This window comes from Luxibacter massiliensis, assembly GCF_900604355.1.
GTDB classification, from domain to species: domain Bacteria; phylum Bacillota; class Clostridia; order Lachnospirales; family Lachnospiraceae; genus Luxibacter; species Luxibacter massiliensis.
In genome coordinates this window covers 1,899,217-1,956,887 of the sequence record NZ_UWOE01000001.1, presented here as the reverse complement: position 1 = coordinate 1,956,887, position 57,671 = coordinate 1,899,217, and the positions used below count along the sequence as shown (strand labels likewise).

The window sequence follows — 57,671 nt, the reverse complement described above, 5'->3', positions numbered from 1 at the left end:
TGGCCGCACTGAACACCCCCAGTATGCTCAGTACACCTTTGAGTGTAATTGCGGGCCTTGTCATGGGAGAGTTTTCTGTCCAGTCAGGGTGGTTTAACTCGGAGGTCATGCTGTACATGGCTTTTGTGGCAGTGGCCAATTATACACAGCCTAATTTTGAGCTTGGGTATGCCTTAAAGTTTATGCGCCTGCTGCTGCTAATCCTTACAGCATGTTTCAACGTAGTAGGATTTGTGGCTGGATGTATTATTATTGTATGTCTGCTGGCCTTTAATAAAACACTGTCAGGCCGCAATTATCTGAATATAAAACTTCAGTAATCTTTTGGCAGAAAGAAGAACAAAGGGCAGATATATCCCAGCCAACGGCTTTCCCATGAGTATATAAAATATGTATTCCCGCAAACAACGGGCCAAGCGGACATGTTTACATGCCCATTTGGCGACTGCCGCGAGGGTCTAATACCCCGATGCTTGCATGGGGGTCTTTGACTGGAAGATGATTAGACATGGTCACAGATGGGGCGGATCAATCAGAGTATAGGAAAGGTACTGGGACAGGCTGGGAAGCCTGTGCGGTACCTTTTCTATTTTGTATACCGGAAAGTGCGGCTATATTTTCAGGCAGGGGGCTGCAGGCGCCTGCCCTTAACCCCGCTTTTGTAAAGAATAATCCCGGCTGCCGCAGCAGTCCAAATGAGAAGAAACTGCAGTGTGGAGAGTAATATGTTATCTCCTGAATAGAAGTAGGAGGAGAATAAAAACGTGCCCCAGAAATTAAATAGAAAATGGAGCAGGATGCTTAAATAAATACTTCTTCCTCTGTCGCAGACATATCCAAGGAGGAGGCCCAGAAGGAATGCATAGATCCCCTGTACAAGATTCATATGGTAGACACCAAAAAAGGCGGCCTGGAACAGGTTGGCAATCCAGAAGGGGAGCGCTTTTTTGGCATAATATAGACAGACTCCCCGGAATATCAGTTCCTCACATATGGGGGCCACAATCACGCTGTAGAGAGCTAAGATTAAAGTGATGTCATTTATTCCTGCAGAATCCATCAGAAGCTCATAGCTTTGGTACCAGGAAGGGCGGAGCGCCTGAATGAGAATAATGAGGTAGGTGGTGATGTACTGGAAAGAAGCAGTAAGCAGTACCATTGCCAATAAGATTTTCCCGTTTATAACTTGCCCAAGGCCGCGCCTTAAAAATCCTTTGGGCACGGCGGCAACACGGTACCAGATCCCCAGCAGCAGGATGGCAAAAAGTCCATAGATAAAAAGGACAAGGGAGTTAAACTGGGAACTTGCGACATAAGTATAGTAATTCTCCATGGAAAATCCTGAGGGATTTGCCAGGAACATAGAAATGGCTTTTAGAAGCATGGCTGCAAAAACAATTATATACTGCAGAATATTTGCGGCAATGAAAGGAAGAATACTCAAAAGTAAAAAGCCAACCGCCTTAAAAAAATTTTTCATAAAATATTGCCTCGCTTTCCTGGAATATCCATAGCTGTGAAACAGTGGGAATATAACTGTTTTAACTATAGCATTATCTGGAGGGAAATTCAATTTTGAAATGGCAGGTTTTCATCCTGCTGTTTTTACTCTGGGGCATTCAGCCCGTGATTCCCACACTTGCAGGCTGTGTGTCTGCCGCCCGCTGTAGAGTGGATTAGGAGAGTCTGGGTATAGAATATAAGGTAGTTTTGTGATATACTAAATGTTACACGGCCAGAGTATAACTGCAGGGAAAGAAGGGATTTAAGATGGAAGCAAGCAGAGGCAGGGAGAAGGATGGCCAGGCAGGCGGACAGGATGAGAAGCTGGGGAGCGCCCCCTTAGGCAGGCTTATTGCAAGCATGGCTCTTCCAGCTGTAGCGGCACAGATTATCAATGTATTATATAATATTGTGGATAGGATATACATAGGACATATCGAGGGATATGGGGATATGGCCCTGACAGGGGTGGGAGTCACATTCCCGATCCTGATGGTCATAACTGCATTCAGCGCTTTTGCGGGCATGGGCGGCGCTCCCCTTGCGTCTATTCAGCTCGGGAAGAAGAATTATCAGGCGGCGGAAAAGATTCTGGGGAACTGTGTGGGAATGCTGCTGATCTTTTCTGTCTTGCTGACAGTTTTGTTCTCTATATTTAAGACGCCGGTTCTGTATGCCTTTGGCGCCAGCGAGATGACCATCATGTATGCAGAGCAGTATATAGGGATTTATTTGATTGGAACGGTTTTCGTCCAGACAGCGGTAGGCCTGAATACTTTTATCAGCGGCCAGGGAGCCGCGCGGACAGCTATGCTGTCAGTGCTTATCGGCGCAGTGATTAATATTATTCTGGATCCAATATTTATTTTTCTGTTCAAAATGGGGGTGAGGGGAGCGGCCCTTGCCACGATTATATCCCAGGCAGTCAGCGCGGCCTGGGTGCTTAGATTCCTTACTTCTAAAAGGAGCGTGATCAGAATCAGGATGAAATATATCAGGCTGAACCCGGGAACTGTGGGAAGTATTGCTGCCTTAGGGATTTCGCCGTTTATTATGCAGAGTACAGAGAGCCTGGTTATGATTACTTTAAATTCTGGCCTGCAGAAATATGGAGGAGATCTCTATGTGGGGTCAATGTCAATCCTGTCAAGCATTATGCAGCTTATTGTTGTTCCGGCACAGGGCATATCCCAGGGAATACAACCCATTATAAGCTATAATTTCGGGGCCGGCAACAGAGACAGGGTGAAAGGCGCTTTTATCAGGATGATTTCAGTCTGTTTCCTGATGACCTTTATATTTGCCGGAATTGCTATAATAAGGCCGGAGATATATGTGGGAATATTTACGGAAAATCCAGATCTGATCCGCCTGACATGCCAGGTGATGCCGGTATATTTCCTGGGCATTACCATTTTTGGAATACAACTGGGATGCCAGTCCACATTTCTCGCATTGGGGCAGTCGGTTGTTTCCTTAATTATTGCACTTCTCAGGAAAGTGATTTTTTTGATACCACTGGCAATTCTGCTGCCAAAGTTCATGGGAGTTATGGGGATATATCGGGCAGAGCCGGTTGCCGACGTGACATCCGTAATAATTACAGTGATATTGTTTCTCATTACAGCGAAAAAGATTTTGCGAAATGAGGAAAAAGATGTTATGATAGGAAAAAATAATAATCTGGAGGGTAGAGCATGAGAGAGTTTGTAATTACAGTTAACAGCACTGTTGATTTGCCGAGAGAGTGGGTAGAAGAACGGAACGTTCCGGTTATCCCTTTAAAATATACAATTGATGGCGAGACATATACAGATATGTATGGACTTTCAGGCAAAGAGTTTTTTGCAAAATTGAGGGAGGGGCATATGTCAGTCACATCCCAGGTGAACCCAGACGAAGCAAGGGAAGCGCTGGAACCATTTTTAAAGGCTGGGAAAGATGTATTGCATCTTGGATTTTCTTCTGGACTGAGCGGTACCTATAACAGTATGAGGATCGCCGGGGAGGAGCTGGCTGAAGAGTATCCTGATGCCAAGGTGATTATTATAGATACACTCTGTGCCTGCCTGGGTGAGGGCCTTCTTCTCTACAAGGCGCTTCAGCTAAAGGATGCCGGAAAGAGCGTGGACGAGGTTGCGCAGTGGGTGGAGGAAAATAAGCTCCATATCTGCCATAATGTCACAGTGGATGATTTAAACCATCTCCACAGGGGCGGAAGAGTCTCCAAAGCTACAGCCATACTGGGTACGGCTGTTCAGATCAAGCCTATTATCCATATGGACAATGAAGGCAAGCTTCAGGTTATCGGTAAACAGAGAGGACGGAAGAAATCTCTCAACAAGATTGTAGATATGGCTGTGGAACAGTCCAGGGGTTGGGACAATGATATGGTCATGATTACGCATGGAGACTGCATTGAGGATGCACAGTATGTCGCAGATTTAGTGAGGGAGAAGATGGGAGTCCAGCAGATACTGATCCACAATATCGGGACAGTGATAGGCAGCCATACAGGCCCCGGGGTAGTGGCAGTATTTTTTATGGGAGAGAAGAGATAGGGTTTGTGTAAGGATAAGAAGAGCCTGGCGGTGAAACAAAAGTTTGCCGCCAGGCTCTTTTAAAGTCCTGCAAATTTATATCCAAAGTCAGAACTTGATTATTGATCAGTTGTTATGCCCTGCCGGACGGATTACAGCTTGATAATGCCAAATGCATTTAATACAGAACTTACCAAAATTGCTACCAGGAATACAGGCGCAACCCATTTAATCATCACGATGAACAGCTTTTTACTTTTAAAGGCTGCCCCGTCGGCACATGCCTCCTCAATGATCGTTTTCGGTTTGATGAAAAAGCCTACGAAGATACAGGTAAACAGTGCGACAATAGGCATCAGGACACTGTTACTTATGAAATCCATAAAGTCAAGGATCGACATTCCGAGGGGCTGTATAAAGTCCCATACGCCGAAACCTAAGGATGAAGGGATTCCCATTGCCAGCACATAGATGAATACGATAATACAGGTTATTTTTCTGTTCCATTTAAATCTGTCCATAAGAATAGACACAATTGTCTCCATCAGTGAGATGGCTGATGTAAGGGCGGCAAAGAATACGAGAACAAAAAAGGCCGTCCCTATCACTGTGCCCATGGACATACTTGCAAAGACTTTTGGAAGGGTGATAAACATAAGGCCCGGACCCGCGCTGAGGGCAGATTCATCTCCCCCGGAAAAAATAAATACGGCCGGTACAATCATAAGGCCTGCAAAGAAAGCAATGCCTGTGTCAAATAACTCTATATGCCTGACAGAACCCTCCAGGTTTGTAGACTTCTTCATATAGGAGCCATAAGTAATCATGATTCCCATGGCCAGAGACATGGAATAGAACAATTGTCCCATGGCAGAGAGAAGAGTCTTGATAGAAAAGTCAGACATGTGGGGCATGATATAGTACTTCAGCCCTTCCATGGCCCCATCCATTGTCAGCACATAGATAGAGATGCCGACTGTCAGTACTACAAGGATAGGCATCAGGAACTTGCTGACTGTCTCCACTCCTTTTTCTACCCCAAAAATAACAATTGCAGCTGTAAAAACTACAAAAAGTACGAACCATAACAGGGGACTTCCTACGCTGCCGATAAAGTCATTAAAGTAAGTATCACCGGCTGCTGCCTTTGTATTGCCGGAGATAAAAGTTGTAAAATATTTAATAACCCATCCGCCGATTACAGAATAGTAAGGAAGAATGATAATCGGCACGACGGAGGCCAAAATGCCGAGGAAGCCGAAACGCTTATCCAGTTTTTTGAAGGCTCCGATTGCGCTCAAGCCAGTTTTACGCCCAATAGCAATCTCAGCCGCCATCAAAGTAAAGCCGAAAGTGACAGCAAGTATTATGTAACAGACCAGGAAAGTCCCCCCTCCATATTGGGCGACTAAATAGGGAAAACGCCAGATGTTCCCCAGACCTACGGCAGAACCGGCTGCGGCCATAATAAAGCCAATCTTGCCTGTAAAATTACTTCTGTTTTCATTCATTAATAGAAATCCTCCTCAATCCTCTCATTATATTTAGACAGTAATAAAAGTATTATGACATGAAGTATGACGAAATACAAGAGAAAACATCTTATACAGTTATAAATTCTAGGTTTCACATGTAAAATAGACAGAATATTCTGAAAACGGATCGCAAAGAGGGTGTCGCAAAATCATCAAATTAGATGATTGAGCGGCACCCTCGCTCTATATAGGAAAAATCCGGATGGAATCCTTTTGTTTCAGGAATCCTTCCGGATTTTTGGCGTACTTTAATAATGCTTTGTTTTTCTTGTTTTTTAAGCGGTCTCTTTTACTGGAAAAAGATGACTTCCAGTGCGTTCCCTCTGGATTTTTGCATGCAGTTTATTGATGTTGTATCCCATACACAGCAAAATAATCTCCAGTTTTACCTTGGTTTTCCCTCGCAGCAGAAATCTTTGAAATTCGTAATCATTTTTCAAAACACCAAAGGCTCCCTCTGCCTGGACGGAACGGTTCATCCGATATTTGATTCCCGTTTCACTTAGGATATTTTCATAGGATTCCTGTCGTTTTTCCAGAAAGCTTTTTGAAATGTATAACCGCTTATTTCCTTTTGCTTTAGTACATTTTTCTTTATAAGCACATCCGTTGCAGTCTTCACATTCGTAAACGGTTACTTCCGATTCATACCCGCTCTTGCTTTTCTGCTTTTTGATAAAAAGTGGGGACAGGGATTTCCCTGCATGACAAATGTATATATCTGCTTCTTGGTCATATCCCATATTTTCACGTTTGCTGATATCCTGCTTGAAGCTCCGTTTCTTCCATTTCTCATAAGTCTGTGGTTTTATGTATGGTTTTTGCTCTGCACTTCTCAGATAAGTATACGCTTCTTCACTTTCATATCCTGAATCAGCCGTTACACTCGGATAACGGAAACCCAGATTCGTTTCCATTGTCTTTAAAAAAGGAACCAATGTCCAGACATCATTTCGATCCTGAAAAATATCTGCTGCTACGATATATTCACTGTCTACTGCAATCTGTACATTATACCCGGGCTTTAACTGTGCATTTCTCATATGGTCATCTTCCATATGCATAAAGGCTGCATCCGGATCTGTTTTACAATAATTATTTCTTCCCTGAAAACTTGCCGTATGCCAGTCATAAACGCTTTGTCGTTCAAGAAATCTGCGAAAAAGCTCTAAATACCGTTGGTTTTTGCTTTTCTTTTTTCCTCGTCCGTGGACAAAAACGGTGTTGTCTCTCTGGCATCGGTTTTCTAAAAACCGGACTATGTTCTGTAAATCCTGGGTCCTTGATTCTGAAGTGACAGAAAAATCCTGCAGGTATTCCTTGTTCAGAAGCTGTATGGTTTCCTGTATCTTCCGAAACATTTTTTCTTCCCACTTTCCTACGGATTTTTTCCAGACAAACGTATATTTGTTTGCACAGGCCTCTAACTTTGTCCCGTCAATAAATACAGTCTCCTTTAACAGTTCCCCGGAATCCCCCAAACGTTTTACCATCTGGTAAAAGAGATTTTCACAGGCATCTGCCAAAAATCCGGTACGAAAGCGGGCAATCGTGCTGTGATCAGGAGCCTTTTGTCCAGCTAACAGCCACATAAAGTTGATATCCCTTTTGCAAGCTGTTTCCATTTTTCTTGAAGAATAAATGTTTTGAGAATAAGCGTAGGTCAGGATCTTGAACATGGTCTTTGGGTCGACTGCGGGATTTCTGCCTTTTGCAGAGTAAGCCTGATACAGCAAGCTGTAATCTAAATCCTCCAATTCGTGGCTGAGCAGTCGAACAGAATCATCATCAGGAACCAAACCTTCCAAATTTAATGGCAAAACCAGTTGATAAGGTTCGCCAAATTCGGTATAATTTTTATGGTATTTTAATTTACTTGACATATCTTATTATACCATGGATTGCGGACTCTTCGGAGTCCGTTTTCTATTTTAGGGTACAAAAAAGGAGCGCTGCTCCATAGGTGATTACTCACCTATTTTGCAACGCCCCCTTTTAATCTACTTCAGTATTTTTTCAAAGAGCAGGCCTGCCCCAAACCACAATGGGGCATAGTCGAACCGGATGACGCCATTGAGGTTATATTTAGCGCCGCTGTAATCCCAGGGGCAGGCATGGTGCCTCCTAAGAAAGCTTCCGGATAGGAATTCTCCCAGGAAGATACAGAATGTGTAAACGCTCCCCCGGAAGATTGTACTTTTCCCTTTCAAGATATGGCAGACAGGGGAGAGCAGGCAGGCTGCCCCGTAAATGGGGAACATCCATATGGAGGTGCGGCCCACAAGGGTGAATTCTTTTCTCTTAAAAGAATGCAGCGCTGTAAATATAATTTCCATACACCAGCCCACAGTACCGCAGATAATAAATTTGTTTTGTGCAATTGATTTATTTTTCATATTCAAAAGTATGTTTCAGAAAAGTAGATTTTATACGTAAAATGTATTATAATGTTTTTGTTTGTGTAATGGAAAGGAAAAGGGTGAGATAAAATGGCGGCATTGGAAGAACTGAGGCTACAGTTGGATGAGATTGACCGGCAGATAGCAGGATTATTTGAGGAGAGGATGAAGATATGCAGGGAAGTCGGCGAGTTTAAAGTAAAGGCAGGGCGCAAAGTATTTGACCGGACACGGGAGCATGAGAAACTGGCAGACGTGGCAGGGATGGTATCTGGCGAGTTCAATAAGAAGGGGATTTTGGAGCTGTACGAGCAGCTCATGTCCATGAGCCGGAAACTGCAGTACCAGCTTCTGGTAGAGGCGGGGGCGCTGGGCAGGCTGCCGTTTATCGAGGTCAAGAGCCTGGATGGGGATAATGCCAGGGTTGTATTTCAGGGTGTTGAGGGGGCATACAGCCAGGCGGCCATGCAGCACTACTTTGGAGAGGAGATAAATAGTTTTCATGTAAGGACTTTCAGGGAGGCAATGGAGGCCATTGAAGAGGGGTCTGCGGACTATGCGGTCCTTCCCATAGAAAATTCCTCCGCGGGGGCTGTCAATGAAATGTACGACTTGCTTGTGGAATTTGAAAATTACATTGTGGGAGAGACAATCATCCCAATCACACACACACTATCCGGGTTAGAAGGAACCAGGCCGGAGGAAATACAGAGGGTATATTCTAAGGCTGAGGCCCTTATGCAGACTTCCCGTTTCCTGGATGCCCACAGTGGATGGCAGCAAATAAGTGTCGTCAATACTGCTGTTGCCGCTAAGAAGATATTACAGGATCAGGACAAAGCGCAGGCTGCTGTCTGCAGTGCATATGCCGCCAAGGTCCATGGCCTGGCTGTGCTGGAAGCAGATATCAATGATGAACCCAATAATTCCACCCGGTTTATTGTCGTGACAAACCAGAAAATCTTTCTGGAATCTGCCTCTAAGATCAGTATCTGTTTTGAACTGCCCCATGAGAGTGGTTCACTGTACCGGATTTTGTCTCATTTCATATATAATGACCTGAATATGACCAAAATAGAATCCAGGCCCGTGGAAGGGAAGAACTGGGAGTATAGGTTTTTTGTGGATTTTGAGGGCAATCTGGCTGATGCTGCCGTTAAAAATGCCATACGCGGCCTGAGGGAGGAAGCAAGGAATCTGAAGATACTGGGAAACTATTAAGATAGACTGTGAGGGGAATTGGACGAAACGAGGTGGAACATGCGTACAAATGAATTAATGCTTTATAAAAATATGGAATATGGGCAGATCCTCCAGGACATGACATTTCTGATGGAGAACTACAGCAATGAATATTATAACAAGGATGATTTAAGGGGACTGCTGTTTGAGTGTGTAAATATGCTTCTGGAACTATCTGTAAGCCATGGCTTTGAGGGGAACCTGTGGCACACTTACCTGACCTTTCTGCTGGCCAATGATGAAAATGCATACAGTACTTCCTGCGAGATTGTGGGGGAAGTAAAGGGCAGCATCAATGAGGTGGCGCTGCATGACTTTTCTGTATTAAAAGAGCTGTTTGATTATCATTTTGAGGAGCTGGAGGAAAAGCTGGATGCCGGCTGCCTTTCACTATTGTTTGATTATAAAAATGTAAATGAGAGGAGCAAAGTATTCAACAAGAGGATCCGGGACAGAATCTGCAGTTTAAGCCGCGCCCTGTCAAAGACTTTGGATGCCGCAGAATTTAAAGATATTCTTACACAGTTTTACAGTGAATTTGGAGTGGGGAAACTGGGCCTTCACAAAGCTTTCAGAGTGGAACATAAGGAAGGGGCAGGCGTGGAGATTGTCCCCATTACTAATATTACCCATGTCCATCTGGATGACCTTGTAGGCTATGAAATAGCAAAGAAGAAGCTCCTTGATAATACAGAAGCATTTGTGGAGGGGAGAAAGGCCAATAACTGTCTCCTGTTCGGGGACGCGGGAACAGGAAAGTCCTCGTCAGTAAAAGCTATTCTAAACCAGTATTATGATAAAGGCCTGAGAATGATAGAAGTTTACAAACACCAGTTTCAGGATTTGAATGATGTGATTGCCCAGATTAAAAACAGAAATTATAAATTTATTATCTATATGGATGATCTCTCCTTTGAAGAATTTGAGATAGAGTACAAGTATTTAAAAGCGGTTATTGAGGGAGGGCTGGAAAAGAAACCTGACAATATATTAATCTACGCTACCTCCAACCGGCGCCATCTGGTCCGGGAGACATTTAAGGATAAGGCCGACCGGGATGAGGAGCTGCATACAAACGATACAGTACAGGAGAAGCTTTCACTGGTGGCCAGGTTCGGCGTGACAATTTATTTCGGGTCGCCTGATAAAAAGCAGTTCCAGGAGATTGTAAAAGAGCTGGCAAAGCAGAATCAGATTGATATGCCTGAGGAGGACCTGCTGCTTGCGGCAAATAAGTGGGAATTAAGCCACGGGGGACTCTCCGGGCGTACGGCACAGCAGTTTATTGACTATCTGCTGGGACAAAAATCAAAAGCAGGTAAATACGATGGATAAAAAACGAAAATCAGCAATATGTGCCCTGGCAGGATTTCTGGCAGGGACTATTTTCATAACTGGATGCAGCGGCAAGCTGACGCCTGAAAAGCTAATGGCGGATATTACAGAAAACCTGGCTGAAGTACAGTCAGTGTCAAATACTCTGGACATGGATATAGAATTGGAGGATGTACTTGAGACAACCAGCATCGCTATGGATATGGAGCTGGAAAATACAACCGATCCGAGGGCAGGGCACGCAAAAGGAACAGCGGCCGTGGAAATGGGAGAGACGAAAGTAAGCAGCGATATAGAGATCTATCAGGTGACTGAAGGGGAGGAGTCTGTCACATACAGCAAGATGTATGATCAGTGGAGCCGGGAAAGCGCTGGAAGCTCTGACACAGGCGCCTTTGACGGGAACCTTTTTCAGGAGTCTGGCGATTCCGTAGGGGCTTTTAGGATTGCGGAGGAAACAGTAGAGGTCAATGAAAGAGAATGCTATGAGATGTACGGTGATATAACAGGGGCGGAGTTGATGCAGTTTTTAGGTGCGGATATGATGGGAGCTTTTGGGCTTGTAGAGATTCCCGATGCTGGCATCATGGAAGACATGCAGATCCCTGTTATCATTGATGTCTATAAGGAGGAGGTACTTCCTGCCAGGGTGATTGTGGATATGACAGATGTGATGAACGGCCTGTACGATGATTACGGCAAGAGCACCAATGTCAATGACTTTACAATCGAGTTAGGGTATGCTGGCTTTGACCAGGCAGGAGAAATTGTGGTACCCGAGGAAGTGCGGCAGGCCTGCGGGGAGCAGGCAGGCCCTCTGGATACCACAAGTTAAGGCGCTTCCTGTATCTTCGAAATATCACTGTCGATGATAAGGGAATAATTCGTATAATAGACGACGAACCCAGGTTTTGCCCCCTTTGGTTTTTTCACATGCTTTTTCTCCACGTAATCTATTTCTACTTTCTCACTGCCCCGGGCCTTGGAATAGTAGGCGGCAAGCCGGCCGGCTTCCTCAAAAGTACTGTCGGGAAGTTCTTCCCCGTTGGTTTTGACAATTACATGGGAGCCGGGGGTTTCTTTGGCGTGGAACCACCAGTCGTCCCCAACGGCAAAATGGAAAGTCAGATCATCATTCTGGAGATTATTTTTTCCCACATATATATGGAAGCCATCGCTGGAAATATAGTGCAGCGGCTTGTTTTTAACTGTACTTTTTTTCTTTGTGTATTTTCTGCGCATATAGCCGGCGTGTATCATTTCTTCTTTTATCTGGGCCAAATCGTCCTCGGTCAGGGCAATGTCCAGGGCAGTACTGATAGATTCCAGATAGGCAATGTCATCCCGGGTTTCACATATGAATTTTGACAGGGCGTCAAAAGTGCGCTTTTGTTTGTTATATTTATCAAAGTAACGCCGCGCATTTTCCTGAGGAGATTTGGCGGCATCCAGAGGGATGGAAACCATTTTGTCCGTATAATAATTGAGTGCCTGCAGATTCTTCGCACCTTCCTCTAAATGATAGCCATAGACATTGATAAGTTCTCCGTAGACCTTATATTTATCCCGGTTCTGGGTGTCCTTAAGCTGCTTGAGCTGTAGGTCGTATTTCTTGCGGCTGCGCTCCAGGGCTGTCTGCACGATATGGCGAAGGCCGGCAGATTTCTGCCGGATGCGGGTGATTGTATTTTTAGAGGCATAATAAGTCTCAAGCACCTCAGATATGGAGGCGTATTTACAGCAGGTGCAGTCCCCCAAATAGGTCAGGGGCAGGGCAGAAAATTCCTTTGGCTCTTTACCTTCATAATAAATAGAAGGAAAAAAGAGGGTATCCTTCAGGGCGGAGAAAAAGATAGTAAACTGGTTGAATACGTGCTTTAGGATATCCTCAGAAAACTCCCGGGGGGTGACGGAAGAATCTACTCCTGCAAGATGGCATATTTCTTCAGAAACTACGGGACTGATGCCTGTAAAGGATGTATAGAGAGCCTTGGAAAGGGGCATAGGTTTTTCGGACAGTATGCGGATAAAATCCTCTTCATTTACAGCAAGAGGATTGGATTTCCCCATCGTATCAGGTATAAAATATTTTCGCCCGGGCAGGACTTCACGGACAGAGCTCATCTGCGCAGAGACATGTTTGATACTGTCGATGATAGTTCCATCCTCTGTACAGAAAATAATATTGCTGTGCTTACCCATAATCTCCACAATCAGATCTTTTCTGCATAGGTCCCCCAGTTCATCCAGATGTTCCACTGTAAAATGGATGATACGCTCCAATCCTGGCTGAGAAATATCTACAATCCGGCCATTGCTGATATGTTTCCTCAGCAGCATACAAAAATTCGGCGCCGTCATGGGACTTGGCTTGCCAGATTCTGTTAAATACATAAGCGGCAGTGAGGCGCTTGCCGAGATACAGAGTTTCTTTTGGCCGGCAGGGGATTTGAGCGTCAGCAGCAGCTCGTCTGCCTCAGGCTGTGCAATCTTAGCTATTCTTGAGTTTAACAATTGTCCTTTTAATTCATGGGCCAGGCAGGCCACGGTTATTCCATCAAAAGCCATACTATATTCCTTCTTTCAGAAAACTTGGATTTTATTGTATCACAGAATACATTGACAGACAAATATATTTACTCTCTGCCGTCCCGGTCAGCCTGGCATTGGGCGGCCTGTGCAGCAGCAGATTTTCATCTTTGCAGTCCTGCACAATAGGAAGCTATGAAATATAAGGGTGAGAGGTTGACCCAGACAGAGCTTACAGGGTATAATACATTCAGCAGGCAGGAGGGAAAACCATATCTGCCGGATGCAGCCAAGAATGCATAAGCGAATATGAAAGACAAGAGGATGGACAACCATGATTAAGAGCATGACAGGTTTCGGAAGGTGCGAGGTACTGAGGGAATCCAGGAAGTTTACGGTGGAGTTAAAGGGTGTAAACCATAGGTACCTGGATACGAATATACGGATGCCAAAGAAACTGAACTTTTTTGAGACCGCAATCCGCACCCTTCTGAAGCAGTATGCCAACAGGGGCAAAATTGATATTTTTATAACCTATGAGGATATGGCGGAGAGCCAGGCCTCACTCAAATATAATGAGGGCCTGGCTGCAGAATATATGAAATATTTTAAGAAGATGGAGGAGGCATTTGGCATTGAAAATGATATTCGGGTGTCTGCCCTGTCACGCTGCCCGGAAGTCCTCACTATGGAGGAGCAGAGGGGCGATGATGAAGAGCTTTGGGCAGGGTTAAAAGAGGCGCTGGATGGGGCTTTTGCACAATTTGTGGAAACCAGGACGGCAGAAGGGGAGAACTTGGAGCGGGACATACTGGAGAAATTAAAAGGCATGGAGGAGCTGGTGGCTTACATTGAGGAGCGTTCCCCGGACATTATATCGGAGTACAGGGCCAGGCTGGAAGAGAAAGTGAAGGAACTCCTCGCAGATACCCAGTTAGAGGAAGGCCGGATAGCGGCTGAGGTTGTTGTCTTTGCGGACAAGATATGCACAGATGAAGAAGTGGTGAGGCTGAAAAGCCATATAGGGCACATGCGCGAGACCCTGAAAGAAAAAGAGGGAATCGGCCGGAAGCTGGACTTTATAGCCCAGGAGATGAACAGGGAGGCCAATACAATTCTCTCTAAAGCTAATGACATGGAAGTATCCAACTGTGCCATAGGGTTAAAGACGGAGATCGAGAAGGTAAGGGAACAGATACAGAATATAGAATAAAGGATGTAGGTCATGGATAGAAGAGGAATTTTGATAGTTGTGTCTGGATTTTCAGGCTCTGGGAAGGGAACACTTATGAAGGAGCTTCTCAGCCGGTATGCGGAGAAGTATGCTTTATCAATCTCTGCCACCACAAGGCAGCCCAGGGAGGGGGAGAGTGACGGAAGAGAATATTTCTTTAAATCAAAAGAAGATTTTGAAAAAATGATTGCGAAAGAAGAGCTGATAGAGTATGCTAGGTATGTGGAAAATTACTACGGGACACCCCGTGGGTATGTAGAAGAGCAGCTGGATTCTGGAAGGGATGTGATCCTGGAGATTGAGATCCAGGGCGCCCTGAAAGTCAAGGAGAGGTTCCCGGATACGCTGCTTATGTTTGTCACGCCCCCCAATGTACAGGAGCTTAAGAGCAGGCTGGTGGGGAGAGGGACAGAGACCATGGAGGTCATTGAATCCAGGATGCGCCGCGCGGCGGAAGAGGCCCAGGGGATGGACCAGTATGATTACCTGATTGTAAATGATGACCTGGATACCTGTGTGGAGGAAATGCACACCATCATCCAGGGAGAGCACCACAGAAGCACACGGAACGCAGAATTTATGAGAGAGATAAAAGAAGATCTGAAAAGAAGTTTGAAAGGAGAAATATAACCTATGCTGCATCCATCTTACACAGACCTGATGCGGGTCGTAAACAAGGACGTGGAGGAGGGCGAGACAAAGATTGTCAACAGCCGTTATTCAATCGTGCTGGCCACTTCTAAGAGGGCAAGACAGCTCATTGACGGAGAACTGCCCCTTGTAAATGCCAGGGACGGGCAAAAGCCTCTTTCTACGGCTATTGAGGAGTTAAACGAGGGAAAGCTTAAGATTATTGCTGAAAATGCAGAAGAATAAAAAGAAGGCAGATGCACATTGGGTATCTGCCTTTCAAACATATGGGAGGTTTTATGAGAATACTATTTATATCCCTTGGGTGTGACAAGAATTTAGTTGACACAGAGGTTATGCTGGGAATGCTTGCATCCAGGGGGTATCAGATGACAGATGATGAGAATGAGGCCGATATTATTGTGGTGAATACCTGCTGCTTTATACATGATGCAAAGGAGGAGAGTATCCAAAACATACTGGAAATGGCCGAATATAAAAAGGGAGGGCGGCTTAAGGCCCTCATCGTGACAGGGTGCCTGGCCCAGAGATACCGTCAGGAGGTTTTAGAGGAGATCCCCGAGGTTGATGCCGTCCTGGGGACAGCATCCTACGATAAGATTCTGGAGACTATTGACCAGGTCCTGGGAGGGGGCACGGCAGTTACAATGGCAGACGTCGACATACTTCCTCAGGTGGAGACTAAGAGGCTGGTAACTACTGGAGGGCATTTTGCCTACCTGAAAATAGCAGAGGGCTGCGATAAACATTGTACGTACTGTATTATCCCCAAAATCCGGGGGAGTTTCCGGAGCGTTCCCATGGAAACGCTTCTTGACGAGGCCCGGTACCTGGCAGAAGGAGGAGTTAAGGAGCTGATATTGGTGGCTCAGGAAACTACCCTTTATGGCAGGGATTTATATGGAAGAAAGATGCTGCCCGAACTTTTAAGAGAACTCTGTAAGATAGAGGGTATCCGTTGGATCCGGATCCTATACTGTTATCCCGAGGAGATTACGGATGAGCTGATAAAAGTAATGAAAGAGGAAAAGAAAATATGCCATTATGTGGACCTGCCTATTCAGCACGCGAATGATGAAATCCTGAAACGGATGGGGCGCAGGACTACAAAGCAGGAACTGAAGGATATTATTTTTAAGCTGCGCCGGGAGATACCCGATATATGTATACGGACTACCCTTATAACTGGTTTCCCAGGGGAGACATCCAGACAACATGAGGAATTGTTGGAATTTGTAGAAGAAATGGAATTTGACCGCCTCGGGGTGTTTACGTATTCCCCTGAGGAAGATACGCCGGCTGCTTCAATGCCAGGCCAGGTGGAGGAAGAGATAAAGGAAGAAAGGCAGGCTGAACTGATGGAGCTTCAGCAGGAAATCGCCTTTGGCCAGGCCGAACGTATGACAGGGCGGGAAGTTCTGGTCATGATAGAAGGGAAAATAGCCGATGAAAATGCTTATGTGGGCAGGACCTACCGGGATGCCCCAAATGTTGACGGCCTGATTTTCGTAAATACGGAAGAAGAGCTGATGTCAGGTGATTTTGCCAGAGTGCAGGTGTCAGGAGCAGTGGACTATGATTTGATTGGAGGTATCGTATCATGAATTTGCCAAATAAACTTACAATATTGCGGGTAGTTATGGTTCCCTTTTTTGTCCTGTTTATGCTGACAGACTTGGGAGGATGGGCCAACAAATGGATTGCCCTTGTGCTTTTTGCCGCAGCCAGCCTGACAGATTTACTGGATGGGAAGATTGCGAGAAAATATAATCTGGTAACAAATTTCGGTAAGTTTATGGATCCCCTGGCAGATAAGCTGCTTGTATCTGCGGCTATGATCTGCCTGATAGAGATGGGGAGGCTGTCAGCCTGGATAGTCATTATCATTATCAGCAGGGAATTTATTATCAGTGGATTCAGGCTGGTGGCGTCAGATAACGGGATTGTTATTGCGGCAAGTTATTGGGGGAAATTTAAAACTGTTTTTCAGATGGCCATGATCCTTGTTTTGATTGCAGACCTGGGAGGGATATTCGACGGTATCGGCACGGCGCTTATATGGATTGCCCTGGCCCTGACAGTCATATCTCTGGTTGACTATGTTTGGAAGAACAGGCAGGTCCTGACACAGGGAGGGATGTAATTATGTATCCAGACTGGGTTTTAAAGAATCATGAAAATCATACAGAAAGCCTGGAGGAACGGCTGATAAAAGAGCTGGCTGACAGGAAATATACTATCACCACAGCAGAATCATGTACTGGGGGCCTGATTGCGGGGACTCTGGTGAACGTAGCCGGCGCCTCTGACGTGCTCCATGAAGGATATATTACCTACTCCAATGAAGCCAAAGAGAGGCTGGTGGGCGTGAACCGCGCGACCCTTCAGGAATATGGGGCCGTGAGTGCGCAGACAGCGAAAGAGATGGCAGAAGGGGCGGCCCGCTCTGCGGGAGCGGAGGTTGCCTTAAGTTCTACCGGGATTGCCGGCCCAGGAGGCGGGACAAAGGAAAAGCCAGTAGGCCTTGTATATGTTGGCTGCTATGTATGCGGCCATACTGCCGTGGCCAGATGTGAATTTAAAGGGGACAGAATGGAAAACCGGCTTATGACTGTGGAAAAGGCTTTATCTCTCGCCCTTGAAGAGCTAAAAACCATGGATCCTTAAGGAGTCTGGGGCTGTAGTTTGGCGTTGTCCGGCAGGCTGAATCTTGTCGGGTAAAAGGGCCTGGGGATGTAGAAACTTGTATAAAGTCACAATTGACGAATGTCGAAAATTATGCGAGAATAATCTATATATGGTGTTAAATTAATATCAAACGCCTATAGGAAGAAAATCATACATATTTGAAAGGAGTTTTAACATGATTTATTCACATGAAGTAGAAATGATGTGTCCGGTGGCTCAAGGTGCAAATCACGGACCAGCTCCGATTCCGGAAGAAGCAAAATGGGTACAGGCTAAAGAAGTAAAAGATATTTCTGGTTTGACACACGGAGTAGGCTGGTGCGCTCCGCAGCAGGGTACCTGTAAGCTGACTTTGAATGTAAAAGATGGAATTATCCAGGAGGCTCTTGTGGAAACAATCGGATGTTCAGGAATGACTCATTCCGCTGCTATGGCATCTGAGATTCTTCCGGGTAAGACTATTTTAGAGGCACTTAATACAGACCTTGTCTGTGATGCCATTAATACAGCAATGAGAGAATTATTCCTGCAGATCGTATACGGAAGGACTCAGAGCGCTTTCTCTGAGGATGGGCTTCCCATCGGCGCAGGACTGGAGGATCTGGGAAAAGGACTCCGTTCCCAGGTTGGAACTATGTATGGAACACTGGCGAAAGGTCCTCGTTACCTGGAGATGGCTGAAGGCTATGTGACAGGCATCGCCCTGGATGACAAAGATGAAATCATCGGCTACCAGTTTGTAAGCCTGGGCAAGTTCACAGATTTCATTAAAGCAGGCGATACACCGAATGATGCATGGGAGAAAGCAAAAGGACAGTATGGCCGTGTGGACGATGCTGCCAAGATTATTGACCCACGCAAGGAATAGTCGGAAGTACTCAATACAGGTAATGTTAAAATAAATCAGGAGGAGAATTAAATGGCTTTATTTGAATCATATGAAAGAAGAATTGATAAAATCAATGAAGTATTAAATAGCTATGGCATTGCTTCTATCGAAGAGGCAGAAAAGATTACGAAGGATGCCGGACTTGATGTATATAATCAGGTTAAGGGGATTCAGCCGATCTGTTTTGAGAATGCCTGCTGGGCATATATAGTAGGTGCGGCCATCGCTATTAAGAAGGAATGTAAGACAGCAGCAGAGGCGGCAGCGGCAATCGGCGAAGGCCTCCAGGCTTTCTGCATTCCCGGATCTGTAGCTGACCAGCGTAAGGTTGGACTGGGACATGGCAATCTGGGCAAGATGCTTTTGGAGGAGGATACAGACTGTTTCGCATTTCTGGCAGGACACGAGTCCTTTGCAGCGGCAGAGGGTGCTATTGGTATTGCAGAGAAAGCAAACAAAGTGCGCCAGAAGCCTCTCCGTGTTATCTTAAATGGACTCGGCAAGGATGCGGCTAAGATCATCTCCAGAATCAATGGTTTTACATATGTACAGACAGAATACGACTATTATACAGGAGAGCTTAAGGAAGTACAGAGAATCGCATATTCTGACGGACTCCGCTCTAAAGTAAACTGTTACGGTGCAAACGATGTGCGTGAAGGTGTTGCTATTATGCACAAGGAGGGAGTAGACGTCTCTATTACAGGTAATTCTACGAACCCGACGCGTTTCCAGCACCCGGTAGCAGGCACATATAAGAAAGAATGTATTGAGCAGGGCAAGAAATATTTTTCTGTGGCATCAGGCGGCGGTACAGGACGTACGCTCCATCCAGACAATATGGCAGCAGGCCCGGCTTCCTACGGTATGACAGACACACTGGGACGTATGCACTCTGACGCACAGTTCGCAGGATCCTCTTCCGTACCGGCCCACGTTGAGATGATGGGTTTAATCGGCGCAGGGAATAACCCTATGGTAGGCATGACTGTGGCTGTGGCTGTTTCCATTGAGGAAGCAGCGAAGGAAGGGAAGTTCTAGAGAAAAGCGTAAATACGGTTTTTTAAAACTTATTTTTTACTAGATACTAAACGGCTTGTGTGTATGATACACGCAAGCCGTTACATTTTATAGGATGATATATGTCAAAAGGATCGGCTCCTATTGACTATATGAATTGATAAATATTATCAGGAGGGAGTTATATATGAAGGTGTTATTGATTAACGGCAGTCCCCATGCAGGCGGGAATACATATACGGCCCTGCATGAGATGGAGGAAATCTTTGGGCAGGAAGGTGTTGAGACGGAAATTATACATATTGGGAATAAGGATATTAGAGGATGTATCGGCTGTGGTTCTTGTAAAAAGACGGGCAAATGTGTGTTCAATGACTCTGTTAATGAGACAGCGCCTAAATTTGAAGAGTGCGATGGCCTTGTTGCTGCAAGTCCGGTCTATTATGCGTCAGCCAACGCTACGTTAATTGCATTTTTGGACCGTCTGTTTTACAGTACGCCTTTTGACAAAACAATGAAAGTGGGAGCAAGTGTAGTGGCGGCAAGAAGAGGCGGCCTGTCATCCACCTTTGATGAGCTGAATAAATATTTTACAATCTCCGGGATGCCGGTGGCCTCCGGCCAATATTGGAACAGTATCCATGGAGCGGCACCTGGTGAAGCCGCTCAGGATGCAGAGGGACTGCAGACAATGAGGACTCTGGCAAGAAACATGTCCTTTTTGATGAAAAGCATCCATTTGGGGTTGGAAAAGTATGGCCTTCCCCAAAAGGAGGAGGTACAGCGTACCAATTTTATCAGGCCAACGGTTTAGTACAGTGAATATGAATGAAATACAATCCTGCGCATATGGGGCAGAAATTTCGTGTTCGCTGGATTAGAATTCATTAGGTTGACATGATATAGTTTGTAAGAGGGACGCCTTTGCGCTGGACTGTTTGTTGTTTCTGCACATGGTACCCTCTTTTTTTAAAAAAGGGGAGGGCTGTGGCGGAGGAGTGTGTGGTGAATTTCTCTGCCTTTGCGGTACTTTCCAATTTATCGCAGAGGGCTGTGGCTATGCCCCGGCCCTGGAAAGCGTGATGTACATAAAGCCGGTCCAGGTAGCCGGAGGCATCCATGTCTGCAAATCCAAGGATTATGGAGCCTTCCTCTGCAATGGCCGTGAAATGCCCGAGCAGGGAAAGATTCCATTTCTCCTTGTCAGGCTGCCCGTCCGCCCAGGCATCCAATTGCTCTGGGGTATAATCCTTTCTATTGACAGTATGTACAGTGTCATAGAACAGCTGCAGGATTTCGTCTAAATCCTGCCTTCTATAAGGCCTGATTATCATAATGTGCCTCCTTGGTGAATAGATAACTGTAAGTTGATGGGTACCCCGCAATGTTATGCCCCATGAGAGGGGAGACTGGGGATAGGCGAAAGCCTCCCCCTAATCTTTGATAATCAGGGCCATGAAAACCAAATCTTCCAGTCCTGTATTTGCAAGGCCATGCCCTTTGCCGCTGGGAGTAAAGGTAACATCGCCGGCTCTGACTGTACGGGTGTTTCCGTTATCATTATAGTTACCTTCTCCGGAGAGAATATAATATGTCTCACTCTCCCCGTGATGCTCATGGTAGCCAAGAGTACAGCCGGCTTCTAATATGACTTCCCCATACAGGCCACATTTTCCATTTAGCTCCTTCTCTCCAAGGATTCTTTTAATAATGACATGTCCCTCTCCGCCACACATATTTTCTACTCTCTCAATTTTCATAATCAAACGTATTCCTTTCTTTTTATTCCCGCCAGCAGCGGGCCAAGGGGACATGTTTACATGCCCATTTGGTGACTGCCGCGAGGGTCTAATGCCCCGATGCTTGCACCGCTGCTAGTTTGATGCCCCCTATGCTTGTATCGGGGTCTTTGGCTCAGGCACCAAACACATTGAAAATAGGATCCCATTTAAGACAATCAAATCATGTGCCTGCGGACAAGGCAGGATATAACACCTGCGAGGCAGAGTCCGAGAAGCACATTGTGGAGGGATCCAAAGACGGCCAGGGCGCCTCTTATGCCGTTTAAAATATCCAGTGATTCAAATCTTTCCGGCAGGAAACTACAGACCAGGAAGGACAGGTAGGAGGAGATATAGATAAAAATAAAGGAAAAAAGCCCTCTCCCTGTATCTTCTTTATACATCCTGCGCCCATCCCGGACACGTGTCCTTGTCATGGACCAGAAAAAGGCAACCAGTTCAAATAAAAGAAAGACAGAGGCAACAGCAGCATAGGCGCCAAGAGTGTAGTTTTTTTCTGAAAGGATGGCCTCCCAGTCTCCATATGGGGCGGCTCCCCTCCAAAAGTTGTACAGAAGCAGGCCAAGGGTGCCGGCGGTTATCAAAAGAGAAACTACCCGGATGACGGCCCGTGCGGTGCGGTAGATAGATTTTGTCCCATATTTTGGGGTGCGCCTGGCTCTGTAGGCGTCTCTGCCTTCTGGTATATACCCATAGTCATCGTAGTCCTCATCATAAGGCCGGCTTCCCTCTGTGTAGCTGTATTCATAGTCATCGTCTGAGAAGCTGCCATAGTCCCCATAGCCGTCATCTGTATCGTACTGCTCTGGGATATATCTGTCTGTATAGGACTGCGGGGCAGGGCCGGAAGATACCCGCCGCGCTTTCCTGGGGGCAGTTCTGCCAACGCTCTTGCTGTGTAGGGGACGGTAATCAACTGTATCTGCAGAGGCGGTCCTTTTATTTGGCATAGGACGAGTCTCGAAAGTATAGGAAAAAGGGATCTCCTCCTCATAGGTAACTTCAAAATTATCATCAAATACGGAAGTATTATTTTTGGCTTTATTCATGTAACTCCTCCTCAAAAAGAAACAACGGCATATAAATCTGCGACTTATTGTATAACTTTTTTCATATATACTCAAGGGGTGGAGGGAAAAATTCATAAAGTTCTAAGAACTCTAAGAAATTCTTTACGCTTTATCCAAAGTTTGTTACGGCGTCAGTGCATCTTTCTGCCGGCCCTGTTTTTTGCCGGTACAGGGAATACAATATATAGAAATAAGGACATAATAACAATAAACAAGAAGGAGGGTTCATTATGAATATACAGAAATGCGGGATTATCGGATGTGGAGGAGTAGGGGCAACGACGGCATATACCCTGGTGGAGAGCGGGTTATTTAATGAGATGGTGCTGATTGATATTGACAAGAAGAAAGCAGAAGGGGAGGCTCTTGATATTGGCCATGGAATTCCCTTTACAGTGCCTTCGGATATTTATGCAGGAGATTACCCTGATTTAAAGGATGCCTATCTTGTTGTGGTGACAGCAGGGGCGAACCAGCTGCCAGGTGAGACCCGGCTGGACATATCAGCCAAAAATGCAGAAGTATTCCGAAAAATTATCCCCAATATCGTAAAATATAATACAGAATGCATCTTGCTGATTGTCACAAATCCAGTAGATGTGCTGACAAGCTTGTCCCTGCAGCTCTCTGGCTTTCCGGCCTCCAGAGTCATTGGGAGCGGGACAGTTTTGGATACCGCCAGGCTTAAATACTTGCTGGGGAAGAAATTTAATTTGGATTACCGGAATATCCATGCATGGATGATCGGTGAGCACGGGGACAGTGAGCTGGCTGCCTGGAGCAGCGCCACTGTGGCGGGACTGCCTGTGGATGAATATTGCCGTCAGCATGGCAGGACCAGGGCCAGCCTGCAGCTCAATGAGATCTATGAGGAAGTGCGGGACAGTGCCTATGAAATTATTGAGAGGAAGGGTTCCACATTTTATGCTGTGGCCATGGCGGTCAGGCGCATTGCCCAGGCGCTGGTGCGGGATGAGCATTCAATCCTGACAATCTCAAGCCTGGCTCAGGGACACTATGGCATACAGCAGATATGTATTGGACTGCCGGCAGTGCTGGGCAGGCACGGGGTGGAAGATATTATTGAAATTCCTTTAAACCCGGGAGAAAAGGAAATGCTGCATGAGTCCGCAGGGGCATTGAAAAAAATTTATGATCAGATAAAGGGAGACTAACACCATAGTCAAAGACCCCGATGCAAGCATGGGGGTATTAGACTCCCGCGGCAGTCGCCAAATGGACATGTAAACATGTCCGCTTGGCTCGTTGCTCGCGGGAATAAAATCAGTGTGCAAAAACACAGGCTGCCCTGAACCTTAAACGCATTGACGCTCTGGCAGAAATCATTTATGATAGTGATATTGCAGAATGAAGAGCAGGAGCGGTAAGGATGAATATCATAAATATAGAGCACATTAGTAAAATATATGGGGAAAAGGTTATTTTCCGGGATGCCTCTTTTGGGATCCAAGAAGGAGATAAGGTAGGGGTTATCGGGATAAATGGAACTGGGAAAACAACACTCCTGCGGATGATTGCAGGACATGAGGTGCCTGACAGCGGCCAGATTACCAGGCAGAACGGCATTAGGACAGCGTTTCTCGTACAGAACCCGGTATTTGAGGAGGGGGCCACTGTATCGTCTTATGCCCTGGATTGCGACGTACAGGTTCAATGGCTTGTCCAGAGCAATTTAAATAAGCTTGGGATTACAGATTATGAGATACCCGTGGAACATCTGTCTGGGGGCCAGAAAAGAAGGCTGGCAATGGCAAAAGTACTGGCCCAGGATTTTGATGTCCTTTTGTTAGATGAGCCTACCAACCATCTGGACGGCGAGATGATTGCATGGTTAGAAGAATACCTGAAGAATTATAGAGGGACTGTGGTCATGGTGGCCCATGACCGTTATTTCCTGGATATTGTATCAAACAAGATCCTGGAGATCAGCAGAGGCAGTATGTACAGTTATGAGGCAAATTATTCCAAATTTCTTGAAATGAAGGCTCTCAGGGAAGAGATGGAGGCGGCCTCAGAAAGAAAACGCCAGAGTATTTTGAGGATGGAGCTGGAGTGGGCGAAGCTAGGATGCAGGGCACGTTCTACGAAACAGAAAGCCAGGCTTTTGCGGCTGGAAGGATTGAAAAATAGGGATGTGCCTGATAAGGAACAGAGGGCCAAGCTGGATGCCCCCAATGTCCGCATGGGAAAAAAGACTATAGAGCTTTGCCATGTGGGCAAACACTATGGGGAGAAAGTCCTGATTAAGGACTTTAATTATATTGCCCTGAAAAACCAGTGCCTGGGGATTGTCGGCCCAAACGGCTGTGGAAAATCCACCCTGCTTCAGATTATGGCCGGGATTCTCCCTCCCGACGAAGGCAGCGCCGAGGTGGGGGAGACCATAAAGATCGGATACCTGGCCCAGGAAGAGCCGGATATGGATACAGACAGCAGAGTCATTGATTATGTCCGGGGCATAGGCGAGTATATACAGACGGGAGAGGGGCGTATCAGTGCGTCGCAGCTTCTGGAGCGTTTTCTTTTCAGTCCTGACATGCAGTATACCCCTGTGTCCAAGCTGTCCGGAGGGGAGAAACGCAGGCTGTATCTGCTCTGTGTGCTTGCAGAAGGGGCAAACCTGCTGATTCTGGATGAACCTTCAAATAATATGGATATTCCCACACTGACTATACTGGAAGATTTTCTTAATTCGTTTTCAGGGATTGTAATCACAGTCTCCCATGACCGTTACTTTCTGGATAATGTGGCAGACAGGATACTGGAGATGGATGGGAAAGGCGGGATAGAGCAGTATGAAGGGGGGTATACAGATTACAGGGAAGCCAGGGCGAAACGGCAGGCGGACAGTCTGGATACACCGAAAGGGGCACAGCAAAGAGAGGCTCTGGAAAAACCAGCAGCCAAGGCTGGAAAGCAGAAAAGTCCCTCCAAGCTGAAATTCTCTTTTCACGAGCAAAGGGAATTTGAGACAATCGACGATGTCATTTCTAAGCTGGAAGATAAGATCAGCCGTTTGGATAAGGAGATGGCGGATAATGCCACGAATTCTGCCCGTCTGTCTGAGTTAATGTCTGAAAAAGACAAAGTCCAGGAAGAACTGGACGAGAAAACAGACCGGTGGTTTTATTTGCATGAGCTGGCAGAGAAGATTCAGGAGCAGAATGGATAGAATATCCGCCCTCATTGACCTATGGTACATATAGAAGTATAATATGAAAGACATAGCCAGTGCAAAAGGCTTTATACATGGAAGCCTAGGCAGGCGGGAGAATAGGAGGGAGATCATGAAAAAGCCGGTATTGGTAATTATGGCGGCGGGCATGGGAAGCCGGTATGGCGGCCTGAAACAGATAGAGCCGGTAGATGGGGAAGGCCATATTATTATGGATTTTTCCATTTTTGATGCAAAACGGGCAGGGTTCGAGAAAGTCATATTTATAATTAAAGAGGAGAACGAGGAAGAGTTCAAAAGATGTGCGGGGGACAGGATTAGTAAATATATGGAAACGGCCTATGTATATCAAAAACTGGATCATCTTCCTTACGGATATGAAGTCCCGGAAGGACGCATAAAACCTTTTGGCACAGGCCATGCTGTTTTAAGCTGCGCCGGACAGGTAGACGGCCCGTTTGTAGTGATTAATTCGGACGACTATTATGGCGTGAATGCATTTGGCCAGATATACCATTATCTGGAGGAATACGAGGATGACGCCAGATATAGATACGCTATGGTTGGGTACCATCTGGGAAACACGCTGACGGAGAACGGCTATGTGTCCCGGGGAGTGTGCCAGATGGATGAAGAAGGGTTTCTGACAGGGATTACTGAGAGGACCCATATTGAAAAGCATGGAGAGAATGCAGCCTATACAGAGGATGAAGGAAAGACGTGGCATAGCATAGATGCTAAGACTTTGGTCAGTATGAATATGTTTGGATTTACAAAGAGCATGATGCAGGAGCTGATAGAACGTTTCCCACATTTTTTGGATGAAAATTTAAAGAATAACCCTCTGAAATGTGAGTATTTCCTGCCGGCGGTTGTCAGCAGCCTTATTGAGGAAGGCAGGGCCACTGTCAAGGTGCTTAAGTCTGAGGACCGCTGGTATGGAATCACATATAAAGAGGACAGGGCAAGCGTGGCAGATGCTGTCAGGAACTTGAAGGAGGCTGGGGTATACCCCCCTCATCTCTGGGGATAGACAGCAAGTGCCAGGCAGCCTACAGAGGGGACGGACGTGTATTTATAAGGCGGGTCGGATGTTTCCCTTTACAGTTGCTTAAACGGACAGGAGGGCATCCTTGAATGCCTGGTATAAAAAGGAGGATGAAAAGTGGCAATTTTGGTGGCAGGGGGCGCCGGATACATTGGCAGCCATACATGTGTAGAACTTTTAAACAGGGACTATGAAGTTGTAGTCGTAGATAACTTGTATAATTCCAGTGAGGAGGCGCTCAGGCGGGTACGGCAGATTACGGGCAGGGAATTAAAATTTTATCAAATAGATATTCTGGACAGGGAGGGCCTGGAAGCAGTTTTTGAGAAAGAGGCGGTTGAGGCTGTCATTAACTTTGCAGGCCTTAAGGCTGTGGGAGAATCTGTCTCTAAACCGTGGGAATATTATTATAATAATATCGCAGGGACTTTGGTACTCTGCGATGTGATGAGAAACCATGGATGCAGGAATATGATTTTCAGCTCTTCGGCAACTGTATATGGAGATCCGGCCGAGATTCCGATTACAGAAAACTGTCCCAAGGGAGAGATTACAAATCCCTATGGCTGGACAAAGGGAATGCTGGAGCAGATTCTGACCGACCTGCATACAGGAGACCCCCGGTGGAATATCACTCTTCTGCGTTACTTTAACCCCATAGGAGCCCATGAGTCTGGTTTGCTGGGGGAAGATCCCAAAGGAATCCCTAATAACCTGGTGCCCTATATTGCCCAGGTGGCTGTGGGTAAACTGGACTGCCTGGGCGTATTCGGTGATGATTACGGCACGCCCGATGGGACAGGGGTGAGAGACTATATCCATGTGGTTGATCTGGCCGTGGGCCATGTGAAGGCCATTGAGCATATGGAATCACAAAAAGGGGTACATATATACAATCTGGGAACCGGTGTGGGTTACAGTGTTCTGGATGTTGTAAAGGCTTATGAAAAGGCATGCAAAAGGAAAATCCCGTACCAGGTTAAACCACGCCGCCCTGGGGATATTGCAGTTTGTTACTGTGATGCTTCAAAAGCATACAAAGAGCTTGGATGGAAGGCAGAAAAAGGAATAGAAGATATGTGTGCAGATTCCTGGAGATGGCAGTCTATGAACCCGGATGGGTACAGAAGCAGGCAAGAATAGAAAATGGTTCCATGGCACGCTGCCGGGATGCATATTTGTTTGGGCCGACTAGCCATGTCAGCATGTCTGCTTGGCCCATTGCCGGGGGAATAAAAAAGATTCATGAATTTAGCTTGACAAAGAAGAAAGAAGTTGTTATGATTAAAAAACAGAACGCACTCTGTTTTCGGGTAAATTATAGCAGAGAAAGTGGGGAATCATATGAGAAGACAGGTTTATTCCCTTTTAGTTGACAATAATCCGGGAGTTTTAAGCCGGATTTCAGGTTTGTTCAGCAGAAGAGGGTACAGTATTGACAGCATCACGGCCGGCATGACGGCTGATCCCAGATTTACGAGGCTCACGGTTGTGACAACAGGTGATGAGCTGATTCTGTCTCAGATAGAGAAGCAGGTTCGTAAATTGGAGGATGTTGTTGAGATTAAGCTCTTAAAGGACGGGGAATCCGTGTGCAGAGAGCTGATTATGGTAAAAATACGCGCCAATGCAGCGCAGAGGCCTGAGGTTATTTCTATAGCAGATATTTTCCGGGCAAAGATCGTGGATGTTGAAAAAGAATCTATGATTATCGAGCTGACAGGCAGCCAGTCTAAACTGGAGGCGTTTCTGAACCTATTGGATGGATATGAGATACTGGAACTGGCCAGAACCGGGATCACAGGTTTAGCAAGAGGGATTAAGGATGTCACATTTATTGATTAACCCAATCCCACCGTTTGATACATACAGAAGCTAAAGGCGCCCAGCCTTTAACTCATACATTGACCGCAGATTTATCTGCGGCCCGCCCACCGGGCATGAAATAAGGTGTGCCCCGAGGGTATACATTGACCGCAGATTTATCTGCGGCCCGCCCACCGGGCATGAAATAAGGTGTGCCCCGAGGGTTACGTGAATATGATAATCAGGCGCAAGCCTGAAAAGTAAGAGGTAAACAGGAGGAAAATTAAAATGGCAGCAAAAATTTATTATCAGGAAGACTGTAACCTGTCTATGCTGGAGGGAAAGACAATTGCGATTATCGGCTATGGAAGCCAGGGACATGCACATGCGCTGAACTTAAAGGAGTCAGGCTGTAATGTCATTATAGGCCTCTATGAGGGCAGCAAATCCTGGGCAAAGGCAGAGGCGCAGGGATTCGAAGTATTTACAACAGCAGAAGCTGCAAAAAAAGCAGATATTATCATGATTCTGATTAATGATGAGAAACAGGCTGCAATGTACAAAAAAGATATCGAGCCAAATCTGGAAGAAGGCAATATGCTGATGTTTGCACATGGCTTTGCAATTCATTTTGGGCAGATTGTACCTCCGCCGTTTGTGGATGTTACGATGATTGCGCCAAAGGCGCCGGGACATACAGTGAGAAGCGAATACCAGGCGGGCAAGGGAACCCCATGCCTTGTGGCTATTGAACAGGATGCCACAGGAAAAGCGCTGGACAAGGCGCTGGCATATGGCTTGGGTATCGGCGGAGCTAGGGCAGGTGTACTTGAAACTACATTCCGGACAGAGACAGAGACAGATTTGTTTGGTGAGCAGGCAGTCCTCTGCGGCGGCGTGTGCGCATTGATGCAGGCAGGGTTTGAGACACTTGTTGAAGCAGGATATGATCCAAGGAATGCATATTTTGAGTGTATCCATGAGATGAAATTGATTGTGGACCTGATTTACCAGTCCGGATTCGCAGGCATGAGATATTCTATTTCTAATACAGCAGAGTACGGCGATTACATAACAGGCCCCAAGATCATCACAGAGGATACGAAGAAGGCTATGAGGCAGATCCTGAAGGATATCCAGGATGGGTCTTTTGCGAAAGATTTCTTGCTGGATATGTCACAGGCAGGCGGGCAGGCTCATTTTAGGGCCATGAGAAAGCTGGCTTCTGAACATCCGGCTGAGAAGATCGGAGAAGAGGTGAGAAAGCTTTACAGCTGGAGTGATGAGGATAAGCTCATCAATAACTAAGTTTTCAGGGATGCCAATATAAAAAAGGATGGCAGAAAAGTCCCCGGTATCTGTAAATGCAGATGCCGGGTTTTTCTGCTTATCCCACACAAAGATGTATATAAGTCGGCCATAGGGTGTTTGGCAGCTGCTTTGCACGGGCCGGGCAAATTCTTCAGGGGGATAGTGTGTTTGGGGCGGGGCGCCCGCCTATTCGACAGGGGGAAGGTGTATGAGAGAAAAAAATGATTTCAGCCAGGGAAGCATTGCGCGCAGCATACTAGGACTTGCAGTCCCCATGACGCTGGCGCAGCTGATTAATGTACTTTACAGCATTGTGGACAGAATTTATATTGGGCATATACCCCATGCATCTTCCGAGGCCTTGACAGGGATTGGACTGACACTGCCGGTGATTACGATAATAACGGCATTTTCAAATCTTTTTGGAATGGGGGGCGCGCCTCTGTGTTCTATTGCCAGGGGAAGCCATGAAAAGGACAAGGCGAAGCGGGTAATGGGGAATTCCTTTACCATGCTGCTTGCGGCGGGGGTCATCCTGATGGCTTTGGGGTTTTTGTTTAAAAAGCCTCTTTTGTATTTGTTTGGGGCAAGTGACATCACGTATCCCTATGCCAATGATTATATTACAATCTATCTTCTGGGCACCTTGTTTGTTATGGTGAGCCTGGGAATGAATCATTTTATCAATGCCCAGGGATTTGGCAGGATTGGGATGTTCACGGTCTTGCTGGGGGCTGTGGCCAATATTATACTGGATCCAATTTTTATTTTTGTTTTTCATATGGGAGTGAAAGGGGCAGCGGCGGCAACCGTGATTTCTCAGGGATTATCTGCCATATGGGCCATTCATTTTCTGACAGGAAAAAAGGCGCTTTTTACATTGGACAGGAGTGCCATGAGCCTGGATTGGGGACTGGTAGGTGAAATTATCTCGCTGGGGACTTCTAGTTTTGTGATGTCTGTGACCAACGGGACAGTACAGATTGTCTGTAACGCTACACTGTTCAAATATGGCGGTGACTTATATATTGGGATTATGACAGTGATAAATTCTGTGAGGGAAATGATCACAATGCCTGTTATGGGACTGACATCCGGCGCCCAGCCTGTGATAGGGTATAATTACGGGGCAGGCTGCTATGGCAGAGTAAAATCTGCTATTAAATTTATGTCAGCAAGCTGCATTATATTTACGGCCTTTGCCTGGGCGGTGCTATTCTTTGAACCAGAATTTTTTATGAAGCTGTTTACAGGGGAGCAGGCGCTGATCCGGGCAGGCGTGCCGGCTATGCGAATCTATTTCTGCGGCATTTTTATGATGGCGCTTCAGTTTTCCGGGCAGTCCACCTATCTTGCGCTGAACAGGCCGAAGCAGGCCATCTTTTTCTCCATTTTTAGAAAGGTTATTATCGTTGTTCCCCTGACCCTGCTGCTGCCCATGGCAGGTGGTTTGGGGACAGACGGTGTGTTTTGGGCCGAGCCGGTCTCTAATGCAATTGGCGGGGCGGCCAGTTTTGTGACAATGCTTATAACGGTTTGGCCGGCCTTGAAGGAGGGGAGAGAGTAAATTATTCCCGCGGGGAACGGGCCAAGGGGATAGGTGTATATGTTCAGCTGGCGGCTGCCGCGGGGCCTAACGCCCGGATGCCTGCATCGCCGCGCTCGTTTGATGCTCTCTATGCCTGCACCAAGGGCCTTTGGCTTAAGAAATAAAAAATCCCGCCTGACGGAAGCGGGATTTTTAAAGGATTTTATATTATTAAAAATTAAGCAATAGTATTTACGGCTTTTGCTAAACGTGAAATCTTTCTTGAAACTGTGTTTTTGTGATACACACCTTTGCTGCCAGCTTTGGATATTTCCCTGATAGCAGCCTTAAGGGCAGTGTTTGCTGTCTCTGTATCCTTCTGTGCAACTGCGGCATCGACTTTTTTGATAGCAGTCTTAACTCTGGATTTGATTGCTTTGTTTCTTGCAGCTTTCGTCTCATTCACTAAAATTCTTTTCTTAGCAGATTTAATGTTGGCCAATCTGTACACCTCCAAATATGTGAAATTGTCAATTAGTTGATTTTTAATTCCGCGGAAATCGGACACGGACGCTTCGGCGGAACATACTCATTCATTTTATGATAAGGAACAAGGGATGTCAATACATATTTCCTAAAATATTGTAAAAACTAGCAATAAATTCAAATGAGATAAAAGTGAGGACGAGAGATGTTGGAAAAGTATAGTGTAAGGACAGACCTGGCCCTGGAGGAGAAAGAGCGGTTTGAGTCAGACAATGTAGAAGTCCAGGGAGTAGTCCTGGAGGAAGAGTATGATGAGGAGCGGGAAATCCGGGTATCCAGAGTCCGCATTGAGACAGAGAAAGGCGCAAAGATTATGGGGAAGCCGGTCGGTACTTACCTTACCGTAGAGGCGCCAAATCTTGCAGTTCCCGATGAAGACTGCCACAGAGAGATTTCGGTAGATCTGGCCGGGTTTATACAAGAACTGCTGGAAAATACGGGCCTTGGGGAAAAGGAAGATCTATCTGTCATGGTTGTAGGCTTAGGGAACCGGCAGGTGACGCCGGATGCACTGGGCCCGAATGTTGTGGACAATTTATGCGTGACCAGGCATATTGTAAAGGAATATGGCAAATATGCCATGGGCATGGAGCATGCCAACCTAGTCAGCGCCATTGTGCCTGGAGTGATGGGGCAGACAGGCATGGAGACAGTAGAGATTATAAAGGGGGTCGTCCAGGAGACGAAACCAGATCTTGTCATTGCCGTAGACGCCCTGGCTGCCCGGAACAGCAGGAGGCTGAACAGGACAATCCAGATTGCGGACACAGGCATTCACCCTGGATCCGGCGTGGGGAACCATCGAAACGGCCTTACCAAGGATACCCTGGGAATCCCGGTGATAGGGATTGGAGTGCCTACTGTCGTGGACGCGGCGACAATTGTGAACGACACAATGGAAAATCTTATCAGCGCCCTGGAAACATCTGAAATGCTCAAAGGCGTGGGGGATGTGCTGCGCACTTATAATGCGGCAGAAAAATATGAATTGGTGAAGGAACTGCTCTCCCCCCATCTAAATGGAATGTTTATGACACCTAAGGATGTGGACGAGATGGTAAAGCAGATCAGCTATACAATCTCAGAGGGGATAAATATGCTGTTTACAAATGCAGGGAAGGAATAACAGATATGCCAGGGGCATATATATGGAGAAGAGTTCAGTCTCTTCTCCCCAAACAGTCCCTAGCCGGTATAACTGTCTGGGGGAATTCTCTGGAAAGAAGGCGGTATATGAAGCAGTCGGTAATCTCACAGGCCTTGCTGTTGATTTTGGGCGGACTGGCCTGTATAGGCATCTTGTACACAGTAGGCGGCAGTATCACAAACCATTTTAGATATGAAAGCCAGGAGTCTGTGCAAAAGCGTACAGAGGAGATGTACATGCCAGGCCTGGCCTATATGAAGCAGGAAGATAAACCAACAAAAGTACAGTGGATAAAGGAAGCGGCGCTTTCCTGGCTGCCCCTTGTCCGATACATAGAGGAGAAGGAGCCATATGAATCTGCCGTGGAGGATCAGGAGACAATCGCAAAAATTTTGGAAAATCAGGCGAATGATGAAAATATGGTAGATGAAAACGGGAACTTGGTGGGTGAGGAGGCGCCGGCAAAGTCTGAACCTGTGGTAGAGCAGGGGCAGTCATCTATAGATATGTCCATCGAGAGGCTTAGGGACTTTGACTATCTGCTCAGTAATTTCTACATTGTGGACAGCACGACGATGATCGGGCCTGACCAGCTCAATGCAGATGACCTCCTGGGCAGGAGCATGAAAATTGACAAAAGCACAGGGGGCCCTAAAATTTTAATTTTCCATACCCATTCACAGGAGGAATTTGTGGATTCTACGCCTGGGGATCCCAGCACCAGCATTGTGGGAGTTGGGGAGTATCTCACAAAACTATTGAATGATAAAGGGATTGAGACGATACATGACACTGGCGTGTACGATATTATCGACGGCCAGCTGGATAGGAGCAATGCCTATGAGAATGCGGAGGCATCTGTAAGGCCTATCCTGGAGGCAAACCCTACGATTGAAGTTGCCATTGACCTGCACAGGGACGGCGTGGCTGAAGGGACACATCTGGTGACGGAAGTAAATGGCAAACAGACGGCTAAGATTATGTATTTTAATGGACTGAGCCGTACAAAGACAAACGGGGATATCGCTTATCTATACAATCCTTATATACAGGATAATCTTGCTTTTTCCCTGCAGATGGAACTGGCTTCTGAGAGCATGTACCCGGGATTTGCCAGACGTATTTATCTGAGGGGGTACCGCTATAACCTGCATTTGGTACCTAAATCTCTGCTGATTGAGGCTGGGGCCCAGACGAATACAGTGGAGGAAATGATGAATGCCATGGAAGTCCTGGCCAATACACTGGAGCATGTAATTACAGAATAATTTCTGTTTGCGTAACAAAACACTTTGTGCTAATATGAAATGAATGTAAAAAGGAGAGGGATTTATGGGAAATCAAAATACATATGATGCGGACAGTATTGCCGTACTAGAGGGATTGGAGGCAGTCAGGAAAAGGCCCGGCATGTATATAGGGAGTGTTTCTACGAAAGGACTGAACCATCTGATATATGAGATTGTAGACAATGCCGTAGATGAACACCTTGCGGGTTACTGCACGCAGATTCATGTAACGCTGGAAAAGGACGGCTCGGCCACGATTGAGGATAATGGCCGGGGCGTCCCTGTAGGCATGCATCAGAAAGGTGTCTCGGCAGAGCGTATTGTATATACCACGCTGCACGCGGGGGGTAAATTTGACGATTCCTCCTATAAAACAAGCGGCGGGCTCCATGGAGTAGGCTCTTCAGTGGTCAACGCACTCTCCGCCTTTATGGATGTGCAGGTCAGCCGGGAGGGCGCCGTACATCATGACAGGTTTGAGAGGGGCGTGCCGGTGATTGAACTGGAAAACGGCCTCCTGCCCGTGATTGGAAAGACAAGAAAAACAGGGACGAAAATAAATTTTCTCCCTGACAGTACCATATTTGAGAAAACACGGTTCAGGGCAGAGGAGGTAAAGAGCAGGCTTCACGAGACAGCCTATCTGAACCCGGATCTGACAATCACTTTTGACGATAAGAGAGGGGAATCTCCGGAACATATTATTTATCACGAGCCGGATGGCATTATTGGTTTTATCAAAGACCTGAATAAAAAGAAAGAAACGATACATGAGCCGGTGTATTTCAAAGGAGAGGCAGAAGGCATTGAGGTGGAAGCTGCGTTTCAATATGTAAATGAGTTCCACGAAAATGTACTGGGTTTCTGCAACAATATTTATAATGCAGAGGGGGGGACACATCTGACTGGCTTTAAAACCACATTTACCACGGTGATGAACCAGTATGCCAGGGAGGTGGGCATATTAAAGGAGAAGGATGTAAATTTTACTGGTGCCGATATCAGGAACGGCATGACGGCTATTGTATCCATCAAACACCCGGATCCCAGGTTCGAAGGGCAGACCAAGACAAAGCTGGACAACCCTGACGCGGCCAGGGCCACAGGTAAAGTGGCCGGGGATGAGATTGTCCTGTATTTTGACAGAAACCTGGATACACTTAAGAAAGTATTGGCATGTGCGGAGAAAGCGGCAAAGATCCGCAGGACTGAGGAGAAAGCTAAAACAAACCTGCTCACAAAGCAGAAGTATTCTTTTGACAGCAATGGCAAACTGGCAAACTGTGAAAACAGGGATCCCGGGAAATGCGAAATATTTATTGTGGAGGGGGATTCAGCCGGAGGGTCTGCAAAGACAGCCAGGGACAGGAACTATCAGGCTATCCTTCCTATCCGCGGGAAAATTTTGAATGTGGAAAAGGCAAGTATTGACAAGGTTTTGGCGAATGCAGAGATTAAGACCATGATCAATGCATTCGGCTGCGGCTTTTCAGAGGGGTACGGAAATGATTTTGATATTTCCAAGCTGCGCTATGGCAAGATCATTATCATGGCCGATGCAGACGTGGACGGCGCCCATATTTCTACCCTGCTTTTGACTTTATTTTACCGCTTTATGCCGGAACTGATTTATGAGGGACATGTCTATATAGCAATGCCTCCCCTGTATAAGGCAATGCCTAAAAAAGGGCAGGAAGAATATCTCTATGATGATGAGGCATTGGAAAAGTACAGAAAGACCCACGACGGGGCCTTTACACTTCAGAGATACAAGGGCCTTGGGGAGATGGATGCAGACCAGCTCTGGGAGACTACCCTAAATCCTGAGACAAGGCTTTTAAAACTGGTAGAGATAGAGGATGCAAGAATGGCGTCTGGCGTGACGGAGATGTTGATGGGCACTGAGGTGCCCCCAAGAAGGGCGTTTATTTATGACAATGCAACAGAGGCAGAGCTGGACATATAGTTATGGGAGCCGGGTTTTGGGTAAAGTATGGTAAAAGGATATCCCTTGATTTAGAAGGAGTAAGTAAGAATGAGCAGTGAAACACAGATCATCAGAACAGAGTATTCTGATATAATGAAAAAATCTTATATAGATTATGCCATGAGCGTTATCATAGCCAGGGCCCTGCCTGATGTGAGGGACGGCCTTAAACCAGTGCAGAGAAGGACATTGTACGATATGTATGAGCTTGGCATCCGTTATGACAGGCCATACAGGAAATGTGCCCGTATTGTAGGGGATACTATGGGTAAATACCATCCCCACGGTGACAGCTCCATCTACGAAGCGCTGGTGGTAATGGCACAGGAATTTAAAAAAGGGATGGTGCTGGTGGACGGGCATGGCAATTTTGGATCCATCGAAGGGGATGGGGCCGCCGCCATGAGATATACAGAGGCCAGGCTCACGAAATTTACCCAGGAGGCCTACTTAGCGGACCTGGATAAAAACATCATTGACTTTGGCCCTAATTTTGATGAGACAGAAAAAGAACCCTTTGTATTGCCCGTACGTGTCCCAAATCTTCTTGTAAACGGCGCCGAGGGCATTGCCGTGGGTATGGCCACCAGCATACCCACACATAATCTGTGTGAAGTCATAGATGCAGTGAAAGCATATATGAAAAATGATGAGATCAGTACAAAGCAGCTGATGAAATATGTGAAGGGGCCAGATTTCCCAACCGGCGGGATTGTAGTAAATAAAGATGAATTGGCTGGTATCTATGAGACAGGCCAGGGAAAAATCAAGATCCGGGGCAAGGTAGAGGTGGAGGAATTAAAAGGCGGCAAGAAACAGCTTGTCATTACAGAAATCCCTTATACCATGATCGGCAGCGGCATCGGGAAGTTTTTAAACGATGTGTGCGGCCTGGTAGAATCCCGTAAAACCAGCGACATAGTAGATATTTCTAACCAGTCGTCGAAAGAAGGCATCCGCATTGTGCTGGAGCTGAAAAAGGGCGCTGATGCCGAGAACCTGAAGAATATGCTCTATAAAAAAACAAGGCTGGAGGACACGTTTGGAGTCAATATGCTGGCTGTGGCAAACGGGAGGCCCGAGACTCTGGGCCTGAAAGCCATTATTGAACATCATGTGGACTTCCAGTTTGAGCTGGCCACGAGGAAATATACCACCCTGCTGGCCAGGGAGCAGGAGCGCAGGGAGGTGCAGGAAGGCTTGATCAAGGCCTGTGACGTCATTGACCTGATCATCGAGATACTGCGGGGAAGTAAGTCTGTGAAGGATGCCAAGGCCTGCCTTGTAAACGGGGTGACTGGTCCTATTACTTTTAAATCCGGGATATCCAAAAAAATGGCGGCGCTGCTCCGCTTTACAGAAAGACAGGCAACGGCCATACTGGAGATGAGGCTGTACAAATTAATCGGCCTGGAGATCGAGGCCCTCCAGAGGGAGCATCAGGAGACTTTGAAGAATATTGCGCGGTATGAGGATATCCTGAACCACTATGACTCCATGGCAGATCTGATCATCGGGGAGCTGGATGCTTATAAAAAAGAGTATGGGAGAAAGAGGCGCACAGCAATAGAAAATGCAGAGGCGGCAGTTTTCGAGGAGAAGAAGATAGAGGAACAGGAAGTGGTGCTTCTGATGGACCGTTTCGGCTATGCCAAGACAGTGGACACCTCCACATATGAGCGGAACAAAGAGGCGGCGGACAGTGAGAATAAATATATCATCCATTGCATAAACACCGGGAAGGTATGCCTGTTCACAGATACAGGCAGGATGCACCAAGTGAAAGTGCAGGATTTACCTTACGGGAAATTCAGGGATAAGGGGACTCCTATAGACAATGTAAGTAATTATTCCAGCAGCGGGGAACAGATTGTCATGGTCTGTGATGCTGAGCAGATGCGTTTTGCCAAGCTGCTGTTTACCACGAGGCAGGGTATGGTCAAGCGAGTGGAGGGGAGTGAATTCCAGGTATCCAAGCGGACCATCGCAGCTACAAAGCTGCAGGAGGGAGACGCACTGGCAGATGTCCAGGTAGTGACAGAGAACCAAACATTGGTGCTTGCCACTAAAGGAGGGTTTTTCCTTAAATTTCTGGCGGCCGAAGTGCCGGAGAAGAAAAAGGGCGCCGTAGGAGTCCGGGGGATCAAACTCCAAAAGAAGGATGAATTGGAGCATGTCTATCTCTTTGATGATAGTACAGAGACAAAGGCTATGTGTGGGGACAAAGAAGTGAATTTAAACAGGTTAAGGCTTGCCAGGCGGGATGGAACCGGGACGAAAAGGGGATAGGGAACCTTCCAGGCCAGTTATTCCCGGGAAGGATCATCCCGCCGCTATAAGGGGGGCCGTATAAGTAAAACTATTTTTTCCTTGCAATTGCTGGGAAAAGGTGCTATACTTACCACAGTTACATAAGGAACCCGGCAGAAGAGTGAACGCAAGTTCACTCTTCTTTGTTGGTAGGCTTATTTTAACAATGATGAATAAAGTTCAAAGGAAAAGGAGTTTAGTGTGTCAAGAAGAGAACAGTATGAGCAGAAAACAGAGGAACTATTGGAGCCGATTGTGACGGGATCTGGGTTTGAGCTTGTGGATGTGGAATATGTGAAAGAGGGCGGAACATGGTATCTGCGGGCCTATATTGATAAACCCGGCGGAATTACCGTGGATGACTGTGAGAAGGTCAGCAGGGAATTTTCAGATATTCTGGACCAAAAGGATTATATTGAAGATTCCTATATATTTGAGGTGAGTTCCCCGGGACTTGGCAGGCCTTTAAAGAAGGAGAAGGATTTTAAAAGGAGCCTTGGCGAGGAAGTAGAGATACGGACATACCGGATGATCGGCAGGCAGAAAGAATTTACAGGGATTTTAAAGGATTTTGATAAAGATACTGTGACCATAGAATACGAGGACGGCGCTTCACAGACCTTTGAAAAGAGTGAGATTGCCTTGATCCGGCTGGCTTTTGATTTTTAATTTAGGAGGAAATAATAATGAATACAGAATTGTTGGAAGCGTTGAATATTCTTGAACAGGAAAAGAACATCAGTAAAGATACGATGCTGGATGCCATTGAGAATTCTTTAATCAGTGCGTGTAAAAACCACTTTGGGACAGCCGAGAATATAAAAGTGATCATGGACAGAGAGACTTGTGATTATGCGGTATATGCGGAGAAAGAAGTTGTGGAGGAGGTATTTGACCCGGCCCTGGAAATCAGCCTTGAGGAAGCAGAAAACTTAGATTCCGCCCTCCAGATTGGGGATGTGGCACAGATACCTATAGAGTCAAAATCCTTTGGCCGTATTGCCACCCAAAATGCCAAGAACCTGATTCTCCAGAAGATCAGGGAAGAAGAGCGGAAAGTGGTATATGACCAGTATTTTGAGAAAGAGAAGGATATTGTAACAGGAATTGTGCAGAGATATATGGGAAGGAACATCAGCATCAACTTAGGCAGGGCAGATGCAATGCTGACAGAGAATGAACAGGTAAAAGGCGAAGTGTTCCAGCCTACAGAACGTATTAAGTTATATGTGGTGGAAGTAAAGAATACGCCGAAAGGGCCAAAGATTCTTGTATCCAGAACGCACCCGGAGCTTGTGAAAAGGCTGTTTGAGTCCGAAGTGTCTGAGGTAAGGGACGGCACAGTGGAGATTAAGAGCATTGCAAGGGAGGCAGGTTCCCGCACCAAAATGGCTGTCTGGTCTAACGACGACAATGTGGATCCGGTAGGCGCCTGTGTGGGCATGAACGGCGCCAGGGTAAATACAGTCGTCAATGAATTAAGGGGAGAAAAGATTGATATTATCAATTGGAGTGATAACCCGGCCCTTCTGATAGAAAATGCCTTAAGTCCTGCTAAGGTTATCTCGGTAATGGCGGACCCGGATGAAAAGACTGCCAGTGTAATCGTGCCGGATTACCAGCTTTCACTGGCTATCGGCAAGGAGGGCCAGAATGCCAGGCTGGCAGCCCGCCTGACAGGGTATAAGATCGACATTAAGAGTGAGACCCAGGCTATTGAGTCCGGGGAGCTTCCAGAAGATTATATGGAACAGATGGCCATGATGGAAAACGGTTATGAGGACGGCTATGAAGAACCGTTTTCAGAAAAAGAAGAGGCCGATTATGAGGGAGGGGAGGTTCCCGGGGATACTCAGGAGGAAGAGTATGGCGAGATAGAATTCATTGAAACAGAGGATGAGTAATAACCTTATGAGAGGTGAAATAATTGAGAAATAAAAAAATACCGATGCGCAAATGCGTCGGATGTGGTGAGATGAAACCAAAGAAAGAGATGCTGCGTATTTTGCGGACGGCAGAAGAAGAATTTGTGTTGGATGCCACAGGCAGGAAAAATGGGAGAGGGGCCTATCTGTGCTGTTCACAGGACTGCTTTCTGAAAGCTGTGAAAAGCAAAGGCCTGGAACGCTCATTCAAGCAGCCAATTCCTGAAGGAGTATATAAGCGCCTGGAAAAGGAGATGAGTGAGATTGAAACAAGATAGAGTATTATCTCTGGTAGGCCTTGCAACAAAGGCAGGAAAAACTGCGAGCGGAGAGTTTATGACAGAGAGCGTGACAAAGTCAGGGAAAGCTGCGCTCGTGATCGTGGCGAAGGATGCTTCGGACAACACAAAAAAGAAGTTCCAAAATATGTGTGAATTTTATAAGGTTCCAATTTGTTTTTACGGAGATAAAGATACCTTAGGGCATGCAATGGGAAAAGAATTCCGTGCATCTCTGGCGATATTGGACGAAGGATTTGCAAAGGGAATTCGAAAACAATTAGAGGCGAAAGACAATACAATTGCATAGAGGAGGTAGCAAATATGACAAAAATGAGAGTACATGAACTGGCCAAAGAGCTGGGAATCGAAAATAAGGCATTGATGGATATGCTGGGAAAGAAAAATGTGGAGGTGAAAAGCCACATGAGCTCTTTGTCTGATGAGGTGGTGGAAGAGATCAGAAATGAAAGGAAAGGCTCTGCCCCGGCAGAGAAGCCTGCCCAGTCAGAGAAACCGGCAGATGAGTCTGCTCCTAAAAAGAAAAATATTGTACAGGTGTTCCGGCCTCAGAATTCTAAAAGCGGCGGGCGGATGCCAAACGGACGCCAGGGCCAGCGCCCCCAGGGACAAAGACAGCAGCCTGGCCAGCGCCCCCAGGGAAGCCAGGGACAAAAACCCCAGGGCCAGCGCCCTACAGGGGCCTCTCAGGGGCAGAGGGCGCAGGGAACCCAGCAGAACAGCCAGCGTCCCTCAGGCCAGGGCCAGCGTCCTGGAGGAAATGTGCAGGGCCAGCGTCCTACAGGTATGCCTCAGGGCCAGCGTCCCCAGGGAAGCCAGCAGGGACAGAGAACGGCAGAGCCGGGGCAAAGGCCCGCACAGAGGGCCGCAGTATCAGGCCAGGAGGCCAGGCCAAGCCAGTCCTATGGGCAGAGGCAGCATAGCGGCCAATCTCCAAATGGGGAGGGAACCCAGGGACAGAGGTTCGGCGGCCGTGACCGTGGACAGAGGCCGGAGGCAGAGCAGGATTTGGCAGGGGGCCAGGAGCGGTATGGCGGCCAGGGAGGCAGAAATGCGGCAGGCCAGCGGCCCGGAAGCCAGTCCTCACGTTCAGGAGAACAGTGACAAGGAGATGACAGGATCGAATCCGCACAGAGAGAAGAAGAGCCGAGAAAAAGGCTAAAGATAAGGAAAAAGAATACAAGAAAAAGGAATACAGAGAGGAAGAGTTTGACGGCAAAGGCAAGAAGGGCAGAAAACAGAAGCAGGCTGCCGAGGTCGTGAAACCCCAGCCAAAGGCAGAAAAAAAAGAGGAAGTGATCAAACAGATTGTAATTCCTGAAGTCCTGACAATCAAAGAGCTGGCTGATAAGATGAAGCTTGTGCCTTCAGCAATTGTGAAGAAGCTTTTCCTGCAGGGTAAAGTTGTGACAGTAAACCAGGAAGTGGATTATGAGACTGCTGAAGAGATTGCCATGGAATTTGATGTGCTCTGTGAAAAGGAAGAGGTCATTGATGTCATTGAAGAACTCTTAAAAGAAGAGGATGAGGATGAAGGCAGCATGGAAAAGAGACCGCCTGTTGTCTGTGTCATGGGGCACGTAGACCATGGCAAGACCTCCCTGCTTGATGCCATCAGGGACAGTAATGTGATAGACCGGGAGGCCGGTGGGATCACCCAGCACATTGGGGCCTATGTGGTAGAAATAAACGGGGAGAAAATTACGTTCCTGGATACGCCAGGACACGAGGCGTTTACCGCTATGCGCATGCGCGGGGCCAACTCCACAGATATTGCCATACTGGTAGTCGCGGCAGATGACGGCGTAATGCCCCAGACAGTGGAGGCTATCAACCATGCAAAGGCCGCAGGGATAGAAATTATTGTGGCCATCAATAAAATTGATAAGCCAAGCGCCAATATAGACAGAGTTAAGCAGGAATTGGCGGAATATGAGCTGATCCCTGAAGATTGGGGCGGAAGTACCATATTTGTGCCAGTATCTGCCCATACAAAAGAGGGAATACCGGAACTGTTGGAAATGATCCTCCTTACAGCAGAAGTGATGGAGCTGAAAGCCAATGCAAACCGTTCGGCCAGAGGCCTTATTATTGAGGCTGAGCTGGATAAAGGGAAGGGGTCTGTGGCCACTGTCCTTGTACAGAAGGGAGTGCTTCATGTAGGGGATGCAATCGCGGCAGGATCCGCCCATGGCAAGGTGCGCGCTATGATGGACGACAAGGGGCGCCGTGTAAAAGAGGCAGGGCCATCCCAGCCAGTTGAGATTTTGGGGTTAAATGACGTGCCCAACGCAGGGGAAGTCTTTGTAGGCTGCCAGACAGAGAAAGAGGCAAGGAATTTTGCAGAGACATTTATTTCTCAAAACAAGGTGAAGCTTCTGGATGAGACAAAAGCCAAGATGTCACTGGACGATCTGTTTACCCAGATCAAAGAAGGAAACTTAAAAGAGCTGAATATAGTCGTAAAAGCAGATGTGCAAGGATCTGTGGAGGCCTTAAAGCAGAGCCTGCTCAAACTCTCCAACGACGAAGTGGTCATTAAGATCATACATGGAGGCGTGGGAGCTATCAATGAATCAGATGTAAGCCTGGCTTCTGCATCAAACGCCATTATCATAGGTTTCAATGTCCGTCCCGATGCCACAGCCAAGGAAATCGCAGACCATGAGGGTGTGGATTTAAGGCTGTACAGGGTTATCTACAACGCTATAGAGGATGTGGAGGCTGCTATGAAAGGAATGCTGGATCCAGTATTTGAGGAAAAAGTACTGGGCCATGCAGAAGTGCGGCAGACATTCAAAGCATCTGGCGTGGGGACAATTGCAGGGGCATATGTGCAGGACGGTATTTTTGAGAGGAATTGTTCAGTCAGGCTGACCCGCGACGGCGTTGTCATTTTTGACGGCCCACTTGCATCCTTGAAGCGTTTTAAAGACGATGTGAAGGAAGTAAGGGCTGGATATGAGTGCGGTTTTGTGTTTGAAAATTACAATGACATTAAGGAAGGCGATCTTGTAGAGGCATACAAGATGGTAGAGATAGAGAGAAAATAAAAGGGGTATTATGGGACAGCCGGGCATACCTCAGTGAGCGGGCCTTATCCCATTGGCTTACTGTGGGATAAGGGGGCAGGCGGGCACTGAAAGAAAACAGCAGGAGGCATATTATGAGGAAGAACAGCATAAAAAATACAAGGATTAATGCGGAGGTACAAAGAGAACTGAGCAATATCCTACGGGGGGGCATCAAAGATCCCCGTATTGCGCCCATGACTTCTGTTGTGGCAGCAGAGGTGGCGCCAGACTTGAAAACATGCAGGGCATATATCAGTGTGCTGGGGGATGAGTCAGTCCAGCAGGAGACACTCAAAGGCCTTAAGAGCGCGGAAGGGTATATAAGGAGGGAACTTGCCAGGACACTGAATATGAGGAATACTCCAGAGATTCGTTTTATTTTGGATCAGTCAATCGAGTATGGCGTCAATATGAGCAAAAAAATAGATGAGCTGACCAGAGATTTGAAAGATGAGGCAGAATAAGTATGAAGATACAATTATCGGAAGTGCTCACAGGCAAAAGGACTGTGGCACTGGGCGGGCATGTCCGCCCGGATGGGGACTGTACAGGGTCTAGCCTGGGACTATATATCTACTTAAAGGAGCAGTACCCCCATATCGAGACAGACTTGTACCTGGAGGAGATTCCAAAGGAGTACCATATTCTCCGGCGGACGGGTGAGATTAAGCACCAAATTGCGGCGGGAAAACAATATGATTTGTTTATCTGCCTGGACTGCGGGGATGCAGGCAGGCTTGGTTTTTCTGCGCCCTTATTTGAGCAGGCGGCTGAGACATTGTGTATTGACCATCATGTCAGCAATGAGGCCTTTGCCGATAATAATTATATTGTGCCAGATGCAAGCTCCACTTCAGAGCTGGTATTCGGGCTCCTGGATTATGAAAAGATCAGCCTTCCAACGGCTGAAGCACTTTACATGGGGATTGCCCATGATACCGGAGTGTTCCAGTACCCCTGTACATCCCCGGAGACAATGGAGGCGGCCGCAGCCCTGATGCGCAAAGGAATAGACGGAAGTAATATTATTGATAAGACTTACTATGAAAAGACCTATGTACAGAATCAGATTTTAGGCAGGGCCCTTCTGGAGAGCATTTTGATCCTGAATAAAAAATGTATTGTATCCTCAGTGAGCAAAAGGGAAATGGAATTCTACGGAGCCGGCCCCAGCGACCTAGAAGGGATAGTGAGCCAGCTTAGGCAGACTAAAGGAACAGAAGTCGCGCTCTTTATGTATGAGCTGGATACACAGCAGTTTAAGATAAGCCTGCGCTCCAAAGGGCAGGTGGATGTTAGTGTAATTGCAAAATATTTCGGCGGCGGCGGCCATGAAAGGGCAGCAGGATTTACGATGAACGGCTCCTGCCATGATGTAATCAATAATGTAGGGCGCCAGATTGAGCTCCAGCTGCAGACAATAAATACGCAGGTGGATGCTGTATGTTAAACGGTGTAATTAATGTATACAAAGAGAAGGGGTATACTTCCCACGATGTAGTAGCAAGGCTCAGGGGCATATTAGGGCAGAAGAAGATTGGGCACACAGGGACTCTGGATCCAGATGCAGAGGGGGTCCTTCCGGTCTGCCTCGGCAGGGGGACCAAGCTGTGCGGCATGCTGACAGACAGAGATAAGACTTACGAGGCAGCCCTTCTTTTTGGCAAGGTGACAGATACCCAGGATATTTCAGGCACAGTACTTTCTGACAGGGATACTTCTGCACTTTTGGAGGCGGAGAAACTCCCGGGGCAGCCGATAAAAAAATGTATTGAATCTTATATTGGTGAATACTGGCAGCTCCCTCCCATGTATTCCGCTCTAAAGGTCAATGGGCGGAAGCTGTATGAACTGGCCCGGGAAGGGGTGGAGGCAGAGAGGAAGCCGCGGAAAGTATGGATACATGATATCAAAATACTGAAAATGGATCTTCCCAGGGTTTCTATGGAAGTGACATGTTCTAAAGGCACTTACATACGCACTCTCTGCCATGATATAGGGCAGGATATGGGCGTTGGGGCATGTATGGAAAGCCTTTTGCGGACCAGGGCCAGTGGTTTTCTGCTGCAGGACAGCCTGAAGCTGGCACAGATAGAAGAACTTAAAAGGGAAGGCAGAATCAAGGAAGCTATCCTGCCAGTGGATGCAATGTTTCCCGAATTGGAGGAACTGGGGGTGCTGGACAAATACAGGCCTCTTGCCTATAATGGGAACCCCTTGAAGGAGCAGTATATGCAGAAACACTTAAAGCCGGCGGATGGACAGTGGTTCAGGGTATATGACGGAGACAGAGTTTTTATAGGGATTTATAGGTATTGGGCCCAGAAGCAGGAATACAGACTGGAACAAATATTTTTAGATCAGGAAGAATTGCGGTGACAGACATGCAGTATTATACAGATATTCAATCTTATCAGGGAACAGGGCGCACAGTGGTTACGCTGGGAAAGTTTGACAGTCTGCACCGGGGGCACCAAAAGCTGATCGACTGCGTGCAGAAATATGCGTCTTCAAAAGGGGATTACAGCATTGTGTTTGCCTTTGACATGCAGAGAGATACATTGCTTACAAATGAAGAGCGCAGAGAGAGGCTTAAGGGTAAGGTGGATTGCCTCATACAATGTCCGTTTACAGAGGAAATACGGGAAATGCAGGCAGAAGCCTTTATTGAGGACATACTTTTGAGAAAATTCCATGCTTCCTGCATTGTGGTGGGCAGTGATTTTAGGTTTGGCTATCAGAGGCGCGGCAATGCGGCTATGCTGGCCCAGTTTGCGGACAGGTATGGGTATCATCTGGAAATTGTGGACAAGGCGGTGTATTCCGGCAGAGAAATCAGCAGCACATATATAAGAGAGGCCTTAGCTGCAGGAGATGTGGAGCTGGCCGGGGAACTTCTCGGATACCCGTATTATATGTCAGGTAAAGTAGAGTATGGTAGGCAGCTGGGAAGAAAGCTTGGCTTCCCCACCATGAATGTGGCGCCGGAAAATAGGAAAATTGTACCCAAATATGGGGTATATATATGTAGGATCCTAGTGGACGGCGTCCCTTTTGAGGGGATTGGGAACGTAGGCACGAAGCCTACAGTGACGGACGATTTGAGAGTCCTAAATGAGGTGCATGCATTTGATTTTCACGGGGATGCGTATGGGAAAAAAGTAATTGTTGAGTTTTGTAAATTTGCAAGGCCGGAAAGAAAGTTTGCTTCCATATCCCAGCTGAAAGAACAGGTGGAATGGGATATTGAGTGCGCAAAGCAATATTTTAATCGGGATTCCCTAGTGTCAGCTGCGGAATGTAGGCCTTAAAAAGAGATGGGGGTTCATTGCAGGGGGAAATAAAAGTGCTGCTTTACATTGGGAAACAACTATGTTATACTGTCAAAGTATGAATTCAGCCGGTGTCCGGTAACAGGAGAACTCCAACCGTTACTTAATGCCAGGCGGTTTAACAAGATTTTAAGAGGAGGAAACAAACATGATCGCAAAGGAAAAGAAACAGGCAATTATTGCAGAATATGGAAGAAGTGAGGGGGATACTGGTTCTCCAGAAGTTCAGGTTGCAATTTTAACAGCAAGGATTAATGAACTTACAGAACATTTTAAGGTAAACCCCAAGGATCATCATTCAAGAAGGGGCCTTCTGAAGATGGTAGGCCAGAGAAGAGGCCTTTTGGCATATCTGAAGAAGATGGATATCGAAAGATACCGTAGTTTGATAGAGAGGCTTGGCCTGAGAAAATAGTCCAATATCCCCGATGCAGGTCATTGGGGCATTTGGCCCTCGCGGCACACTGCCGGCGGGAATAAAAGCTTTATATTTGCTGCCATGGGATATGATTTAAACCATATTCTGTGGCAGCATTTTTGCCCTCAGGGGGATGGCCGGCCCTCTTGTTTTGCCCTTGTATATGGAAGAATGGTGTGGTATAATATTTAAGGTTATGGGCAGGATGGGAGAACCCGAGACCACTGAAAAGGATATTGGGGGTATACTAATATGTTTTTCAGTAGTTTCGGAGCCTCCTGGCCAAGAAAATACTTTATTAAAGGAGAACAATATGTATAAGAAGTTTGAAATGGAACTGGCTGGCAGGACTTTACAAGTCGATGTGGGGAGAGTGGCCAAGCAGGCCAACGGCGCAGTACTGATGCACTATGGAGATACAACGGTACTTTGTACGGCAACTGCATCTGAAAAACCAAGAGAAGGGATTGATTTCTTCCCCCTGAGCGTGGAATATAATGAGAGACAGTATTCTGTAGGCAAGATTCCGGGAGGATTTAATAAAAGAGAGGGAAAAGCATCAGAGAATGCCGTGCTTACATGCCGCGTCATTGACAGGCCGATGCGTCCGCTGTTTCCAAAGGATTACAGGAATGATGTGACACTGGAAAATCTTGTCATGTCAGTAGACCAGGACTGCAGTCCTGAACTGACAGCCATGCTGGGGGCGGCCATTGCCACATCTATATCTGACATCCCCTTTGACGGGCCTATTTCTACCACACAGGTGGGACTGGTGGACGGGGAGTTTGTATTTAACCCTACTGCTCCCCAGAAAGAGGCCTCAGACATGGCCCTGACAGTTGCCTCTACAAAAGAGAAGGTAATTATGATCGAGGCAGGCGCCAACGAGGTGCCGGAGGCAAAGATGATCGAGGCAATATTTGCGGCACATGAGCTGAACCAGAAAGTAATCGCCTTTATTGATACTATTGTCGCAGAGTGCGGCAAGGCAAAGCATACTTATGAGAGCTGTGCTGTGCCTGAGGAACTGTTTGCCGCAATCCGCGAAGTGATCCCTCCGGCAGAGATGGAGGAGGCTGTCTTTACAGACGACAAGCAGACTAGAGAAGAAAATATCCGTATACTCACCCAGAAGCTGGAGGAGGCGTTTGCTGACAGGGAAGAGTGGCTGGCTGTATTGGGGGAGGCCGTTTACCAGTATCAGAAAAAGACAGTCAGAAAGATGATTTTAAAGGACCACAAGCGCCCTGACGGACGTGGGATTGATGAGATTAGGGCGTTGGCTGCTGAGATAGATTTGATTCCTAGAGTACATGGATCTGCCATGTTCACAAGAGGGCAGACACAGATCTGTACAATCACGACTCTGGCGCCTCTCTCAGATGCACAGCGGATTGATGGATTAGATGAGGCAGAGACATCCAAGCGGTATATGCATCACTACAATTTCCCGTCATATTCTGTAGGTGAGACAAAACCCTCAAGGGGCCCTGGGCGCCGCGAGATTGGACATGGGGCGCTGGCAGAGAGGGCGTTGGTTCCGGTACTGCCGGATGAGGCACAGTTCCCTTATGCCATACGCACAGTGTCTGAGACATTTGAATCCAATGGCTCCACATCCCAGGCAAGTATCTGTGCATCCAGTATGTCCCTGATGGCTGCCGGCGTGCCCATAAAAGCGGCAGTGGCAGGAATCTCTGCAGGCCTTGTGACAGGGGAGACAGACGATGACTACCTTGTGCTTACGGATATCCAGGGCCTGGAAGATTTCTTCGGGGATATGGATTTTAAGGTGGCGGGGACACATAAGGGTATTACTGCAATCCAGATGGATATCAAAATCCACGGACTGACAAGGGCCATTATCGAGGAGGCAATTGCAGCCACCAAGAAAGCAAGGACTTATATTTTGGATGAAGTGATGAACAAGGCGATTGCACAGCCCAGGCCGGAAGTTGGGCCATACGCCCCCAAAATCATGCAGATGCAGATTGATCCCCAGAAGATTGGAGATGTGGTCGGACAGCGGGGTAAGACGATCAATGCAATCATTGAGCAGACAGGCGTAAAGATAGATATTACTGATGACGGCGCTGTTTCTATCTGTGGGACAGAGCAGGAAGGTATGGATGCAGCGGCTAAATTAATTGCGACCATTACCACAGACTTTGAAGCCGGGCAGGTCTTTGAAGGAAAAGTAATCAGTATTAAGGAATTTGGGGCGTTTCTTGAGTTTGCCCCAGGCAAAGAAGGAATGGTCCACATTTCTAAGATTTCAAAGGAACGGGTGAACAAAGTGGAAGATGTGCTTAAAATGGGAGATGTGGTAAAAGTAGTCTGCCTGGGGAAGGATAAAATGGGCAGGTTCAGTTTCAGCATGAGGGATGTTGCTGAATAAACCCCAATCCCATTTGTGCTTATGTTTGTCTGGATAGGTATTTAAATATGGAAAGGGCGGGAGTCCTTATGAACAGCGCCGGCTGTGTAATCGTCAGATTATGCGGCCGGCGCTGTTTTTTCTTTACATAGGAAATTTTGTTGGATTTCCTATGAAGCCAGAGACCCCGATGCAAGCACTCTCTGCCGGATTAAGCTGCGGCGGAGTGGGATTATATGGCCCATGGGATCCGACCCAGGCGGAGAATTATGCCATAGCAGATTCTTTCTTAAAAACCCAATGTCATATTTTCATCCATGCCACATATATTGTTTAGAGAGGTGGACAAGATGAACAGGGAAAACAGAAAGAAACAGGTTTTACAAGTGCTTTCCAGGAAGGTCAGGGAGATCGTGGAAAACGAAGGGGCAGATTTCTGCAAAGTACAAGAGATTCGGATGCGGGTGGGGAAACCCCTTATCATGGTCTATGACAATGAGGAAATATTTCTTCCCTCCGGGGGGAGGGAAGGGCACCTTATTACAAAAGAAGAAATACGGGAGACGATGGAATATATCAGCCATTATTCCCTTTATGCTTATGAGCATGAACTAAGGCAGGGGTTTATTACGATTGAAGGAGGGCATAGAGTGGGAGTGATGGGAAAAGCAATTCTGGAGGAGGACAGAGTGAAGAATCTCCAGTATATTTCTTCAGTAAACTTAAGGATGTCCCATGAAATTTTGGGTTGTGCGGACAGAGTGCTGCCCTTTATCACAAAAAACAGACAGGTGTGCCATACATTGGTCATCTCTCCCCCACGCTGTGGGAAAACTACGCTGATCCGTGATTTGATCCGGCAGATTTCTGACGGCAACAGTTATGTGAAGGGGTGCACGGTGGGGGTGGTAGACGAGAGATCCGAAATAGGAGGATGTTATCTCGGCATCGCACAAAATGACCTGGGCATAAGAACCGATGTGCTGGACTGCTGCCCAAAGGCCGAGGGGATGATTATGCTGATCCGTTCTATGGCGCCTCAGGTGATTGCGGTAGATGAGATCGGCTCCATGGAGGATATCCACGCGATTGAATATGCCATGCAGTGCGGCTGTAAAATGATTGCCAGCGTACACGGGCTTTCGATGGATGAAGCTTCCTCCAAACCGGTTTTGGGAAAGCTGATTAAGGAGCGCAGGTTTGAGCGCTATATTGTACTGGGGAACGAAAAAAATCCCGGGGAGATCCGGGAAATTTATGATGAACGGGGGAGCCAGCTATGCAGAGATTTATAGGGAGCCTGCTTATTATAGCGGCCACCACAGGGGCAGGGGTGCTTTACGGCACAGAGCTTAAACGGTATTTAGAAAAGCTTTTGTACATACGGCATGTCATATATATGCTTAAGGGAGAGATGGAGTATTCTAATGCACCTCTGGGGGAAGTTTTTGGACGAGTCGCGGCAAGGGTCAGGGAACCTTACAGGACATGGCTTGTGACCATGGAGAGGAAGGTTGAGAACAGGGAGGAGGATGGGTTTGCCAAGATCTGGAACCGGAGCATTGACACATGCCTGGGGGAACTTAAGCTGAAAAGTGCCCATTCCATTCAGCTAAAGGAGCTGGGAACCTTTCTAGGGCAGCTTGACAGGGGGACATCGGACCGCACTATGCAGCTGTATTTAAACCGGCTGGAGCTGGAAATCGAGAAGGTAAGAGAGGGGATGGCAGCAAAGAAAAGAATCGGAAACTGTCTGGGAGTGATGGGAGGGATCTTTCTTGTTGTCATATTGATATAGACAGGAGGGGCCCATGAGCATAAATTTGATATTTAAAATTGCGGCGGTAGGCATCCTGGTATCCATTTTAAGCCAGGTGCTTAAGCACAGCGGGAGGGACGAGCAGGCATTTCTGACAAGTTTCGCCGGACTGATCCTTGTACTGTCATGGGTACTGCCGTATATATATGATTTATTTCTATCAATCAAACAGCTTTTCTCCCTGTAGCCGGAGTACAAGAAAGGAGGGTATCTCTATGAGTATGATCCAAATCGGGATAATCGGCGTGATAGGGGCACTTTTATCTATACAATTTAAAACAGGGAAACCTGAATATGGAATCTATATGAGTGTGGCTGTAAGTATTCTTATTTTTGCATGTATTGTGGACCGTCTCGAAATGTTTGTAAGGACTGTGTCACAGATCAACCAGTATATTAAAATTGATACAAGCTATATTGCTACCATGCTGAAAATGATAGGGATTACATACATAGCGGAATTTTCCTCCAGTGTCTGTAAAGACGCAGGGCACCAGACCATTGCGGTACAGATAGAAATTTTCAGTAAACTGACCATCCTGGCTTTGGGCATGCCTGTGCTGCTGGCACTTTTAGAAACCATCAGGGAGTTCCTGACATGAGGCTGGAAGGGATAGGGGGCATGGTGATAGGCAGGAGAAAAGCAGCAAAGTACTGCCTGATTTTTATTTTCTCTGCTGCCATGGCTGCCGCCGCAGGACTGTATCACAACGATTTAGAAGTATATGCGGCGGATAGGGAGGAGGGAGGAATAAGGGCCGGGGAAGATACGGCAGGCGTTGAGGAAAATGGGACAGACTACAATGCTGTGGCGCAGGAAACTCAGGATAAGCTGTTTGATGAATTTGACTTTCAGGAAATAGACGACAGCCTGCAGAAAATATTCCCAGAGGAAAAAATGGACTTTCAGGGCCTGGTTGAGGGCCTGGTCCAGGGGGAGTGGGAAAATGCCGGCAAACTTATAGGGGAATTTATTCTAGACCAGGCCGCCTATGAATTCAGATATAACAGGCAGAATCTTGCCTATATGCTTTTAATTGCAGTGATCGCCGCCGTGTTTACAAATTTTTCCAATGCTTTTCAGAATAGGCAGGTGTCAGAGATCAGCTTTTATGTATTGTATATGCTTCTGATTACGATGTGCCTGAATGCATTTAGGATAGCAGTAGATGGAATTGAAGGGCAGCTTGAGCTGCTGCTGGATTTTATGCGTGTGCTGTGCCCCAGTTATTTCCTGGCCGTTGCCATTGCCTCAGGGAGCAGCAGCGCATTGATTTTTTATAATATTGTGCTGTTTTTGATTTATGTGGCAGAGGTACTGATACTTAGGTTCCTGCTCCCTGTAATCAATATTTATATTATGGTGCAGGTTATGAATTATCTCTCAGGGGAGGAATATTTATCCCAGTTTGCCGGCCTGCTAAAAAAACTGGCAGAGTGGATACTAAAGACACTTTTAGCCTGTGTGGCAGGGATCAATATAATACAGGCCATGCTGGCGCCCGCCATTGACACTTTAAAGCGAAGCACACTGACAAAAACTGCCGAGGCCATACCCGGCATAGGGGGCGCCATAGGCGGGGTGACAGATGTGGTACTGGGGGCCGCCGTACTGATTAAAAATGGTATTGGCATGGCAGGGGCGGTGATACTCATAGCTATCTGCGCAGTGCCTCTGCTGCAGATGGTGGTTATGATGTTTTTGTACAAAATGACGGCAGCCTTGGTGCAGCCTGTATCTGATAAAAGAATTACAGGCTGCATAAGCGGTGTGAGTGAGGGGTTTGAGCTGCTTGTGAAAGTGATTTTTTCCACCGGGGTGCTGTTTTTGCTGACAATCGCGGTTGTAGCGGCTTCCACCACTTAAGGACATAGAAGGAGTGCAGGAATGTTTGAGTATTTATATGAGTGGATACAGAATATCGCTTTTTATCTGGTTATTATGACGGCGGTGCTTAAGATCATACCCGGAAAGGAGTACAAAAAATACGTACAGTTTTTTTCCGGATTAGTCATGATACTGCTTATGCTCACGCCTGTACTTAAGCTGGCAGGGATAGAACAGACCTTTTATGAATTGTACCACAGCAGGGAATATGAGATGGAGAAGGAGGAAATTGAGGCCCATAAAATGTATCTGGAGGAGATGGACATCCTGGATTTTTTACCCCAGGAATACCAATACAATGATAGCAGCAGGGAAGATCCTAAGACGGACCCAAATAAGATAGAAGTGGAGGGGATTCAGATTGGAAAATAAGTGGAAGGAGATCGTAGAAAAACTCAAAGGCCAGAAAGGGATTCCCGGAAAAAACCAGCTGCTTATTATATTTCTGGCAGGGCTCCTCCTTGTGGTCATCGCCATCCCTGCATCAGATAAAAAGGGGGGCGGCACAGAGAGGGAAGATACCTCCGTGCAGGATGGCTTAAGCTCATATTCTTCTCAGAATTCCAGCGGTGAATATGAAGAATATATGGAAAGGCGGGTTGCAGAGGCTTTGGAATGTGTAGAGGGGGTGGGGAAAGCGGAGGTGATGATTACTCTTAAATCATCAGGCCAAAAGATTGTGGAAAAGGACCAGCAAAGCAGCAGCCAGGTGTCACAGGAGGAGGACAGTTCAGGCGGCACAAGGACTGTAGAGGATCAGACAGCCGATAAAACAAGCATATATGAACAGACATCGGACGGATCCCAGTCCCCCTATGTGAGTAAAGAAATGGCGCCGGAAATAGCGGGCGTGCTTGTGATCGCCCAGGGAGGGGACGATGCAGTTGTCGTGCAGAACATTACTGAGGCGATCCAGGCATTATTCGGAGTAGAGGCGCATAAAATAAAAATAATGAAAAGGACTGATACATAAAAGGAGGATTCCAAGTGAAGCGTTTATTTAAGAAAAATCAGATCATCATTACTACACTGGCAGTTATGATTGCCATCGCCGGATACCTGAATTATTCAGGGCGGCTGTTCGGGCAGTCCGAGAAGAGTACCACAGAGGCCAATGCAGAACTGGCGAACAAGGAGCTGTTAGACATTTCGGAGGAGGATATTGAAACAGGATCCGGGGATATTGCCAGCAATGACTCTGAGATAGAAGGGACGCCCGGGGAGGCTGTTCTTACAAACGGCGGCACAGACACCACTGTGGCACAGGCAAAGGTGGCAAGAGAACAGGTGCGGGCCCAAAATAAGGAGACACTGCAGTCTATTATAGACAATACAAACATCAGCGACCAGGAGAAGCAGGATGCCATTGCACAGATGGTAAAAATGACGGAGCTTTCCGAGCAGGAGGTTGCCATAGAGACACTGATGTCCTCAAAAGGGTTTTCTGACGCCGTGGTCAGCCTGACAGAGGACTCCGCGGATATTGTGGTGAACAGTGCAGAGCTTACAGACGCCAACCGGGCGCAGATAGAGGACATCGTGACAAGAAAAACAAGCATAGCGCCGGAAAATATTGTCATCACTCCTATCCATGAGGGAGCTGAGTAAAAGCGGCAGGAAATTACATACAGTCCAGTTTATAATTTCTGGAAAAGGGGAAGAATATTTCCAGTAAACAATTGCGGCAGATTATTTCTTATGTTAAACTTATTAAATATGTCCTGGATAAAGAGGTATCTGTTCTGCCGGAAGTTCCTGCCCGGCGGGGCAGATATGCTTTGTACCGTGGACTTTGTAAGGACAGGAGAGGAAGAATATGTCAGAGATTACGAATGAGATAAAAAAGAGAAGGACATTTGCAATTATTTCCCACCCCGATGCGGGAAAGACTACGCTGACTGAAAAGTTTCTGCTGTACGGAGGCGCCATTAACCAGGCCGGCTCTGTCAAGGGGAAGGCGACGGCAAAACATGCGGTATCAGACTGGATGGAGATTGAGAAGGAGAGGGGGATTTCCGTTACATCCTCTGTACTTCAGTTTAATTACAGTGGATTCTGTATCAATATCCTGGATACGCCCGGCCACCAGGACTTTTCTGAAGATACGTACAGAACTTTGATGGCTGCAGATTCCGCGGTCATGGTCATTGATGCCTCCAAGGGGGTGGAGGCCCAGACAAGAAAATTATTTAAGGTCTGTGTCATGAGGCACATACCTATTTTTACGTTTATCAATAAGATGGACCGGGAGGCGAAAGATACTTTTGATTTGTTGGACGATATTGAAAAAGAGCTTGGGATTGCCACGTGTCCCGTAAACTGGCCAATAGGTTCGGGAAAGGCCTTCAAAGGGGTATATGACAGGCAGAAGCAGGAGGTAGATCTGTTCTCTGACACTCATAAGGGGACGGCCACCGGAGCGGTTAAGGTACTGGATGCCAATAACCCGGAACTGGACTGGATATTAGGGACTGAAGCAAAAGTGACACTCCAGGAGGAGATTGAGCTTCTGGACGGCGCAGCCGCTGAGTTTGACCAGGAGCTTGTAAGCAGAGGCGAGCTCTCACCAGTTTTTTTCGGGTCGGCGCTGACAAACTTTGGCGTTGAGACGTTTCTTAAACACTTTCTGGATATGACAAGCTCACCCCTCCCAAGGAAATCTGACAAAGGGGAGATAGACCCGATGTCAGAAAAGGATTTCTCAGCCTTTGTATTTAAGATCCAGGCAAACATGAACAAGGCGCATAGAGACAGGATTGCCTTTATGCGGATCTGTTCTGGCAAGTTCGAGGCGGGGATGTCTGTGTATCATGTGCAGGGAGGCAAGGACGTCAGGCTGTCCCAGCCCCAGCAAATGATGGCCAGTGAGCGTAAGATGATCGAAACCGCTTACGGGGGCGACATTATCGGAGTATTTGACCCAGGTATTTTTTCTATTGGGGATACATTGACCGCCGCCAAAGACCGGTTCGCATATGAGGGAATCCCCACGTTTGCCCCGGAGCACTTTGCCCGGGTACGCCAGGTGGATACTATGAAGAGGAAGCAGTTTGTAAAGGGGATTAACCAGATTGCCCAGGAGGGGGCCATCCAGATTTTCCAGGAATTTAATACAGGTATGGAGGAAATTATAGTCGGTGTTGTTGGCGTCCTGCAGTTTGACGTACTGAAATACCGCCTTGTCAATGAATACAATGTGGAGATTAAACTTGAACCCCTCCCCTATGAGCATATCCGCTGGATTGAAAACCATGACGCCGACATGGACAGGCTGGTTGGGACTTCCGATATGAAGAAGATTAAGGACCTAAAAGGGCGTCCCCTGCTTCTTTTTGCACATGAGTGGAGCATTAAGATGACCCTGGACAGAAACCAGGGCCTTAAGCTGTCTGAATTTGGGCGTTCCTGATATTACCCTTTTCAAATATTGGGTTGTTTGTTATAATATAAAAAGAGATTAAACCAACAGGAGGTTTTTACGATGGCAAAGGACGAAAGAAATACGTATACAATACAGAATGATTCCAGCTTGGGCGAGGTGAAGATTGCAGATGAGGTGGTGGCAATCATTGCGGCCCTGGCAGCCACAGAGGTGGAAGGAGTCGCTTCCATGGCAGGGAATATAACCAACGAACTGATAGGCAAGCTGGGTATGAAGAATATTTCAAAAGGCGTAAAGGTTGATGTGCTGGAAGGCGTTGTGACTGTCTCCCTGGCATTGAACCTGAAATATAACTACAGCATCATGGAGATTTCATCCAGGGTGCAGGAGAAAGTAAAGAATGCCATTGAGAACATGACCGGACTGGAAGTTGCAGATGTCAATATTAAGGTTGCAGGAGTAGAAATGGAGAACCCTTCATAACCTTTTCGTTGCAAAGGGCAGAGGGTGTGTAGTATAATAAGGGATGTCGTAAGACATCCCTTTCTT

The 57,671-nt window shown here is 46.9% G+C and carries 57 protein-coding genes and 1 pseudogene (1 of these 58 running past the window's edge); 49 read left to right on the top strand and 9 right to left on the bottom strand.

Annotation, left to right across the window (positions count from 1 at the left end; all coding sequences use genetic code 11):
* On the top strand, positions 1 to 320 hold the 3' end of the coding sequence (locus tag EFA47_RS09040) for a spore germination protein (RefSeq protein WP_122642980.1). 1,048 nt of this gene lie to the left of the window's left edge; the window shows 320 of its 1,368 coding nt (coding positions 1,049–1,368); the start codon falls outside the window, past its left edge; its stop codon occupies positions 318 to 320.
* A gap of 299 nt (positions 321 to 619) precedes the next feature.
* Here the strand turns inward: EFA47_RS09040 and EFA47_RS09035 are convergent, their stop codons facing one another.
* Positions 620 to 1,480 (bottom strand): type II CAAX endopeptidase family protein, encoded by an 861-nt coding sequence (locus EFA47_RS09035; protein ID WP_164689960.1) that lies wholly within the window; start codon positions 1,478 to 1,480, stop codon positions 620 to 622.
* 290 nt (positions 1,481 to 1,770) lie between these two features.
* Between EFA47_RS09035 and EFA47_RS09030 the strand changes: the two genes are divergently transcribed.
* Positions 1,771 to 3,204: an MATE family efflux transporter gene (locus EFA47_RS09030; RefSeq protein ID WP_122642978.1), complete on the top strand. Its 1,434-nt coding sequence runs from the start codon at positions 1,771 to 1,773 to the stop codon at positions 3,202 to 3,204.
* Complete coding sequence (locus EFA47_RS09025; protein WP_122642977.1) at positions 3,201 to 4,064, top strand: DegV family protein; 864 nt, start codon at positions 3,201 to 3,203, stop codon at positions 4,062 to 4,064. Before EFA47_RS09030 ends, EFA47_RS09025 begins: the two co-directional genes overlap by 4 nt.
* 131 nt (positions 4,065 to 4,195) lie before the next feature.
* On the opposite strand, the gene EFA47_RS09020 is transcribed toward EFA47_RS09025, so the two are convergent.
* The 3 genes from EFA47_RS09020 to EFA47_RS09010 form a co-directional block, all read right to left on the bottom strand.
* On the bottom strand, positions 4,196 to 5,554 hold the full coding sequence (locus EFA47_RS09020; protein WP_122642976.1) for a sodium-dependent transporter: 1,359 nt from the start codon (positions 5,552 to 5,554) through the stop codon (positions 4,196 to 4,198).
* 299 nt (positions 5,555 to 5,853) lie between these two features.
* Complete coding sequence (locus EFA47_RS09015) at positions 5,854 to 7,461, bottom strand: IS1182 family transposase (RefSeq protein WP_122642779.1); 1,608 nt, start codon at positions 7,459 to 7,461, stop codon at positions 5,854 to 5,856.
* Between the two features lie 117 nt (positions 7,462 to 7,578).
* Complete coding sequence (locus tag EFA47_RS09010) at positions 7,579 to 7,974, bottom strand: putative ABC transporter permease (RefSeq protein ID WP_122642975.1); 396 nt, start codon at positions 7,972 to 7,974, stop codon at positions 7,579 to 7,581.
* A gap of 93 nt (positions 7,975 to 8,067) precedes the next feature.
* On the opposite strand from EFA47_RS09010, the gene pheA reads away from it, so the two are divergent.
* The 3 genes from pheA to EFA47_RS08995 are packed head-to-tail and all read left to right on the top strand — an operon-like array spanning position 8,068 to position 11,389.
* The gene (gene pheA, locus EFA47_RS09005) at positions 8,068 to 9,198 is read left to right on the top strand and encodes a prephenate dehydratase (RefSeq protein WP_122642974.1); all 1,131 of its coding nucleotides are present in this window, start codon (positions 8,068 to 8,070) and stop codon (positions 9,196 to 9,198) included.
* A gap of 39 nt (positions 9,199 to 9,237) precedes the next feature.
* Positions 9,238 to 10,554, top strand: coding sequence for an ATP-binding protein (locus tag EFA47_RS09000; RefSeq protein WP_122642973.1), 1,317 nt, complete (start codon positions 9,238 to 9,240; stop codon positions 10,552 to 10,554).
* A complete protein-coding gene (locus EFA47_RS08995; RefSeq protein WP_122642972.1) occupies positions 10,547 to 11,389 on the top strand; it encodes a DUF6612 family protein in 843 nt (280 codons plus the stop codon). The genes EFA47_RS09000 and EFA47_RS08995 overlap by 8 nt, the downstream gene beginning before the upstream one ends.
* Here the strand turns inward: EFA47_RS08995 and EFA47_RS08990 are convergent.
* Positions 11,386 to 13,122 carry an Rqc2 family fibronectin-binding protein gene (locus EFA47_RS08990; RefSeq protein WP_122642971.1) on the bottom strand — a complete coding sequence of 579 codons (1,737 nt, stop codon included), beginning with the start codon at positions 13,120 to 13,122 and terminating at the stop codon, positions 11,386 to 11,388. The two genes, EFA47_RS08995 and EFA47_RS08990, sit on opposite strands and share 4 nt — an antisense overlap.
* Before the next feature lie 295 nt (positions 13,123 to 13,417).
* Here EFA47_RS08990 and EFA47_RS08985 point away from each other — a divergent pair, with 295 nt between their 5' ends.
* The 9 genes from EFA47_RS08985 to EFA47_RS08945 all read left to right on the top strand — a co-directional run bounded on the left by EFA47_RS08985 (position 13,418) and on the right by EFA47_RS08945 (position 20,379).
* On the top strand, positions 13,418 to 14,296 hold the full coding sequence (locus EFA47_RS08985) for a YicC/YloC family endoribonuclease (protein WP_122642970.1): 879 nt from the start codon (positions 13,418 to 13,420) through the stop codon (positions 14,294 to 14,296).
* A gap of 12 nt (positions 14,297 to 14,308) precedes the next feature.
* Entirely contained in the window at positions 14,309 to 14,947 is a 639-nt protein-coding gene (gmk, locus tag EFA47_RS08980; RefSeq protein ID WP_122642969.1) for a guanylate kinase, read from the top strand.
* A 3-nt stretch (positions 14,948 to 14,950) separates the two neighbouring features.
* A complete protein-coding gene (gene rpoZ, locus EFA47_RS08975) occupies positions 14,951 to 15,193 on the top strand; it encodes a DNA-directed RNA polymerase subunit omega (protein WP_122642968.1) in 243 nt (80 codons plus the stop codon).
* A 53-nt stretch (positions 15,194 to 15,246) separates the two neighbouring features.
* A complete protein-coding gene (gene rimO / locus EFA47_RS08970) occupies positions 15,247 to 16,572 on the top strand; it encodes a 30S ribosomal protein S12 methylthiotransferase RimO (RefSeq protein WP_122642967.1) in 1,326 nt (441 codons plus the stop codon).
* Complete coding sequence (pgsA, locus tag EFA47_RS08965; RefSeq protein ID WP_122642966.1) at positions 16,569 to 17,111, top strand: CDP-diacylglycerol--glycerol-3-phosphate 3-phosphatidyltransferase; 543 nt, start codon at positions 16,569 to 16,571, stop codon at positions 17,109 to 17,111. The genes rimO and pgsA overlap by 4 nt, the downstream gene beginning before the upstream one ends.
* 2 nt (positions 17,112 to 17,113) lie before the next feature.
* Entirely contained in the window at positions 17,114 to 17,635 is a 522-nt protein-coding gene (locus EFA47_RS08960; protein ID WP_122642965.1) for a CinA family protein, read from the top strand.
* Between the two features lie 196 nt (positions 17,636 to 17,831).
* Entirely contained in the window at positions 17,832 to 18,524 is a 693-nt protein-coding gene (locus EFA47_RS08955) for an iron-sulfur cluster assembly scaffold protein (RefSeq protein ID WP_122642964.1), read from the top strand.
* 51 nt (positions 18,525 to 18,575) lie between these two features.
* A complete protein-coding gene (locus tag EFA47_RS08950; protein WP_122642963.1) occupies positions 18,576 to 19,586 on the top strand; it encodes a GGGtGRT protein in 1,011 nt (336 codons plus the stop codon).
* A 166-nt stretch (positions 19,587 to 19,752) separates the two neighbouring features.
* A complete protein-coding gene (locus tag EFA47_RS08945; RefSeq protein ID WP_122642962.1) occupies positions 19,753 to 20,379 on the top strand; it encodes a flavodoxin family protein in 627 nt (208 codons plus the stop codon).
* 73 nt (positions 20,380 to 20,452) lie between these two features.
* On the opposite strand, the gene EFA47_RS08940 is transcribed toward EFA47_RS08945, so the two are convergent.
* The 3 genes from EFA47_RS08940 to EFA47_RS20065 form a co-directional block, all read right to left on the bottom strand.
* On the bottom strand, positions 20,453 to 20,899 hold the full coding sequence (locus EFA47_RS08940; RefSeq protein ID WP_122642961.1) for a GNAT family N-acetyltransferase: 447 nt from the start codon (positions 20,897 to 20,899) through the stop codon (positions 20,453 to 20,455).
* Positions 20,900 to 20,998: 99 nt separating this feature from the next.
* A complete protein-coding gene (locus EFA47_RS08935; protein WP_122644478.1) occupies positions 20,999 to 21,325 on the bottom strand; it encodes a cupin domain-containing protein in 327 nt (108 codons plus the stop codon).
* 197 nt (positions 21,326 to 21,522) lie between these two features.
* The gene (locus EFA47_RS20065) at positions 21,523 to 22,416 is read right to left on the bottom strand and encodes an ATP-dependent RNA helicase (protein ID WP_206215523.1); all 894 of its coding nucleotides are present in this window, start codon (positions 22,414 to 22,416) and stop codon (positions 21,523 to 21,525) included.
* 251 nt (positions 22,417 to 22,667) lie between these two features.
* Between EFA47_RS20065 and EFA47_RS08925 the strand changes: the two genes are divergently transcribed.
* From EFA47_RS08925 to EFA47_RS08890, 8 genes are all read left to right on the top strand, one after another.
* Positions 22,668 to 23,612 carry an L-lactate dehydrogenase gene (locus EFA47_RS08925; RefSeq protein ID WP_306438871.1) on the top strand — a complete coding sequence of 315 codons (945 nt, stop codon included), beginning with the start codon at positions 22,668 to 22,670 and terminating at the stop codon, positions 23,610 to 23,612.
* Between the two features lie 215 nt (positions 23,613 to 23,827).
* Entirely contained in the window at positions 23,828 to 25,630 is a 1,803-nt protein-coding gene (locus EFA47_RS08920) for an ABC-F family ATP-binding cassette domain-containing protein (RefSeq protein ID WP_122642959.1), read from the top strand.
* A gap of 115 nt (positions 25,631 to 25,745) precedes the next feature.
* Positions 25,746 to 26,666 (top strand): sugar phosphate nucleotidyltransferase, encoded by a 921-nt coding sequence (locus EFA47_RS08915; protein ID WP_122642958.1) that lies wholly within the window; start codon positions 25,746 to 25,748, stop codon positions 26,664 to 26,666.
* 132 nt (positions 26,667 to 26,798) lie between these two features.
* A complete protein-coding gene (gene galE / locus EFA47_RS08910; RefSeq protein ID WP_122642957.1) occupies positions 26,799 to 27,824 on the top strand; it encodes a UDP-glucose 4-epimerase GalE in 1,026 nt (341 codons plus the stop codon).
* Entirely contained in the window at positions 27,779 to 28,057 is a 279-nt protein-coding gene (locus EFA47_RS08905) for a hypothetical protein (RefSeq protein ID WP_164689879.1), read from the top strand. Before galE ends, EFA47_RS08905 begins: the two co-directional genes overlap by 46 nt.
* A complete protein-coding gene (gene ilvN / locus EFA47_RS08900; protein WP_122642955.1) occupies positions 28,026 to 28,526 on the top strand; it encodes an acetolactate synthase small subunit in 501 nt (166 codons plus the stop codon). The genes EFA47_RS08905 and ilvN overlap by 32 nt, the downstream gene beginning before the upstream one ends.
* A gap of 249 nt (positions 28,527 to 28,775) precedes the next feature.
* Positions 28,776 to 29,795 (top strand): ketol-acid reductoisomerase, encoded by a 1,020-nt coding sequence (gene ilvC / locus EFA47_RS08895; RefSeq protein WP_122642954.1) that lies wholly within the window; start codon positions 28,776 to 28,778, stop codon positions 29,793 to 29,795.
* Positions 29,796 to 30,006: 211 nt separating this feature from the next.
* A complete protein-coding gene (locus EFA47_RS08890; RefSeq protein WP_122642953.1) occupies positions 30,007 to 31,365 on the top strand; it encodes an MATE family efflux transporter in 1,359 nt (452 codons plus the stop codon).
* A 199-nt stretch (positions 31,366 to 31,564) separates the two neighbouring features.
* Here the strand turns inward: EFA47_RS08890 and rpsT are convergent, their stop codons facing one another.
* Complete coding sequence (gene rpsT / locus EFA47_RS08885; RefSeq protein WP_164689959.1) at positions 31,565 to 31,828, bottom strand: 30S ribosomal protein S20; 264 nt, start codon at positions 31,826 to 31,828, stop codon at positions 31,565 to 31,567.
* 189 nt (positions 31,829 to 32,017) lie between these two features.
* On the opposite strand from rpsT, the gene gpr reads away from it, so the two are divergent.
* From gpr to EFA47_RS08750, 26 genes and pseudogenes are all read left to right on the top strand, one after another.
* Complete coding sequence (gene gpr / locus EFA47_RS08880) at positions 32,018 to 32,998, top strand: GPR endopeptidase (protein ID WP_122642952.1); 981 nt, start codon at positions 32,018 to 32,020, stop codon at positions 32,996 to 32,998.
* A 107-nt stretch (positions 32,999 to 33,105) separates the two neighbouring features.
* On the top strand, positions 33,106 to 34,287 hold the full coding sequence (gene spoIIP / locus EFA47_RS08875; RefSeq protein ID WP_122644476.1) for a stage II sporulation protein P: 1,182 nt from the start codon (positions 33,106 to 33,108) through the stop codon (positions 34,285 to 34,287).
* 64 nt (positions 34,288 to 34,351) lie between these two features.
* The gene (locus EFA47_RS08870) at positions 34,352 to 36,274 is read left to right on the top strand and encodes a DNA gyrase/topoisomerase IV subunit B (RefSeq protein WP_122642951.1); all 1,923 of its coding nucleotides are present in this window, start codon (positions 34,352 to 34,354) and stop codon (positions 36,272 to 36,274) included.
* 69 nt (positions 36,275 to 36,343) lie between these two features.
* Positions 36,344 to 38,584 carry a DNA gyrase/topoisomerase IV subunit A gene (locus EFA47_RS08865; RefSeq protein ID WP_122642950.1) on the top strand — a complete coding sequence of 747 codons (2,241 nt, stop codon included), beginning with the start codon at positions 36,344 to 36,346 and terminating at the stop codon, positions 38,582 to 38,584.
* 222 nt (positions 38,585 to 38,806) lie between these two features.
* Entirely contained in the window at positions 38,807 to 39,274 is a 468-nt protein-coding gene (gene rimP / locus EFA47_RS08860; protein ID WP_122642949.1) for a ribosome maturation factor RimP, read from the top strand.
* A gap of 17 nt (positions 39,275 to 39,291) precedes the next feature.
* Entirely contained in the window at positions 39,292 to 40,509 is a 1,218-nt protein-coding gene (gene nusA, locus EFA47_RS08855; RefSeq protein WP_122642948.1) for a transcription termination factor NusA, read from the top strand.
* A gap of 44 nt (positions 40,510 to 40,553) precedes the next feature.
* Complete coding sequence (gene rnpM, locus EFA47_RS08850; RefSeq protein ID WP_408631206.1) at positions 40,554 to 40,808, top strand: RNase P modulator RnpM; 255 nt, start codon at positions 40,554 to 40,556, stop codon at positions 40,806 to 40,808.
* A complete protein-coding gene (locus tag EFA47_RS08845; RefSeq protein ID WP_122642946.1) occupies positions 40,795 to 41,118 on the top strand; it encodes a L7Ae/L30e/S12e/Gadd45 family ribosomal protein in 324 nt (107 codons plus the stop codon). Before rnpM ends, EFA47_RS08845 begins: the two co-directional genes overlap by 14 nt.
* 14 nt (positions 41,119 to 41,132) lie before the next feature.
* Positions 41,133 to 43,882, top strand: a pseudogene (gene infB / locus EFA47_RS08835) (translation initiation factor IF-2).
* Between the two features lie 113 nt (positions 43,883 to 43,995).
* A complete protein-coding gene (gene rbfA / locus EFA47_RS08830) occupies positions 43,996 to 44,367 on the top strand; it encodes a 30S ribosome-binding factor RbfA (protein ID WP_122642943.1) in 372 nt (123 codons plus the stop codon).
* Between the two features lie 2 nt (positions 44,368 to 44,369).
* Positions 44,370 to 45,353 (top strand): DHH family phosphoesterase, encoded by a 984-nt coding sequence (locus EFA47_RS08825; protein WP_122642942.1) that lies wholly within the window; start codon positions 44,370 to 44,372, stop codon positions 45,351 to 45,353.
* The gene (gene truB, locus EFA47_RS08820) at positions 45,347 to 46,282 is read left to right on the top strand and encodes a tRNA pseudouridine(55) synthase TruB (protein WP_122642941.1); all 936 of its coding nucleotides are present in this window, start codon (positions 45,347 to 45,349) and stop codon (positions 46,280 to 46,282) included. Before EFA47_RS08825 ends, truB begins: the two co-directional genes overlap by 7 nt.
* Before the next feature lie 5 nt (positions 46,283 to 46,287).
* Positions 46,288 to 47,214 carry a bifunctional riboflavin kinase/FAD synthetase gene (locus EFA47_RS08815; protein ID WP_122644475.1) on the top strand — a complete coding sequence of 309 codons (927 nt, stop codon included), beginning with the start codon at positions 46,288 to 46,290 and terminating at the stop codon, positions 47,212 to 47,214.
* Between the two features lie 169 nt (positions 47,215 to 47,383).
* Positions 47,384 to 47,650 carry a 30S ribosomal protein S15 gene (gene rpsO / locus EFA47_RS08810; protein WP_122642940.1) on the top strand — a complete coding sequence of 89 codons (267 nt, stop codon included), beginning with the start codon at positions 47,384 to 47,386 and terminating at the stop codon, positions 47,648 to 47,650.
* 316 nt (positions 47,651 to 47,966) lie between these two features.
* A complete protein-coding gene (locus tag EFA47_RS08805) occupies positions 47,967 to 50,054 on the top strand; it encodes a polyribonucleotide nucleotidyltransferase (protein WP_122644474.1) in 2,088 nt (695 codons plus the stop codon).
* A gap of 329 nt (positions 50,055 to 50,383) precedes the next feature.
* Positions 50,384 to 51,328 carry a stage III sporulation protein AA gene (gene spoIIIAA / locus EFA47_RS08795; protein WP_122642938.1) on the top strand — a complete coding sequence of 315 codons (945 nt, stop codon included), beginning with the start codon at positions 50,384 to 50,386 and terminating at the stop codon, positions 51,326 to 51,328.
* On the top strand, positions 51,313 to 51,831 hold the full coding sequence (locus EFA47_RS08790; protein WP_122642937.1) for a stage III sporulation protein AB: 519 nt from the start codon (positions 51,313 to 51,315) through the stop codon (positions 51,829 to 51,831). Before spoIIIAA ends, EFA47_RS08790 begins: the two co-directional genes overlap by 16 nt.
* Positions 51,832 to 51,844: 13 nt before the next feature.
* Positions 51,845 to 52,039 (top strand): stage III sporulation protein AC, encoded by a 195-nt coding sequence (gene spoIIIAC / locus EFA47_RS08785; protein WP_122642936.1) that lies wholly within the window; start codon positions 51,845 to 51,847, stop codon positions 52,037 to 52,039.
* 28 nt (positions 52,040 to 52,067) lie between these two features.
* Positions 52,068 to 52,454 carry a SpoIIIAC/SpoIIIAD family protein gene (locus EFA47_RS08780; RefSeq protein WP_122642935.1) on the top strand — a complete coding sequence of 129 codons (387 nt, stop codon included), beginning with the start codon at positions 52,068 to 52,070 and terminating at the stop codon, positions 52,452 to 52,454.
* Positions 52,451 to 53,719, top strand: a complete 1,269-nt coding sequence (locus EFA47_RS08775; RefSeq protein ID WP_235853240.1) for a stage III sporulation protein AE — start codon at positions 52,451 to 52,453, stop codon at positions 53,717 to 53,719. The genes EFA47_RS08780 and EFA47_RS08775 overlap by 4 nt, the downstream gene beginning before the upstream one ends.
* 21 nt (positions 53,720 to 53,740) lie before the next feature.
* Positions 53,741 to 54,112 carry a stage III sporulation protein AF gene (locus EFA47_RS08770; protein WP_122642934.1) on the top strand — a complete coding sequence of 124 codons (372 nt, stop codon included), beginning with the start codon at positions 53,741 to 53,743 and terminating at the stop codon, positions 54,110 to 54,112.
* Entirely contained in the window at positions 54,102 to 54,713 is a 612-nt protein-coding gene (locus EFA47_RS08765; RefSeq protein ID WP_122642933.1) for a stage III sporulation protein AG, read from the top strand. The genes EFA47_RS08770 and EFA47_RS08765 overlap by 11 nt, the downstream gene beginning before the upstream one ends.
* Positions 54,714 to 54,727: 14 nt before the next feature.
* Entirely contained in the window at positions 54,728 to 55,348 is a 621-nt protein-coding gene (locus tag EFA47_RS08760) for a SpoIIIAH-like family protein (RefSeq protein WP_122642932.1), read from the top strand.
* A 90-nt stretch (positions 55,349 to 55,438) separates the two neighbouring features.
* Positions 55,439 to 55,576 carry a hypothetical protein gene (locus EFA47_RS19860; protein WP_164689958.1) on the top strand — a complete coding sequence of 46 codons (138 nt, stop codon included), beginning with the start codon at positions 55,439 to 55,441 and terminating at the stop codon, positions 55,574 to 55,576.
* On the top strand, positions 55,557 to 57,149 hold the full coding sequence (locus tag EFA47_RS08755; protein WP_122642931.1) for a peptide chain release factor 3: 1,593 nt from the start codon (positions 55,557 to 55,559) through the stop codon (positions 57,147 to 57,149). The genes EFA47_RS19860 and EFA47_RS08755 overlap by 20 nt, the downstream gene beginning before the upstream one ends.
* A gap of 72 nt (positions 57,150 to 57,221) precedes the next feature.
* Entirely contained in the window at positions 57,222 to 57,605 is a 384-nt protein-coding gene (locus tag EFA47_RS08750) for an Asp23/Gls24 family envelope stress response protein (protein ID WP_122642930.1), read from the top strand.
* Positions 57,606 to 57,671 lie beyond the last annotated feature (66 nt).

Excerpts from the sequence above, each read along its gene's own strand:
- EFA47_RS09035 (WP_164689960.1), bottom strand. The coding sequence starts at position 1,480 with ATGAAAAATTTTTTTAAGGCGGTTGGCTTTTTACTTTTGAGTATTCTT.
- EFA47_RS09030 (WP_122642978.1), top strand. The coding sequence starts at position 1,771 with ATGGAAGCAAGCAGAGGCAGGGAGAAGGATGGCCAGGCAGGCGGACAG.
- EFA47_RS09025 (WP_122642977.1), top strand. The coding sequence starts at position 3,201 with ATGAGAGAGTTTGTAATTACAGTTAACAGCACTGTTGATTTGCCGAGA.
- EFA47_RS09020 (WP_122642976.1), bottom strand. The coding sequence starts at position 5,554 with ATGAATGAAAACAGAAGTAATTTTACAGGCAAGATTGGCTTTATTATG.
- EFA47_RS09015 (WP_122642779.1), bottom strand. The coding sequence starts at position 7,461 with ATGTCAAGTAAATTAAAATACCATAAAAATTATACCGAATTTGGCGAA.
- EFA47_RS09010 (WP_122642975.1), bottom strand. The coding sequence starts at position 7,974 with ATGAAAAATAAATCAATTGCACAAAACAAATTTATTATCTGCGGTACT.
- pheA (WP_122642974.1), top strand. The coding sequence starts at position 8,068 with ATGGCGGCATTGGAAGAACTGAGGCTACAGTTGGATGAGATTGACCGG.
- EFA47_RS09000 (WP_122642973.1), top strand. The coding sequence starts at position 9,238 with ATGCGTACAAATGAATTAATGCTTTATAAAAATATGGAATATGGGCAG.
- EFA47_RS08995 (WP_122642972.1), top strand. The coding sequence starts at position 10,547 with ATGGATAAAAAACGAAAATCAGCAATATGTGCCCTGGCAGGATTTCTG.
- EFA47_RS08990 (WP_122642971.1), bottom strand. The coding sequence starts at position 13,122 with ATGGCTTTTGATGGAATAACCGTGGCCTGCCTGGCCCATGAATTAAAA.
- EFA47_RS08985 (WP_122642970.1), top strand. The coding sequence starts at position 13,418 with ATGATTAAGAGCATGACAGGTTTCGGAAGGTGCGAGGTACTGAGGGAA.
- gmk (WP_122642969.1), top strand. The coding sequence starts at position 14,309 with ATGGATAGAAGAGGAATTTTGATAGTTGTGTCTGGATTTTCAGGCTCT.
- rpoZ (WP_122642968.1), top strand. The coding sequence starts at position 14,951 with ATGCTGCATCCATCTTACACAGACCTGATGCGGGTCGTAAACAAGGAC.
- rimO (WP_122642967.1), top strand. The coding sequence starts at position 15,247 with ATGAGAATACTATTTATATCCCTTGGGTGTGACAAGAATTTAGTTGAC.
- pgsA (WP_122642966.1), top strand. The coding sequence starts at position 16,569 with ATGAATTTGCCAAATAAACTTACAATATTGCGGGTAGTTATGGTTCCC.
- EFA47_RS08960 (WP_122642965.1), top strand. The coding sequence starts at position 17,114 with ATGTATCCAGACTGGGTTTTAAAGAATCATGAAAATCATACAGAAAGC.
- EFA47_RS08955 (WP_122642964.1), top strand. The coding sequence starts at position 17,832 with ATGATTTATTCACATGAAGTAGAAATGATGTGTCCGGTGGCTCAAGGT.
- EFA47_RS08950 (WP_122642963.1), top strand. The coding sequence starts at position 18,576 with ATGGCTTTATTTGAATCATATGAAAGAAGAATTGATAAAATCAATGAA.
- EFA47_RS08945 (WP_122642962.1), top strand. The coding sequence starts at position 19,753 with ATGAAGGTGTTATTGATTAACGGCAGTCCCCATGCAGGCGGGAATACA.
- EFA47_RS08940 (WP_122642961.1), bottom strand. The coding sequence starts at position 20,899 with ATGATAATCAGGCCTTATAGAAGGCAGGATTTAGACGAAATCCTGCAG.
- EFA47_RS08935 (WP_122644478.1), bottom strand. The coding sequence starts at position 21,325 with ATGAAAATTGAGAGAGTAGAAAATATGTGTGGCGGAGAGGGACATGTC.
- EFA47_RS20065 (WP_206215523.1), bottom strand. The coding sequence starts at position 22,416 with ATGAATAAAGCCAAAAATAATACTTCCGTATTTGATGATAATTTTGAA.
- EFA47_RS08925 (WP_306438871.1), top strand. The coding sequence starts at position 22,668 with ATGAATATACAGAAATGCGGGATTATCGGATGTGGAGGAGTAGGGGCA.
- EFA47_RS08920 (WP_122642959.1), top strand. The coding sequence starts at position 23,828 with ATGAATATCATAAATATAGAGCACATTAGTAAAATATATGGGGAAAAG.
- EFA47_RS08915 (WP_122642958.1), top strand. The coding sequence starts at position 25,746 with ATGAAAAAGCCGGTATTGGTAATTATGGCGGCGGGCATGGGAAGCCGG.
- EFA47_RS08905 (WP_164689879.1), top strand. The coding sequence starts at position 27,779 with ATGGCAGTCTATGAACCCGGATGGGTACAGAAGCAGGCAAGAATAGAA.
- ilvN (WP_122642955.1), top strand. The coding sequence starts at position 28,026 with ATGAGAAGACAGGTTTATTCCCTTTTAGTTGACAATAATCCGGGAGTT.
- ilvC (WP_122642954.1), top strand. The coding sequence starts at position 28,776 with ATGGCAGCAAAAATTTATTATCAGGAAGACTGTAACCTGTCTATGCTG.
- EFA47_RS08890 (WP_122642953.1), top strand. The coding sequence starts at position 30,007 with ATGAGAGAAAAAAATGATTTCAGCCAGGGAAGCATTGCGCGCAGCATA.
- gpr (WP_122642952.1), top strand. The coding sequence starts at position 32,018 with ATGTTGGAAAAGTATAGTGTAAGGACAGACCTGGCCCTGGAGGAGAAA.
- spoIIP (WP_122644476.1), top strand. The coding sequence starts at position 33,106 with ATGAAGCAGTCGGTAATCTCACAGGCCTTGCTGTTGATTTTGGGCGGA.
- EFA47_RS08870 (WP_122642951.1), top strand. The coding sequence starts at position 34,352 with ATGGGAAATCAAAATACATATGATGCGGACAGTATTGCCGTACTAGAG.
- EFA47_RS08865 (WP_122642950.1), top strand. The coding sequence starts at position 36,344 with ATGAGCAGTGAAACACAGATCATCAGAACAGAGTATTCTGATATAATG.
- nusA (WP_122642948.1), top strand. The coding sequence starts at position 39,292 with ATGAATACAGAATTGTTGGAAGCGTTGAATATTCTTGAACAGGAAAAG.
- rnpM (WP_408631206.1), top strand. The coding sequence starts at position 40,554 with ATGCGCAAATGCGTCGGATGTGGTGAGATGAAACCAAAGAAAGAGATG.
- rbfA (WP_122642943.1), top strand. The coding sequence starts at position 43,996 with ATGAGGAAGAACAGCATAAAAAATACAAGGATTAATGCGGAGGTACAA.
- EFA47_RS08825 (WP_122642942.1), top strand. The coding sequence starts at position 44,370 with ATGAAGATACAATTATCGGAAGTGCTCACAGGCAAAAGGACTGTGGCA.
- truB (WP_122642941.1), top strand. The coding sequence starts at position 45,347 with ATGTTAAACGGTGTAATTAATGTATACAAAGAGAAGGGGTATACTTCC.
- EFA47_RS08815 (WP_122644475.1), top strand. The coding sequence starts at position 46,288 with ATGCAGTATTATACAGATATTCAATCTTATCAGGGAACAGGGCGCACA.
- rpsO (WP_122642940.1), top strand. The coding sequence starts at position 47,384 with ATGATCGCAAAGGAAAAGAAACAGGCAATTATTGCAGAATATGGAAGA.
- EFA47_RS08805 (WP_122644474.1), top strand. The coding sequence starts at position 47,967 with ATGTATAAGAAGTTTGAAATGGAACTGGCTGGCAGGACTTTACAAGTC.
- spoIIIAA (WP_122642938.1), top strand. The coding sequence starts at position 50,384 with ATGAACAGGGAAAACAGAAAGAAACAGGTTTTACAAGTGCTTTCCAGG.
- EFA47_RS08790 (WP_122642937.1), top strand. The coding sequence starts at position 51,313 with ATGCAGAGATTTATAGGGAGCCTGCTTATTATAGCGGCCACCACAGGG.
- spoIIIAC (WP_122642936.1), top strand. The coding sequence starts at position 51,845 with ATGAGCATAAATTTGATATTTAAAATTGCGGCGGTAGGCATCCTGGTA.
- EFA47_RS08780 (WP_122642935.1), top strand. The coding sequence starts at position 52,068 with ATGAGTATGATCCAAATCGGGATAATCGGCGTGATAGGGGCACTTTTA.
- EFA47_RS08775 (WP_235853240.1), top strand. The coding sequence starts at position 52,451 with ATGAGGCTGGAAGGGATAGGGGGCATGGTGATAGGCAGGAGAAAAGCA.
- EFA47_RS08770 (WP_122642934.1), top strand. The coding sequence starts at position 53,741 with ATGTTTGAGTATTTATATGAGTGGATACAGAATATCGCTTTTTATCTG.
- EFA47_RS19860 (WP_164689958.1), top strand. The coding sequence starts at position 55,439 with ATGTTAAACTTATTAAATATGTCCTGGATAAAGAGGTATCTGTTCTGC.
- EFA47_RS08755 (WP_122642931.1), top strand. The coding sequence starts at position 55,557 with ATGTCAGAGATTACGAATGAGATAAAAAAGAGAAGGACATTTGCAATT.
- EFA47_RS08750 (WP_122642930.1), top strand. The coding sequence starts at position 57,222 with ATGGCAAAGGACGAAAGAAATACGTATACAATACAGAATGATTCCAGC.